47 protein-coding genes and 10 tRNA genes (2 of these 57 running past the window's edge) are annotated in these 57,671 nt (G+C 63.1%); 12 read left to right on the top strand and 45 right to left on the bottom strand.

Going from position 1 to position 57,671, the window contains the following annotated elements; all coding sequences use genetic code 11:
• Both ACI7M0_RS18745 and ACI7M0_RS18750 read left to right on the top strand, forming a co-directional pair.
• A protein-coding gene (locus tag ACI7M0_RS18745) for an AAA family ATPase (protein WP_129933418.1) crosses the window boundary here: on the top strand, window positions 1-119 show its 3' end. It extends 3,526 nt beyond the left edge of the window; 119 of the gene's 3,645 nt are visible here — the last part of the coding sequence; the start codon falls outside the window, past its left edge; the stop codon is at window positions 117-119.
• On the top strand, window positions 116-709 hold the full coding sequence (locus tag ACI7M0_RS18750) for a glutathione S-transferase (protein WP_020192609.1): 594 nt from the start codon (window positions 116-118) through the stop codon (window positions 707-709). Before ACI7M0_RS18745 ends, ACI7M0_RS18750 begins: the two co-directional genes overlap by 4 nt.
• 558 nt (window positions 710-1,267) lie before the next feature.
• Here ACI7M0_RS18750 and ACI7M0_RS18755 read toward each other — a convergent pair.
• The 10 genes from ACI7M0_RS18755 to ACI7M0_RS18800 all read right to left on the bottom strand — a co-directional run bounded on the left by ACI7M0_RS18755 (window position 1,268) and on the right by ACI7M0_RS18800 (window position 12,943).
• Window positions 1,268-2,398, bottom strand: a complete 1,131-nt coding sequence (locus ACI7M0_RS18755; RefSeq protein WP_256658270.1) for a lactonase family protein — start codon at window positions 2,396-2,398, stop codon at window positions 1,268-1,270.
• Complete coding sequence (locus ACI7M0_RS18760; RefSeq protein ID WP_020415640.1) at window positions 2,364-2,654, bottom strand: DUF5629 family protein; 291 nt, start codon at window positions 2,652-2,654, stop codon at window positions 2,364-2,366. The genes ACI7M0_RS18755 and ACI7M0_RS18760 overlap by 35 nt, the downstream gene beginning before the upstream one ends.
• Before the next feature lie 63 nt (window positions 2,655-2,717).
• Entirely contained in the window at window positions 2,718-5,093 is a 2,376-nt protein-coding gene (locus ACI7M0_RS18765) for an RND family transporter (RefSeq protein WP_129933422.1), read from the bottom strand.
• A gap of 20 nt (window positions 5,094-5,113) precedes the next feature.
• Window positions 5,114-6,154 carry a YCF48-related protein gene (locus tag ACI7M0_RS18770; RefSeq protein WP_129933412.1) on the bottom strand — a complete coding sequence of 347 codons (1,041 nt, stop codon included), beginning with the start codon at window positions 6,152-6,154 and terminating at the stop codon, window positions 5,114-5,116.
• A gap of 271 nt (window positions 6,155-6,425) precedes the next feature.
• The gene (pepN, locus tag ACI7M0_RS18775) at window positions 6,426-9,083 is read right to left on the bottom strand and encodes an aminopeptidase N (RefSeq protein WP_129933410.1); all 2,658 of its coding nucleotides are present in this window, start codon (window positions 9,081-9,083) and stop codon (window positions 6,426-6,428) included.
• A gap of 13 nt (window positions 9,084-9,096) precedes the next feature.
• Window positions 9,097-9,927: a DUF2797 domain-containing protein gene (locus ACI7M0_RS18780; protein WP_129933408.1), complete on the bottom strand. Its 831-nt coding sequence runs from the start codon at window positions 9,925-9,927 to the stop codon at window positions 9,097-9,099.
• Window positions 9,924-10,184: a YeaC family protein gene (locus ACI7M0_RS18785; RefSeq protein WP_003247224.1), complete on the bottom strand. Its 261-nt coding sequence runs from the start codon at window positions 10,182-10,184 to the stop codon at window positions 9,924-9,926. Before ACI7M0_RS18785 ends, ACI7M0_RS18780 begins: the two co-directional genes overlap by 4 nt.
• Window positions 10,185-10,197: 13 nt before the next feature.
• Window positions 10,198-11,085 carry a rhomboid family intramembrane serine protease gene (locus ACI7M0_RS18790; RefSeq protein WP_129933404.1) on the bottom strand — a complete coding sequence of 296 codons (888 nt, stop codon included), beginning with the start codon at window positions 11,083-11,085 and terminating at the stop codon, window positions 10,198-10,200.
• A complete protein-coding gene (locus ACI7M0_RS18795) occupies window positions 11,082-12,053 on the bottom strand; it encodes a metallophosphoesterase (protein WP_010953024.1) in 972 nt (323 codons plus the stop codon). The genes ACI7M0_RS18790 and ACI7M0_RS18795 overlap by 4 nt, the downstream gene beginning before the upstream one ends.
• Window positions 12,053-12,943 (bottom strand): NAD(+) kinase, encoded by an 891-nt coding sequence (locus ACI7M0_RS18800; RefSeq protein WP_003247220.1) that lies wholly within the window; start codon window positions 12,941-12,943, stop codon window positions 12,053-12,055. Before ACI7M0_RS18800 ends, ACI7M0_RS18795 begins: the two co-directional genes overlap by 1 nt.
• Here ACI7M0_RS18800 and ACI7M0_RS18805 point away from each other — a divergent pair.
• On the top strand, window positions 12,942-13,964 hold the full coding sequence (locus tag ACI7M0_RS18805; protein ID WP_129933402.1) for a DUF1853 family protein: 1,023 nt from the start codon (window positions 12,942-12,944) through the stop codon (window positions 13,962-13,964). The two genes, ACI7M0_RS18800 and ACI7M0_RS18805, sit on opposite strands and share 2 nt — an antisense overlap.
• Before the next feature lie 224 nt (window positions 13,965-14,188).
• Window positions 14,189-14,734, top strand: a complete 546-nt coding sequence (locus ACI7M0_RS18810; protein WP_129933400.1) for a cytochrome b — start codon at window positions 14,189-14,191, stop codon at window positions 14,732-14,734.
• Here the strand turns inward: ACI7M0_RS18810 and ACI7M0_RS18815 are convergent.
• Window positions 14,725-15,618, bottom strand: coding sequence for a 1-aminocyclopropane-1-carboxylate deaminase/D-cysteine desulfhydrase (locus ACI7M0_RS18815; protein WP_129933398.1), 894 nt, complete (start codon window positions 15,616-15,618; stop codon window positions 14,725-14,727). The genes ACI7M0_RS18810 and ACI7M0_RS18815 overlap by 10 nt on opposite strands.
• Before the next feature lie 266 nt (window positions 15,619-15,884).
• Complete coding sequence (locus ACI7M0_RS18820; protein ID WP_129933396.1) at window positions 15,885-17,921, bottom strand: NADPH-dependent 2,4-dienoyl-CoA reductase; 2,037 nt, start codon at window positions 17,919-17,921, stop codon at window positions 15,885-15,887.
• Window positions 17,922-18,247: 326 nt separating this feature from the next.
• Between ACI7M0_RS18820 and ACI7M0_RS18825 the strand changes: the two genes are divergently transcribed.
• The 4 genes from ACI7M0_RS18825 to ACI7M0_RS18840 all read left to right on the top strand — a co-directional run bounded on the left by ACI7M0_RS18825 (window position 18,248) and on the right by ACI7M0_RS18840 (window position 23,501).
• Window positions 18,248-19,480 (top strand): TULIP family P47-like protein, encoded by a 1,233-nt coding sequence (locus ACI7M0_RS18825; RefSeq protein ID WP_256658269.1) that lies wholly within the window; start codon window positions 18,248-18,250, stop codon window positions 19,478-19,480.
• Between the two features lie 25 nt (window positions 19,481-19,505).
• Entirely contained in the window at window positions 19,506-21,149 is a 1,644-nt protein-coding gene (locus ACI7M0_RS18830) for a TULIP family P47-like protein (RefSeq protein WP_020193110.1), read from the top strand.
• A gap of 188 nt (window positions 21,150-21,337) precedes the next feature.
• Window positions 21,338-22,456 (top strand): nitrilase-related carbon-nitrogen hydrolase, encoded by a 1,119-nt coding sequence (locus ACI7M0_RS18835; RefSeq protein ID WP_129933420.1) that lies wholly within the window; start codon window positions 21,338-21,340, stop codon window positions 22,454-22,456.
• 4 nt (window positions 22,457-22,460) lie between these two features.
• Complete coding sequence (locus ACI7M0_RS18840; RefSeq protein WP_129933392.1) at window positions 22,461-23,501, top strand: AraC family transcriptional regulator; 1,041 nt, start codon at window positions 22,461-22,463, stop codon at window positions 23,499-23,501.
• 290 nt (window positions 23,502-23,791) lie between these two features.
• On the opposite strand, the gene ACI7M0_RS18845 is transcribed toward ACI7M0_RS18840, so the two are convergent.
• From ACI7M0_RS18845 to leuC, 21 genes are all read right to left on the bottom strand, one after another.
• Window positions 23,792-24,610 carry a DUF2242 domain-containing protein gene (locus ACI7M0_RS18845; RefSeq protein WP_104962270.1) on the bottom strand — a complete coding sequence of 273 codons (819 nt, stop codon included), beginning with the start codon at window positions 24,608-24,610 and terminating at the stop codon, window positions 23,792-23,794.
• Between the two features lie 200 nt (window positions 24,611-24,810).
• Window positions 24,811-24,887, bottom strand: a tRNA-Asp gene (locus ACI7M0_RS18850).
• A gap of 141 nt (window positions 24,888-25,028) precedes the next feature.
• Window positions 25,029-25,105 (bottom strand) — tRNA-Asp (locus ACI7M0_RS18855).
• Window positions 25,106-25,204: 99 nt separating this feature from the next.
• A tRNA-Asp gene (locus ACI7M0_RS18860) sits at window positions 25,205-25,281 on the bottom strand.
• Window positions 25,282-25,346: 65 nt separating this feature from the next.
• Window positions 25,347-25,422, bottom strand: a tRNA-Val gene (locus ACI7M0_RS18865).
• 219 nt (window positions 25,423-25,641) lie between these two features.
• Window positions 25,642-26,415, bottom strand: coding sequence for an SDR family oxidoreductase (locus ACI7M0_RS18870; protein WP_010953013.1), 774 nt, complete (start codon window positions 26,413-26,415; stop codon window positions 25,642-25,644).
• Window positions 26,412-27,623, bottom strand: a complete 1,212-nt coding sequence (locus ACI7M0_RS18875; RefSeq protein ID WP_129933910.1) for an O-succinylhomoserine sulfhydrylase — start codon at window positions 27,621-27,623, stop codon at window positions 26,412-26,414. Before ACI7M0_RS18875 ends, ACI7M0_RS18870 begins: the two co-directional genes overlap by 4 nt.
• A 16-nt stretch (window positions 27,624-27,639) precedes the next feature.
• Entirely contained in the window at window positions 27,640-29,145 is a 1,506-nt protein-coding gene (purF, locus tag ACI7M0_RS18880) for an amidophosphoribosyltransferase (protein WP_003247207.1), read from the bottom strand.
• Window positions 29,146-29,187: 42 nt separating this feature from the next.
• Window positions 29,188-29,745 carry a CvpA family protein gene (locus ACI7M0_RS18885; protein WP_010953011.1) on the bottom strand — a complete coding sequence of 186 codons (558 nt, stop codon included), beginning with the start codon at window positions 29,743-29,745 and terminating at the stop codon, window positions 29,188-29,190.
• A gap of 195 nt (window positions 29,746-29,940) precedes the next feature.
• Window positions 29,941-30,585 carry an SPOR domain-containing protein gene (locus ACI7M0_RS18890; protein ID WP_010953010.1) on the bottom strand — a complete coding sequence of 215 codons (645 nt, stop codon included), beginning with the start codon at window positions 30,583-30,585 and terminating at the stop codon, window positions 29,941-29,943.
• Window positions 30,569-31,876 carry a bifunctional tetrahydrofolate synthase/dihydrofolate synthase gene (gene folC, locus ACI7M0_RS18895; RefSeq protein WP_129933911.1) on the bottom strand — a complete coding sequence of 436 codons (1,308 nt, stop codon included), beginning with the start codon at window positions 31,874-31,876 and terminating at the stop codon, window positions 30,569-30,571. The genes ACI7M0_RS18890 and folC overlap by 17 nt, the downstream gene beginning before the upstream one ends.
• Window positions 31,876-32,769, bottom strand: coding sequence for an acetyl-CoA carboxylase, carboxyltransferase subunit beta (gene accD, locus ACI7M0_RS18900; RefSeq protein ID WP_004574892.1), 894 nt, complete (start codon window positions 32,767-32,769; stop codon window positions 31,876-31,878). Before accD ends, folC begins: the two co-directional genes overlap by 1 nt.
• A 221-nt stretch (window positions 32,770-32,990) precedes the next feature.
• A complete protein-coding gene (locus ACI7M0_RS18905) occupies window positions 32,991-33,611 on the bottom strand; it encodes a phosphoribosylanthranilate isomerase (protein WP_010953008.1) in 621 nt (206 codons plus the stop codon).
• Window positions 33,612-33,672: 61 nt separating this feature from the next.
• Window positions 33,673-34,533 carry a tRNA pseudouridine(38-40) synthase TruA gene (gene truA, locus ACI7M0_RS18910; protein ID WP_129933912.1) on the bottom strand — a complete coding sequence of 287 codons (861 nt, stop codon included), beginning with the start codon at window positions 34,531-34,533 and terminating at the stop codon, window positions 33,673-33,675.
• A gap of 193 nt (window positions 34,534-34,726) precedes the next feature.
• Entirely contained in the window at window positions 34,727-37,462 is a 2,736-nt protein-coding gene (locus ACI7M0_RS18915) for a FimV/HubP family polar landmark protein (protein WP_129933913.1), read from the bottom strand.
• 71 nt (window positions 37,463-37,533) lie between these two features.
• Complete coding sequence (locus ACI7M0_RS18920; protein WP_129933914.1) at window positions 37,534-38,538, bottom strand: aspartate-semialdehyde dehydrogenase; 1,005 nt, start codon at window positions 38,536-38,538, stop codon at window positions 37,534-37,536.
• A gap of 826 nt (window positions 38,539-39,364) precedes the next feature.
• Window positions 39,365-40,477: an aspartate-semialdehyde dehydrogenase gene (gene asd, locus ACI7M0_RS18925; protein ID WP_003247195.1), complete on the bottom strand. Its 1,113-nt coding sequence runs from the start codon at window positions 40,475-40,477 to the stop codon at window positions 39,365-39,367.
• 63 nt (window positions 40,478-40,540) lie between these two features.
• Window positions 40,541-41,623 carry a 3-isopropylmalate dehydrogenase gene (gene leuB / locus ACI7M0_RS18930; protein WP_020192546.1) on the bottom strand — a complete coding sequence of 361 codons (1,083 nt, stop codon included), beginning with the start codon at window positions 41,621-41,623 and terminating at the stop codon, window positions 40,541-40,543.
• Between the two features lie 54 nt (window positions 41,624-41,677).
• A complete protein-coding gene (locus tag ACI7M0_RS18935; RefSeq protein ID WP_014754047.1) occupies window positions 41,678-42,442 on the bottom strand; it encodes a class I SAM-dependent methyltransferase in 765 nt (254 codons plus the stop codon).
• Window positions 42,443-42,560: 118 nt separating this feature from the next.
• Complete coding sequence (gene leuD / locus ACI7M0_RS18940; protein ID WP_020192544.1) at window positions 42,561-43,205, bottom strand: 3-isopropylmalate dehydratase small subunit; 645 nt, start codon at window positions 43,203-43,205, stop codon at window positions 42,561-42,563.
• Window positions 43,202-44,635, bottom strand: a complete 1,434-nt coding sequence (leuC, locus tag ACI7M0_RS18945; protein ID WP_010953002.1) for a 3-isopropylmalate dehydratase large subunit — start codon at window positions 44,633-44,635, stop codon at window positions 43,202-43,204. Before leuC ends, leuD begins: the two co-directional genes overlap by 4 nt.
• Window positions 44,636-44,766: 131 nt before the next feature.
• Here leuC and ACI7M0_RS18950 point away from each other — a divergent pair, with 131 nt between their 5' ends.
• On the top strand, window positions 44,767-45,645 hold the full coding sequence (locus ACI7M0_RS18950; RefSeq protein WP_010953001.1) for a LysR family transcriptional regulator: 879 nt from the start codon (window positions 44,767-44,769) through the stop codon (window positions 45,643-45,645).
• A gap of 61 nt (window positions 45,646-45,706) precedes the next feature.
• On the top strand, window positions 45,707-49,003 hold the full coding sequence (locus tag ACI7M0_RS18955) for a bifunctional diguanylate cyclase/phosphodiesterase (protein WP_129933894.1): 3,297 nt from the start codon (window positions 45,707-45,709) through the stop codon (window positions 49,001-49,003).
• Window positions 49,004-49,080: 77 nt separating this feature from the next.
• Here ACI7M0_RS18955 and ACI7M0_RS18960 read toward each other — a convergent pair whose 3' ends face one another.
• The 12 genes from ACI7M0_RS18960 to gltX form a co-directional block, all read right to left on the bottom strand.
• Window positions 49,081-49,524 carry an Hsp20 family protein gene (locus ACI7M0_RS18960; RefSeq protein WP_064490839.1) on the bottom strand — a complete coding sequence of 148 codons (444 nt, stop codon included), beginning with the start codon at window positions 49,522-49,524 and terminating at the stop codon, window positions 49,081-49,083.
• A gap of 639 nt (window positions 49,525-50,163) precedes the next feature.
• Complete coding sequence (locus tag ACI7M0_RS18965) at window positions 50,164-51,135, bottom strand: tRNA-dihydrouridine synthase (RefSeq protein WP_104887234.1); 972 nt, start codon at window positions 51,133-51,135, stop codon at window positions 50,164-50,166.
• A 51-nt stretch (window positions 51,136-51,186) separates the two neighbouring features.
• A complete protein-coding gene (locus tag ACI7M0_RS18970) occupies window positions 51,187-51,621 on the bottom strand; it encodes a thioesterase family protein (RefSeq protein ID WP_003247186.1) in 435 nt (144 codons plus the stop codon).
• A 104-nt stretch (window positions 51,622-51,725) separates the two neighbouring features.
• Entirely contained in the window at window positions 51,726-52,607 is an 882-nt protein-coding gene (locus ACI7M0_RS18975) for an alpha/beta fold hydrolase (RefSeq protein WP_129933892.1), read from the bottom strand.
• 15 nt (window positions 52,608-52,622) lie between these two features.
• Entirely contained in the window at window positions 52,623-53,162 is a 540-nt protein-coding gene (locus ACI7M0_RS18980) for a TetR/AcrR family transcriptional regulator (RefSeq protein WP_104887233.1), read from the bottom strand.
• Window positions 53,163-53,329: 167 nt separating this feature from the next.
• Window positions 53,330-53,405, bottom strand: a tRNA-Glu gene (locus ACI7M0_RS18985).
• 42 nt (window positions 53,406-53,447) lie between these two features.
• Window positions 53,448-53,523: transfer RNA gene (locus ACI7M0_RS18990), tRNA-Ala, on the bottom strand.
• A gap of 61 nt (window positions 53,524-53,584) precedes the next feature.
• Window positions 53,585-53,660 (bottom strand) — tRNA-Glu (locus ACI7M0_RS18995).
• Window positions 53,661-53,702: 42 nt separating this feature from the next.
• Window positions 53,703-53,778: transfer RNA gene (locus ACI7M0_RS19000), tRNA-Ala, on the bottom strand.
• Window positions 53,779-53,829: 51 nt separating this feature from the next.
• Window positions 53,830-53,905: transfer RNA gene (locus tag ACI7M0_RS19005), tRNA-Glu, on the bottom strand.
• A 72-nt stretch (window positions 53,906-53,977) separates the two neighbouring features.
• Window positions 53,978-54,053: transfer RNA gene (locus tag ACI7M0_RS19010), tRNA-Ala, on the bottom strand.
• 280 nt (window positions 54,054-54,333) lie between these two features.
• Window positions 54,334-55,815, bottom strand: coding sequence for a glutamate--tRNA ligase (gene gltX, locus ACI7M0_RS19015; protein WP_129933668.1), 1,482 nt, complete (start codon window positions 55,813-55,815; stop codon window positions 54,334-54,336).
• Between the two features lie 143 nt (window positions 55,816-55,958).
• Here gltX and ACI7M0_RS19020 point away from each other — a divergent pair, with 143 nt between their 5' ends.
• On the top strand, window positions 55,959-57,014 hold the full coding sequence (locus ACI7M0_RS19020; protein WP_129933669.1) for an HlyD family secretion protein: 1,056 nt from the start codon (window positions 55,959-55,961) through the stop codon (window positions 57,012-57,014).
• Window positions 57,015-57,063: 49 nt separating this feature from the next.
• Window positions 57,064-57,671, top strand: partial view of an MDR family MFS transporter gene (locus tag ACI7M0_RS19025; RefSeq protein ID WP_172402858.1) — the 5' end (the start) only. 883 nt of this gene lie beyond the right edge of the window; 608 of the gene's 1,491 nt are visible here — the first part of the coding sequence; its start codon is at window positions 57,064-57,066; its stop codon lies off the right edge, out of view.

Consider the following 57,671-nt stretch of genomic DNA (forward strand, 5'->3'; position numbering starts at 1 on the left):
CCCAGGGTCGCAAAGTGGCGGTGATCTCCCACGTACAGGAAATGCACGAGCGCATCCCGGTGCAGATCCAGGTGCGGCGCCAGGGTAATGGCCTCAGTGACGTGGAGGTGTGCGGGTGATCCTCTACTCGTTCCGCCGCTGCCCGTGGGCCATGCGTGCGCGCCTGGCCCTGCGCTATGCCGGCTGCGAGGTGGAGATCTGCGAAGTGGCGATGAAGAACAAGCCGGCAGAGCTGCTGGCCTTGTCGCCCAAGGGCACGGTACCGGTGCTGGACACCGGTGCCGAGGTACTGGAAGAGAGCCTGGACATCATGCGCTGGGCGCTGACGCAAAACGACCCGCAGGACTGGCGGCTACAGGCCAACCCTGCGGCTGCGCAGCAGGCTGAAACGCTGATTGCGCGCAATGACACCACGTTCAAGGCGCACGTGAACCTTTACAAGTATGCCGAACGTTACCCGGAGCATTCCCGCGAGCATTACCGCCAGCAGGCCGAGGCCTGGCTGGCGGAGCTCGAAGGCTTGCTGGCGGGGCGGGCTTACCTGCTGGCCGACCACCCGAGCATGGCCGATGCCGCGTTGCTGCCCCTGATGCGCCAGTTTGCCGGGGTGGAACCGCAGTGGTTCGCCGAGGCGGCTTATCCGCGTGTGCGGCGCTGGCTGGAGGGGTGGCTGGCTTCGGAGCTGTTCAAAGCGATCATGATTCGCTGAACAGACGCTTGGCTGCAAATGGGGTCCCGTAGGCGCGGGTTTGCCCGCGAACACCGGCGCAGCCGGTGCCATGCAACGCGTCGCCTGCTTCGCGGGTAAACCCGCTCCTACGACGGCCTGTGTTCAACCACCGAGCGCGTGTAGGAGCGGGTTTACCCGCGAATACGGTGGCGGTTGCGGCGGTGAACGGCTGGGTGGAGATTGGCCAGCAGGACCGGCCCTTTCGCGGGTAAACCCGCTCCTACGACGGCCTGTGTCCAACCACCGAGCGCGTGTAGGAGCGGGTTTACCCGCGAATACGGTGGCGGCGGCAACGGTGAACGGCGGGTGGAGATTGGCCAGCAGGACCGGCCCTTTCGCGGGTGAACCCGCTCCTACGACGGCCTGTGTCCATCACCGATCTGTGTGTAGGAGCGGGTTTACCCGCGAATACGGTGGCGGCAGCAACGGTGAACGGCTGGGGGAGATTGGCCAGCAGGACCGGCCCTTTCGCGGGTAAATCCACTTCTTGCAGGGTGTGTCTGGCCAGTTCGCCTATGGGCGAACCCTCCCAACCCCTTAATCGATAAACTTCAGGTCCGAAGGCGCGTCCTGCGCCATGGTCTGCACGGTCTCCCCCAACTTGCCAGTCAAGAGATCACGGCGCATGACCACGATCTGGTTGCTCTTCTGGTTGGCCACCAGCAGGAAATTGCCGCTAGGGTCCAGGGCAAACTCGCGGGGGTGGTCACCTTCCACGGAGCGGCGCTGCACGAACGTCAACTGGCCGTCATTCTTGCCAACCGCAAACACCAGGATTTCATTCGCCGTGCCACGGTTACTCACGTACAGGAAACGGCCGTCCGCCGACAGGTGCAGGCCTCCCGCTGCCTTGGCCGCTGCATCCTGCTGCTCGGTCAGCGGCAGGCGTTGGCGCTCAAGCAAAGCAGCGTCCTCGACGTCGAACATCACCACTTCGCCACTCATTTCCAACGTCAGGTAAGCGTGCTGGCCCTTGGCGTCGAACAGCAGGTGACGGGGCCCACTGCCTGGCGGCAAGGCCACCGAGGCCGGGATTGCCGGGCTCAACGGTTTGTCCACACTGGCGCCGTCGTAGCGGTAGATGAATACCTTGTCTGCGCCCAAGTCGCAGGCATAGACATGCTGGCCATCGGGCGACAGCACCAGTGCATGCACATGGGCACCGGCCTGGCGCTCGGGGTTGACGCCACTCGCCTTGTGCCGGGCCTGTTGCACCACGGCCTTGAGCTTGCCGTCCCTGGCCACCGGGATTACCACCAGGCTGCCGCCGGGGTCAGGCTTGACCGCGTAGTTGGCCACGAACAGATAACGCTGGTCACGACTGAGGCTGGCGTGAGTCGGTTCGTCACCTTGGGTGGCCACCTGGTTGAGCGGCTTGATTTCGCCCTTCGTGCTGACGCTGAAACTGCTGGCATGGCCACCCGGGGTTTCATTGACCACGAACAGCTGGCGCTGGTCGGCCGACAGCACAAGCCAGGAAGGATTGACGCTCTTGACCACTTGTTGCGGTGTGGGCTCAATGCGGCCGGCCTTGTCGTCGAACAGGTAGCGGTAGATACCCTGGCTGGCGCCATCGGTGTAGCTGCCCACCAGCAACGTCGAGGCGTGGGCGTGGATAGTCAGGCTCATCAGGCTAGCGGTCAGCAGGGTCGTCCAGGTCCGGTTCATCTTGGTCATCATCCGGGGCGCGAAAGGCACTCATACAGACTAGCCGATGCGCGCCGTTGGCATCGTCGAGTTGCCACTCGTCTCCGGTGGCGATGGCGGCAGCGATTTGCTCAGGGGTGAACGACCAGCGACGCAATTGGCGGCCGTCCATGCATTCCACAGTGAGGCCGGCTTCATCAACGGTGAAATCGAAGGCGTGCAGGCCGTCGATCAAAAGCATATCGCAGGACTGCAGGGCGGTAGCGAGGGGGGACATAGGGGTACCCATCTGAAATGAGCTGGCAGTATAACCGGGGGGCCGCAATGCGGCCCCCTCCAATCAATGGGCGAAGATCGACCCACCCTCCTTGCCCACCATCTTCTCAGGCTTGATCAGGAACCGCGCCAATGCCGGTAGCAGCCACAGCGCACCAAACATGTTCCAAAGCAGCATGAAGGTCAGCATCAGGCCCATGTCCGCCTGGAACTTGATCGCCGAGAAGATCCAGGTGCATACGCCAATGGCCAGGCACAGCCCGGTGAACAGCACCGCCTTGCCGGTCGAGCGCAGGGTCTGGTAATACGCCTCCTGCAACGGCAAACCGGCACGCAGGAAGCTTTCCAGGCGGCTGTAGATATAGATGCCATAGTCCACGCCAATGCCCACCCCCAACGCCACCACTGGCAAGGTCGCCACCTTCACCCCGATACCCATGTAGGCCATCAGCGCGTTGCCCAGCACCGAGGTCAGCACCAGGGGCAGCACGATGCACAGCGTGGCGGCGAACGAGCGGAAGGTGATCAGGCACATCACGGCCACGCAGATGTACACCAGGATCAGGATGGTCAGCTCGGCCGACTTGATCACTTCGTTGGTCGCAGCCTCGATACCAGCGTTGCCCGCCGCCAGCAGGAACTGCAGGCCTTCCTTGTCATGGCTGTCGGCAAATGCCTTGGCCACGGCGGTGACGCGCTCCAGCGTTTCAGCCTTGTGGTCATTGAGAAACACCAGCACGGGTGCCAATGAGCAGTCGCCGTTGTAAAGGCCGTCGGCCCGGGCGATGGAGTTGTTGAGGATGTCCGGGTTGCGCGACAGGGTTTCCCATTTCAGGCTGCCCTCGTTCATGCCCTTGATCACCTGCTTGGAAACGGTGACCAGGGAAATCGCCGACTGCACGCCTGGGGTGTTTTCCATGGTCCACATCAGCTCGTCGATCGGCGCCATGGTCGAATGGACCGAGCACTTCTCCGACGGCGTCTTGACCATGATCACCAGCACATCGGAACTGGTCGAGTAGTTGCTGATGATGAAGTTGTTGTCCTGGTTGTAGCGCGAGTCGGGGCGCAGCTCCGGTGCGCCCTGGTCGAGGTCGCCGATCTTCAGGTTCTGGCTGTACCACAGGCCACCGGCGAAGGCGAGCAGCGCCAGCACCACCGACACCGGCGCCACCTTGGCACTGGCGAAGTTCGACAACAGGCGCCAGAACGGGTGCTCGGAGGTCGCGTCTTTCTTGCTGCGCTCGATGGCCTTCTTGCTGATGCCGACATAGGAGATGGCCACCGGCAACAGGATCAGGTTGGTGAACACGATCACCGCCACGCCGATGGAGGCGCCGATGGCCAGTTCGCGAATCACCCCGATGTCGATGATCAGCAGGGTAATGAAGCCCACTGCGTCGGCAAGGATGGCGATCATTCCCGGCAGGAACAACTGACGGAATGTGCGCCGGGCAGCGGTGAGGGCGTTGTCGGCATCACTCGACTGCAGGGCGATGCCGTTGATCTTCTGCACCCCGTGGGAAATGCCGATGGCGAAGATCAGGAACGGCACCAGCATCGAGTACGGGTCCAGGCCAAAGCCCACCGCATGCATCAGCCCCAGTTGCCAGACCACCGCCACCAGCGTGGTGATGAGCACGGCGACAGTGCTGCGGATGCACCAGGTGAACCAGTACAACAACACCAAGGTGATCACCAGAGCGACGCCGAAGAACATCGCCACCATTACCAGGCCATCGATCAGGTCACCGACCTTCTTGGCAAAGCCGACGATGTGGATTTTTACATTGGGGTTCTGCGCCTGGAACTTGTCACGGATCTTCTCTTCCAGCAGGTGAGAGAACTGCTGATAGTCCAGCTTCACCTGTTTGCCCGGGTCCTGCGGGTCGGGGTAGCTCTCCAGCAGCGGCACGTCGACGATGCTGGACTTGAAGTTGTTGCCTACCAGGCGCCCCACCTGGCCTGACTTGAGCACGTTGTCGCGCAGGGTATCGAGGCTGTCCTGCGACCCGTTGTAGGTGTTAGGGATGACCTCGCCACCGGAAAAACCCTCTTCGGTGACCTCGCTCCAGCGCACGCTGGGGCTCCACAGTGACTTCAGCCCGGCCCGGTCGACACCGGGGATGTAGAACACCTCGTCATGGATCTGACGCAGGGTCTCCATGTAGTCCTTGTCGAAGATGTCACCGTTCAGCGCCTCCACCGAGATGCGCACGGTGTTGCCGAGGTTGGCCAGGTCGTTGCGGTGCTCCATCATCTGCTCGATGAACGGGTGCTGCAGCGGGATCATCTTCTCGAAGCTGGTGGACGGGCGAATCTGCGTGGCCTGCCAGAACAGGAAAATGCTGACCAGCACGCACAGGGCGATGACCACTGGGCGGTTGTTGAAGATCAGGCGTTCGAGCAGCGTGGCTTTATCCTGGTGATGCGGGTGCATGGTAATGCTCTCCCTGCTGGTCATGGGCGCACCTCCGGAGCAGGCTGATCAGCCCCTTCGGCGCTGGCCAGGTGCACACCACCCTGCCCCACCAGCAGCAGGCCGCCGTTGGCCAGGCCACTGACGCCGGCCAGGGCCAGGCGGTCGGCGCGGTTGTACACGCTGAAGGTCTGGCCGTCGTCCGTGCTGCGCAGCACGCTGCCACCATTGCCGACCAGCACCAGGGTGCCATCATCGACAAGCGTAGCGCCTGCCAGGCCGAACTCCAGGGTACCGCGTGCGGCCTTGAGTTCGATCGGCTGCCAGTTGTCACCGAAGTCGCTGGAGCGGAACAGGTTGCCGCGAAGGCCGTAGGCCAGCAGGGTCTGCGGCCTGGCGGTGCCGATCACGCCGAACAGCGAGCCCTCGTAGGGGCTCTGGACCTTGGCCCAGGTCTGGCCGTTGTCGGTGGAGCGGAACATGCCGCCCTGCTCACCCACGATGAACAGGCCGGCATCGCGCACTTGGGCGATACCGTTCAGGTGCAGCTGGTCCGGGTTGTCCAGCCGCTCGGCCACATCCTGCCAGTGCTGCCCACCATCGGTGGTTTCCAGCAAGGCACCATAGGCCCCCACGGCAAAGCCGTGCTGGGCGTCGAGGAAGGTGACATCGAGCAAGGGTGCTTCACGGGCGAGGTCTTCGAACTGCTTGCTCCAGGTGGCGCCGCCGTCGGTGCTGGCGAGGATCTGCGCGTCATGGCCGACGGCCCAGCCACGCTTGTCGTCGAGGAAAAACACGGCAGTGAGCAATTGCCGGGTGGGTACCCGAGCCTGGGTCCAGGTACTGCCCTGGTCGTCGGAGAACAGAATGTGGCCGCGATCACCCACCACCACCAGGCGCTTGCCGGCATGGGTGGCGTCGATCAACAGGCTTTGGCTGGCCTTGGCCGATTCGGTGGAGTATTGGTCGGCTGCTGCGGCCTGGGCGCTGTCGGCCCACACCCCCAATGCCAGTGCCAGCATCGCGCTGGCTGCCCATGGCCAGGCACCACGCCTGGCTGGCGTACGCAACTGTTCCCTCATGACTGCCCCCTTGTTGTGTTCTTGTTGGTGGGTCAATGCATTGCAGGCTTTGCAAAAAGCCTGATCTAGAGGCCTGCAATAGCTTGAGGGGATCGTAGCGGGGATGTTTGCGGGAGTACAACGGGCGGGGTGTTATGTTTTGTTGTCGGCCGGGGAAAGCCGGGGCCGCTGGGCGGCCCTTCGCGGGTAAACCCGCCCGACAAAGGTTACATCCCCCTGTAGGAGCGGGTTCACCCGCGAAGGGCTGCAAAGCAGCCCCAATTCACAAGAATTACGCCAGACTCTTGCTCACAACCTCATACACATCACTGGACAACTCACCCGAAGCCAGAATGCGCTCCAGCTCACCCTTCATCAGCGCCTGACGCGCATCGTCATACTTGCGCCAGCGTGTCAGCGGCGCCAGTTGCCGCGAGGCAATCTGCGGATTCAGCGCATTCAGCTCGATCACCAGGTCCGCCAGGAAGCGATACCCGGAGCCATCGGCAGCATGGAAATTGACCAGGTTCTGCCCGGCAAAGGCACCGATCAGTGCACGCACCTTGTTCGGGTTCTTCAGGGTGAAGGCCGGGTGCTGCATCAACGCCTTGACCCGCGCCAGCCCGCCCGGCAGCGTGCTGGCCGCCTGCACGCTGAACCATTGGTCCATGACCAGCGGGTTGTCCTTGAAGTGCTCGGCAAACGCCGCCAGCGCTTTGGCGCGCTCGGCCTCGAACGGCGAGTTGACCAGTACCGCCAGCGCGGTAAGGCGCTCGGTCATGTTGTCGCAGTGCTCGAACTGCTCCAGGGTCGCGTCCAGCACCTGTTGCTTGCCACTCTGCATCAGGTACGACAGGGCGATGTTCTGCAGGCTGCGGCGGGCAAAGTGCTCGGCCGAGGCCACATAGGCAGTGCTGCGCGACACTTCACGGTTGGCCTGGTAACGCGCCCACAGGGCGTCGAACAGGTGTTCGGCGATCTGCTGGCGTGCGAACTCGCGGGCGGCGTGGATGGCGTCCACGTCGGCCACCTGGCTGATCTCGGTAAGGTACGCCTCACCTGGCAGCGAGAGCATTTCGGCCACCATGGCAGGGTCCAGCGATACATTGCCCAGCACAGTGCCCAGGGCGGTGATCAGGCGCTGGTCGAGCTTCAGGGCTTCGCCGCGTTGATGCTGGCCGATCAGTTCCTGCAGTACCTGCACCGACAGCTGCTGGCCCGCTTCCCAGCGGTTGAAGCCGTCGCTGTCGTGCTGCATCAGGAACATCAGCTGGTCGCGGTCATACGGGAAGCTCAGCTTCACCGGGGCGCTGAAGCCACGCAGCAGCGACGGCAGCGGCTTGGCCTGGATGCCCTGGAAGGTGAAGGTTTGCTCGGCTTCGGTTACCGACAGCACGCGGCTGGTTCCTTGAGCAGCGTCTTCGCCAGCCAGTTGCAGCGGCAGGTCGTTGCCGGCGGCATCCAGCAGGCCCAGCTCCACCGGGATCACGAACGGCAGTTTCTCGGCCTTGTCCGGGGTCTGCGGGCAGCTCTGGCGGAACGTCAGGCTGTAGGTCTGCGCGGCGGCGTCATACGCCTCGCTGACCTCCAGGCGTGGGGTGCCCGCCTGGCTGTACCAGCGCTTGAACTGGGTAAAGTCGACGCCGTTGGCGTCTTCCATGGCCTTGATGAAGTCGTCGGTGGTTACCGCCTGGCCATCATGACGTTCAAAGTACAGGTCGCTGCCCTTACGGAAGCCTTCGCTACCCAACAGGGTACGGACCATGCGCACCACTTCGGCCCCCTTCTCGTAGACGGTCAGGGTGTAGAAGTTGGAGATTTCGATGAAGCTTTCCGGGCGCACCGGGTGGGCCATGGGGCCGGCGTCTTCGGCGAACTGGTGGGTGCGCAGGTAGGCGACGTCTTCGATGCGCTTGACCGTGCGCGAGTTCATGTCGGCACTGAACTCGGCATCGCGGAATACCGTGAAGCCTTCCTTCAGCGACAGCTGGAACCAGTCACGGCAGGTGACACGGTTGCCCGACCAGTTGTGGAAGTACTCGTGGGCGACCACCCCTTCGACGCGCTGGTGCGCAGCATCGGTGGCGGTTTCGGCACGGGCCAGCACACAGCTGGAGTTGAAGATGTTCAGGCCCTTGTTTTCCATGGCGCCCATGTTGAAGTCATTGACCGCAACAATCATGAAGATGTCCAGGTCGTACTCGCGGCCATAGACTTCTTCGTCCCAGCGCATGGACTTTTTCAGGCTGACCATGGCGTGGTCGCACTTGTCGATGTTCTCGGGCTCGACGTAGATGCGCAGGGTCACCTCACGGCCGGACTGGCGGGTGAAGCTGTCTTCAACGCACCACAGGTCACCAGCCACCAGGGCGAACAGGTAGGCCGGCTTCATGAACGGGTCTTCCCAGGTCGCCCAGTGGCGGCCATCTTCGGCCGGCCCGCTGCCGATCGGGTTACCGTTTGACAGCAAGACCGGGTAGCGATGCTGCTCGGCGATGACCGTGGTGGTGAAGGTGCTCATCACGTCCGGGCGGTCGAGGTAGTAAGTGATCTTGCGGAAGCCCTCGGCCTCGCACTGGGTGCAGAACATCCTGCCCGACTTGTACAGGCCTTCCAGGGCGGTGTTGCTTTCCGGGTGGATCTTCACGCTGGTATCGAGGGTGAAGCGCTCGGCCTTGGGCTGCACGGTCAGGCTGTCGGCGTCGAGCTGGTAGTCGCCTGGCTGCAGTTCCTGGTCATCCAGCGAGGCGCGCAGCAGTTCCAACTGCTGGCCATCGAGTTCCAGTGGCGGCAGGCCGGCACCGCGTGCCGGGTTGCGGCGCATGACCAGTTGCGCGTGAACCAGCGTGTGGTCCTCGAACAGCTCGAAGGTCAGGTGCGTCTCGTCGATCAGGTACTCCGGCGCCTGGTAATCCTTGAGGTAGATCACTTGCGGTTGTTCGGTACGCATGTGCAGGTCCTTTTTACTGGAGCACGGCCAACTGGTAGGCCGTGTACTTGCGAATATTGATCACACCGGTGTCGAAGATCAGGTACTGGCCCTTGATGCCCAGCAGCGTGCCCTCGGCCACCGGGTCCTTGTCGAGGTTGAAGCTGACAATCTTCTTCGGGTACGCCTCGACCGGGTAGTTCATCTGCACCACTTCGGCGTCCGGCAGCGGCTGGATCGCCTGCAGGCCAAAGCGCCCCTGCAGCTCGCGCAGGCCGTCGGCGCAGGCTTCGAAGACCTGCTCCCGGATGGCCGGCAGGTCGAGCACCTCGGCATCGCCCTTGAGCAGCGCGCGCCAGTTGGTCCGGTCCGGCACCTGGCTGCGCAGCACGTCTTCGACCAGGCCCGATTGCTGCCGGGTGGCCACGCGCATGATCGGCAACGCCTGGCTGGCGCCCTGGTCGAGCCAGCGGGTAGGCAGTTGGGAGGCACGGGTGATGCCGACCTTGATCCCCGACGAATTGGCCAGGTAGACGACGTGGTCGGTCATGCAGAACTGTTCGCCCCACGACGGTTCGCGGCAGGTGCCGGCGTCGTAGTGGCATTTTTCCGGGGCCATGATGCACACGTCGCACTGGGCCAGCTTGGTCATGCACGGGTAGCAGTAACCCTGGCTGAAGCTGGTCTTGGTGCGCTTGCCGCAATGGCTGCAATGAATGGCGCCGAGGTATTCCAGGCGCAGGCGCTGGCCGATCATGGGGTTGACCGGCACCTGGGTGTCATCCAGGCGGAAGCTGTACTGCACCACCGGTGCCTGCAGGCTTACGGCCATCTTGCTCAACGAGCCACGTGCGAGTTCGATCAATGTACCGAGTCCGACTTGAACAGAATGTTGGCGATGGGCGCGGACTTCGACGCACATTCCTGTGGGCCCATGTAGCCGGTGCGCTGGTCTTCGGGCAGGTTCTTCATCTCCCAGGCGATGACCGCCTGCAGCGACAGCTCTTTCTGCTCGGCGGTGAGCTTGCGGCCGTCGGACCATTTGCCGATTTCCACCGCCAGTTTCAGGCTCTGGTAGATTTCCGGGGTGATGTTTTCAATCATTTGCGCGAAAGTGGACATAGTGTCTCCTGATTCAAGCCGACAGTTTACGCCGGGCCAGCGCCCCACCCAAGAGCCCGGTCAGGCATCCGATGAGCAGCCCGCCGACGTGGGCGGCATTGGCGATCTGGCCAAGGCCGAGCGTGCCGACCACGCCGGTCAGGCATACCACCAGCCAGATCAGCATCATCACCAGCACGCCCTTGGGCAGGTTGAAGTAACGGTCGGGCGCCAGCCACTGGTACAGCCAGATATGCCCGAGCAGGCCGTACAGCACGCCGGACAGGCCGCCAAACAGGCTCGGCCCGCTGGTGTAGTGCTGGGCCAGGTTGGAGACCAGGCTGAACAGCAGGGTCAGGCCCAGCAACGCCCACGGGCCCTGGCGTAGTTCGATGCGTTTGCCCAGCTCCCAGTACCACAGGCTGTTCATGGCCAGGTGCAGCACACCGAAATGCAGCAGCATGGGCGATACCAGGCGCCACCACTGGCCTTCATCCAGGCTTTGCGCCAGCGAGGTGAAGTACAGGTAGTCGCCCTGGACACGGAAGTCGAGGAAGGTGAACCAGCTGATGGTGGTGAAGTTGTCACCAAGGCCCGTAAGGCCGGCGACGATGAAGCACAGCAGCAGGGTCAGGGTGGTGATCTTGCAGGTCTTGGCCTGGGCTACCAGGGAAGGTTGTGTGGGGGCATTCGCGGGTGACCCCGCCCCTACAGGGTCGGCAGTGGTCGGCAGGTCAGCGTTGCCGTCGGGGTAGCGCTGGTAAAGCTGCAGCACATCTTCGGCCAGGGTGTCGGGGGCCCAGAGGACCTGGGCATCACCCTCCTCGCTGACCCGGTGCGGCACCTGCAGGCGTTGCAACAGGTGGACGAAGCCGCTGAGGTCGACCGACAGCGGCAGGCGCATCACTTCGATAATGTTCATTGGTTGGCCTGTGGGCGGTCGACGTCGACCCAGACGAACTTGTGTGGGTCTATACGGGTTTCATCATCCAGCCGGTAGGCGACCAGCTTGCCGTAGAGCACGGCGCTGTAGTCCAGGCAGGCCAGGTTGGCGCGGATCGGTGCCGGTCGGCCGCTGCGCCAGTAATGCCCGACGAACAGCATCGGCTGGTCTTCGTCATAACGCAGCAAGGCGTTCTTCTGACTGTGGCTGAGCGGGGTGCTGGCCACTTCCTCGGGCAGGGCATCGGGCTGGAACACGATGTCACCGTAGGTTTTCGGGTCTTCTTCCCAGAACTTGGTGCGGAAAAACGCGCGGGTCAGGCCGTCGCCGCCGGTCAGCGTCAGCCCGTCCGGCAGGCGCATGTCGGTACCGCGCAACAGGCGGTTGCACACCGTGTCGGCAAAACTGCCACTGACCGCCGAGGCCTGGATGAAGTGCTCATCGATGCGGCCGTCGGGGTATTGCTGGCGCAGCGGCTCGATCAGCCGCGGGTCCCAGCAGGCGTGCACCAGACGGAAGCGTCCGGCGTCGATGAACAGCGGCAGCTGGTAGAACCAGTTGACGAAATCGTGCCAATCGCCGGGGTGCTGGGCAAACTGGGTCAGGGTTTCGTCGATCAGCCGGGCATGCCGCGGCGTGTGTTCGCGGACATAGGCCTTGCCGCTGCCAGGCAGCGCCGGGGTGACCCAGCCCAGGGCATTGTATTCGTGGTTGCCCATGATGCAGAACGCCTGGCCGGCTTCGACCATGTCGTGGACGATGTGCAGCGCCTCGCGAATGCGTGGCCCGCGGTCGACGATATCGCCAAGGAACAGCGCCTGACGTCGCGGGTGGCGCCACACGCCGGCCACGCGCTTGTATCCGAGGGCGTCGAGCAGGCGTTCAAGGGTCAGTGCACAGCCGTGCACGTCGCCGATGATGTCAAAACTTCGCGCCGGATCGAGCATCAGTCGTCACTGCTCCCCAGGCGGCTGCCCCAACCCAGTTTGGTGCGGCAGACCTCGTAGTAATTGTGGTCCAGCGGGTGGATCAGGCGCAGCTTCTGCGGCTTCTTGCTGACCGTGATGGTGTCGCCGGGGGCACAGGTGAAGTGGTTCTGGCCGTCACAGGACACCTGCGGGTAGATCTGCAGGTCCTTGGACACCACGATTTTCAGCTCGCTGTTGCCGTCGACTACGATCGGCCGGCCCGACAAGGTGTGCGGGTACATCGGCACGATGACGATGGCATCGAGCTTGGGGTGCATGATCGGGCCGCCGGCCGACAGCGCATAGGCGGTGGAGCCGGTGGGGGTGGCGACGATCAGGCCGTCGGCCTTCTGGCTGCAGACGAACTGGCCGTCGATGTAGATCTCGAACTCGATCATGCGCGTGGACTTGCCCGGGTGCAGTACCACGTCGTTCAGCGCATCGCCCTGGCCGATGGCCTCGTGGTGGCGACGCACCTCGGCCTGCAACAGGAAACGGTTTTCTACCAGGTAGTGGCCGTCGAGCACTTCGGCGACCTTCTGTTCCAGCTCGTCGGGACGAATGTCGGTGAGAAAACCCAGGTTGCCGCGGTTGATACCCAGCACCGGAATGTTGTGCCGGGCCAGCGCGCGGGCAGCACCCAGCAGGCTGCCGTCGCCGCCGACCACGATGACCAGGTCGCAGACCTCGCCCAGCAGCTTGCGGGTGGACGTCTGCAAGCCATGGCCGGGCAGCACTTCGGCAATGGTGTCCTCAAGGATCACGTGCAGGTGGCGATCGAGGAGGAATTTTTTCAGTCGGCGAATGGTGTCGAGCACCTGCGAGCTGCCAAGGCGACCGATGATACCGATATTGCGAAATTGCTCCATGGGGCTCCTGCAAGGCTCTGCGGCGGGTGACGATGCGCCGATTATGGGCGAAACCACCGGGCAGCGGCAAACCGGCTATGCTCGCAGGATGACGCCATTCGCCCAGCTTCACGACCTGCCCCGACAACTGCAGCACTCCACCGTGCGTGACCTGGCATGGGCCTTGTTGTCGCCGCCCCTGCTCAGCGCCCCACCCTGCCCCCAGCGACACCCGCTGGCGGGCAGCCTGTGGGCGCAGCAGCCGCAACGCCTTGAACAATGGTTGCGGGCCCTGGATGCCGATGACCGACCGTTGCGCGCGTGGCTGGCGCAATTGGGCAGCCGGCGCCTGGGGCATTACTACGAACGCCTGTGGCAATTTGCCCTGGGCCAGGCGCCAGGCATCGAGCTGCTGGCCGCCAACCTGGCGATTCGCGACGGCGGGCACACCCTGGGCGAGCTCGACGTGGTGCTGCGCGACCGCGACGGCGTGCACCACCTGGAACTGGCGATCAAGCTGTACCTGGGCCCGGAAGACGCCGGGCACGATCCCCATGCCTGGCTGGGGCCAGGTTGCCATGACCGGCTGGGGACCAAGCTTGCGCACCTGGCGGGGCACCAGTTGCCCATGTCCAAGGGAGCGCACAGCCGTCAGGCGCTGGCGCAGCTAGGGGTGGAGCAGGTGCAGGCGCAAATGTGGCTGGGTGGTTACCTGTTCTATCCACGGCCTGGGCATGCCGAGGCGCCGGAGGGCGCCAACCCGCAACATTTGCGCGGGCGCTGGCTTCGTCGGCGGGACTGGGTGATGGCCGAAGGCGAGCGTTGGCAGCCGCTGCAGCGGCATGCCTGGCTGGCGCCGGCAAGGGTGGAGTCAGGTGAGTGCTGGCAGGCGGAGCAGTTTGCGGCGTGGCTGCATGTGCTGGAGCAGCAGGCACCGGCGCACTTGCTGGTACGACTGGTGCCTGATGCCGATGGTGCTTGGCAGGAGGCAGAGCGGGTGTTTCTGGTGGGTGATGACTGGCCGTATCTGCCCGGTAACTGATGTCGCCTGTTCCGGCCCCTTCGCGGGCACGCCCGCTCCCACAGGTACTGCACAGGCTTCCAAGACTGTGCAGTACCTGTGGGAGCGGGCGTGCCCGCGAAGAGGCCGGTGGCTGGCAACACAATTTTCACAGACCTGGCGCAAAGATCTGTTTCCGGTAGCCATTAAAATGACTCCTGAGCGCCAGCAAGAGCGCCATTCAGACCTGATGACGAGGACCAATCATGGTTTCATCCCCCACCACCACCCATTACGCACGCCTGTCCATCGCCCTGCATTGGCTGATGCTGGTGCTGCTGGCCGCTGTCTATGCCCTCATCGAATTGCGTGGCCTGTTCCCCAAGGACAGCGCCGAACGCAACCTGATGAAGGACCTGCACTTCATGCTCGGGCTCAGCGTGTTCGTGCTGGTCTGGCTGCGCCTGGCCATGCGCCTGAGCCGCCCGACTCCGCCCATCGTGCCCAAACCACCGGCCTGGCAGACCGGCCTGGCGCACCTGATGCACCTGGCACTGTACCTGATGATGATCGGCCTGCCGCTGGCCGGCTGGCTGATCCTCAGTGCCGCCGACAAACCGGTGCCGTTCTTTGGCCTGGAACTGCCCCATCTGATCGGCCCGAACGCGGACCAGGCCAAGTTCATCAAAGGTTGGCATGAGCGTATTGGCAGCTGGGGCTACTGGCTGATCGGCCTGCATGCACTGGCCGGGCTTTACCACCACTATGTGCAGCGCGACAACACGCTGTTGCGCATGCTGCCCTACAAGTAACCGCGTCGCCCCTGCAGGCCCCCCGTGTGTACGAAGATCAGGCGGCTGCCGGGCTTGAACAGCCCGGCAGCGACCTGATCACGCAAGGCCAGCAGAGCCTTGCCGGTATAGAGGGCTTCGAGCGGCACGCCAGTGCGCTGCTCGCAGTCGGCGATGAACGTCAGTAGCTCATCGTCGAACTTCCCGAAACCGCCACGGCAGGCGTCGTGTAGCTGGTAGCCGTGCGTGCCGGCCAGTGCTGCCACCGTCTCCGGCACCCCATGATCCCTGGGCACTGCCAGCGCGCCATGTACGGCATGTGCACCCGCCTCGGCCAGTACAAGGCCGGCCAAGGTAGTCCCCGTTCCGGCAGCCAGCCACCAGGCGTCATGGTCCGACCAGCCCAATCCCGCGATCTGCGCGCGCGCCTGCTGCATGATCAGCGCGCAGCCCTGCGCACCGGCCAGCCCGCCGCCCCCTTCGGGGATGCAGTGCCAGCCTGGGTAGCGGGCCTGCCAGGGGGCCCAGAAGCCTGGTTGGTTACGCGCACGGTAGCCGCCGTAGCCTAGCCAATGCAGTTCCATGCCCAGCGCCTGCAGGTCACGCACGGTTGGCGTGTCCTGGGCATGGCCGCGTAACAGGCCGACGGTGGCGAAGCCGAAACGCTTGCCGGCAGCGGCCAAGGCGTGCAGATGGTTGGAATGGTTACCGCCGAGGCTGATCAGGCCTGGAGCATTGCTGGCGCCGGCCTGTTGCAGGTGGTGGCGTAGTTTGAACCACTTGTTGCCGCTGATCAGCGGGTCGATCAGGTCCAGGCGCAGAATGGCGGCCTGGACCTGGGCTTGTTCCAGCCAGGGCAAGTTCAGAAATTGCAGCGGTGCTTGGGGGAGGTCGAATACATGCATGGATCGCAGTTTACAGGGTAATCCCGCACGCGCTTGTAATCGATGACCTGCCCCCGCCGAGGCATCACAGTGCCAGGGTGGACGCGCATCAGTGGTTCGACACATGCATCGACGGCCCGGTATAGACCGTCGTAGGAGCGGGTTCACCCGCGAAAGGGCCGGGCCTGCTGGCCAAATTCCACCCGCCGTTCACCGTTGCCGCCACCACCGTATTCGCGGGCATGCCCCACACGTGCAGGTGTCGGGTTCACGCAGCCCCGACAACCTCAGAGCTCAGCCGCCAACCGCGAGCCTTGGTTGATCGCCCGCTTGGCATCCAGCTCGGCCGCCACATCCGCGCCACCAATCAGGTGCACCGACTGCCCCGCCGCCACCAGCCCTTCCTGCAGCTCGCGCAGCGGATCTTGCCCGGCACAGATCACCACGTTATCCACCGCCAGCACCTGCGGCTCGCCGCCGTCCACACGAATGTGCAGGCCGGCATCGTCGATACCCAGATACTCGACACTGTTGAGCATCTGCACCCCCTTGTTCTTCAACCCGGTGCGGTGAATCCAGCCGGTCGTCTTGCCGAGCCCGTCGCCCACCTTGGATTTCTTGCGCTGCAACAGGTACACCTGCCGCGCCGGAGCATGCGGCTCGGCCTTGATCCCGGCCACGCCACCTCGCGCCTGAAGATGGGTATCGATGCCCCACTCTTTCCAGAATGCCGCTCGGTCCTGACTGGTGGCCACGCCCTGATGCACCAGGTACTCGGACACATCGAAGCCGATACCTCCCGCGCCAATCACGGCCACCGACTTGCCCACCGGCTTGCGCTCGAGCAGCACGTCCAGGTAGCTGAGCACCTTGGCATGCTCCACGCCCGCGATGTCCGGGGTACGCGGGGCGATGCCGGTAGCCAGGATGATTTCATCAAAGCCGCCGCCCACCAGTGCCTGCACATCGACGCGGGTATTCAGGCGCAGGTCGACGCCCGTGCTTTTGACCTTGTTGCGGAAGTAACGCAGCGTTTCAAAGAATTCTTCCTTGCCCGGCACCCGCTTGGCCACGTTGAACTGGCCACCGATTTCGCTGGCGGCGTCAAACAGGGTCACCGCGTGGCCCCGCTCGGCCGCTACGGTGGCCGCCGCCAGGCCAGCCGGGCCGGCGCCAACCACGGCAATGCGCTTCACCGTACGTACAGGCAAGTAGTTGAGTTCGGTCTCGTGGCAGGCCCGCGGGTTGACCAGGCAACTGGTCAGCTTGCCGCCGAAGGTATGGTCCAGGCAGGCCTGGTTGCAGCCGATGCAGGTGTTGATTTCATCCGCGCGACCGGCAGCGGCCTTGTTGACGAAGTCCGGGTCGGCGAGAAACGGTCGGGCCATCGAGACCATGTCCGCATCGCCCTCGGCCAGCACCGCCTCGGCCACTTCCGGGGTGTTGATGCGGTTGGTGGTGATCAGCGGAATGCTCACCACGCCGCGCAACTTGGCGGTGACTTTGCTGAAGGCCGCACGCGGCACTTTGGTGGCGATGGTCGGAATGCGCGCCTCGTGCCAGCCGATTCCGGTGTTGATCAAGGTAGCGCCGGCCTGCTCGATGGCCTTGGCCAGCAGCTCGATCTCGTCCCAGGTGCTGCCCCCCTCGACCAGGTCGAGCATCGACAGGCGGAAGATGATGATGAAGTTAGGCCCTACCGCACCGCGTACCCGGCTGACGATTTCCACTGCCAGGCGCATGCGGTTTTCATAACTGCCGCCCCAGCGGTCGGTGCGGTGGTTGGTGTGCGCGGCGAGGAACTGGTTGATGAAGTAACCTTCCGAACCCATGATCTCGACACCGTCGTAACCGGCACGCTGAGCCAGTACCGCGCAGTTGACGAAGTCGGCGATCTGCTTCTCGATGCCCGCCTCATCCAGCTCTTTGGGCTTGAACGGGTTGATCGGCGCCTGGATCGCGCTAGGTGCCACCTGCCGTGGGCTGTAGGCGTAGCGCCCGGCATGCAGGATCTGCAGGCAGATCTTGCCACCGGCGGTGTGCACCGCCTCGGTGACGATACGATGCTTTTCGGCCTCTTCCTCGGTACTGAGCTTGGCCGCACCGGAATACACCCCACCTTCATCGTTGGGCGCAATGCCGCCAGTGACCATCAGGCCAACGCCACCGCGGGCGCGCTCGGCGAAGTAAGCTGCCATGCGCTCGAAGCCGCCGGGGCGCTCTTCGAGGCCGGTGTGCATCGAGCCCATCAGGGTGCGGTTGCGCAAGGTGGTAAAGCCCAGGTCCAGCGGAGCAAGCAGGTGCGGGTAGCGGTCGGCGGCCATGGAAAGGTCCCCTGATGGCGTGATCACGGAATGCGGGCACCTCACTGGGTGGCGGGCCCCGTCGTTTGTCTGCCTGCGACATTAAACAGCCGTTTGAATTGCCTCAATGATCAAAACTGACAAGTTAATGATCGTGATGAACAGCAGAGGCAGCGACTGTCGGGAAGGCTCCAGAACTTCAGCGCTATAAGGTTCGCCTGGCTTGATCGCCAAACAGTCTCCCCGCGCATTTGCCAGACAACGCGGCTCTGCCAGACTCTTCAAGCACGTTTGATCATCCACCCATGGAACGTGGCGCCTACTCAGTGCGCCCGGAGGGTTCGCTCATGCTGACAAAAGGATGGGACACCATCAGCATCGTTCGCCAGGACAACGTGAACAGTGACCTGGCAGCCAGCTGGAACCGCCTCGACCACGAATTTTCCTACACCTCGGATGAAGGCTACGCCTGCCACGGGGTGTTCGACTGCTGGTCGGTCATCAACGGTGGCGGCGGTCGCTTGCTGCGCCTGCGCATGCCTATACGCTCAGGTTTTTTCGAGGCCAGTGGTACCAGCCGCTCGCTGGCCGGCGCGGTTGCCATCATCGAGGTCACCCTGTCGCTGTTGCCACAAGGCAACGGCCAGGTGCAGTTGAAGTCGGCCTTCCTGCACAAGGCCGGAGCCACTCAACCCCTGCAGGGCGACGAAGGCGGCTGGCTGCGCGGCATCACCCTGCAAGACCCCGACGGTTCGCTAGGTCCTTTCGCCTCCGTGGTGCTGGACTGCATCTGCAACTACCTGGTCGAGCATCCCCTACAGTTCACCCATACCTTCGCGACCATCAACTTCAGCAAAGCCACTGCCCCGGAATGGGCCAGACCGCGAAAATGTACCTATGCGTACCTCGATTCAGGTTTCCTGGCGATCATGGCCGTATGTACCGAACGCGACATCAGTGGGCTGCCACTGGATATCGATGTGTCGGGCATCAGCCAGGGTGGACAGTCGAGCTACGTGCTGTCTCCACGCATGGTCCTGGAGCATCTGGTACTGCCCGGGCTGCTTCAGCTTTACCAGGGTGCCACGGCGCAGGACTACCGCTTCGACAATACGCAAATGGTCAACATACCGACCTTGCGCATGAAGGCCATCAAATCAGGAGCGATCTGGTACACCCCCGTTGTCTTCGCCGGTTGCAACCCTGCACGAATGCTCGGTGACTTCATCACCGTCGACTATAAGGGCGACTGTGACCTGCACGCAGGTATCGACATGAAGTGGAACGGCTGGCTGAGGATGAAGCTGGTGCTCGATGGCAACACCATCAACTTCGTCAAGCAATCGTCCGACTTCAGAAAGGAAGTGCATATTCCCTGGTACCTGGCCTGGCTCTCGCCCATCGTCAGCCTGATCACCCACATCGTCGCCGCTGTGATCTCCGATGACCTGATCAGCGCCATCGCCGCGCGTGGCGGCTCGGTCAAGGCCGACACCATCGATTGCGTGTCCTGGAGCAACGACACGCATACCGCTTCGTCGAGCTACCTCGCCGAGGCCCTTGTCATCAACTACGTGTGACCCCACCAACACAAGGAGCCGTATCATGAGCAATGAAAGCAAGGTCATGCTGTCCGGGTTTGCCCAGCCCATCTCGCTGCGCCTCGATCACCTCAATGAAACCGCGCGCCAGACCCTGCGCGAATCGCCCCTTTACCGCAACGCGGCGCTTGTACACAGTTCCGAAGACACCTTGCGCGCCGCGCAGCTACTGACCAATGCCGGAACACTGGCCAGTACGGTCACGACCAATGGCTGGGATACCGTGAGCATCTGCCGGGTCTCTGCGCTCAACCAGCGCATCGCCCTGGAAAAAACCTACCCCGCCAGCATAGACGCCGGGGTCGACAGCTTCTCGCTCAAGGCCGACTTCGACGCCTGGTCGATTACCACCGGCGGCGACGGACGCAACGTCAAGGTACGCATCCCCTTCGGCTCAGGGACATACAAGGGCCTGAACGGCAAAACCTACCAGGTCCAGGGAATGTCTGCGGATGTCTACGTCAAGCTCAGCTACTTCCCGGCACCCAATCCAGTATCGGCTGCAGACGGCACGTATGAACTGCAAGTCAACACCCAGGCAACGGACCCGGATGACCCGATCGCGGCGGTGATTGCCCTGAGGGACCCGAACAACGTCTTGAGCGGCATTGACCAGAGCGTGATGCGCGGCGTACTCGAAGACTGGCTGAACCAGCCCGAGAACCTGAAGAAGTTCGACACCCTGTTCAGTACCGTACTGATCAACAACATGGGCAAGGAAAGCGAGGAATTCAAATGGCTGCGGGCCACCTCCATGAGCTATGCCTATACCGACAAGAACAGTGAGGAAAGCAGCATCTTCGGGGTGCTGGCCATGACCAACGAGCGTGACTCCACGGGTTTGCCGAATCAGTTGCCTGCCGTGATGCTGGCTGCGGACAACAATGCCAACTTCCTCATCAGCCGGGAGATCTTCGTCAAGTACCAGTTGCTGGCGGCATTGCCGTTCATCTTCGAGGGTACCACCGAGGCCAACTTCACCCTGGATGCAGCGGGCACATCCATCACTGCCAACGACCTGAAGCTCGACAGCGTCAAGTTTGGAGCCATCACCTATCATCCCGTGGCCGAAAAGTTCGATATCAACTTCGACGAGTCCTATATCCGCACCGAATGCAAGGTACGCACCGATATTTCACCAGGTATCGTGGCCTATACCCGTATCGTCACCAAGCAGACGCTGCAACTGGGCGTCAACGACAAGGGCGAACAGGTGATGGTATATGCCATGGTCGGAGACCCGGATGTCCAGAACACGACAGACATCGCCACCTGGGTGATCGTCACCGAAGCCATTCTGGGCGCGATTGCCGCCGTAGCCACCGCGGTGGCTGGTGGCGTGGGCGGCAAGGTGATGGCGTTGATCGTCGGCATCATCGCAGCGTTGGTGGTGGCCATTGTCAGCATCGTCATCCACGTTATCATCGAGCGCGTGGTGGCGGGTGGGGTAACCAACAACATTCCGTCCATAGCGCCCATGGTCAAAGTGGCGGCGAACCAGGTCAAATGGCCATTCAGTGAACCGGATGCCTTTGTCCTGACCGACATCACCTACTCCGGTGCGCTGATATTCGGTGGCTCGCTGAAGTTGCTCGAGAAATTCTGCATCCAGGACAAACGTCTCGCCCTGGCGACGCTGGCCGCCTGACCCTGCCAACACAACCCCGGGCTCAACGCCCGGGGTTCGTTGCACGCCCATCGCCATTCCTTTGGTATGATCAAAAGTCGATTGTGCATGGATCCATGCAGTGCGCTGCTCAAACCGATCACAAGGCGCGAGATTGCGGCTGCATCGCTCCGTATGGCCACTCCACTTTTAGCGAATACCCACGCTTGATGCGAAAACTCCTGGCAAGCGCCCTGGCGCTGGTGATGATCGCCGCCCTCTGCGGCTATGGCTTCTGGACCCAACAGCGCCCGGAAGGCCACTACCTGTCCGACCTGCGCATCGAGCTGGCGCTTAACCATGGCGTGCCGGGCGAGCACGGCAACCTGCTCGGTGTCGAACCACTGCTGTACCCCGGCGACTATCAAAACCTGCAACGCCTGCACCGCAAGCTCGCAGCCTATCTGGAGCAAGCCCGCGCCCAAGGACTGGTGAACCCACGCACCGTGGTGGTGCTGCCGGAACACATCGGTACCTGGCTGTGGGCGCGCGGAGAGAAGAACGAGCTGTATCAAGTCACCCAGAGCCACGAAGCCCAACAATGGCTGGAACTGAGCAACCCGCTGCGTTATGGCCTCGCGGTTCTTGGCGCTGACGGCGACGACTGGCGCGCCGATGCGCACTTGCGCATGAAGGCCGAGCAGATGGCCGCAGACTACCAGCAGCTGTTCGGCGGCCTGGCCAAGGAATTTGGCGTGACCTTGGTGGCCGGTTCGATCGTGCTGCCCGAACCTTATGTGAAACAAGGCGTACTGCATACCGGCCGTGGCCCGCTGTTCAACAGCAGTGTGGTGTTTGCCGGAGACGGCTCGCTACTGGGGCAGCCCCAGCGCCAGCAATATCCCGACAGTGAAATGCGCCGCTACGTCCACCACGGCCGCCAGCACCCGCTGCAGGTCGTGCAGACCCCGGCCGGGCGCCTGGGGATACTGGTGGGCAGTGACAGCTGGTACCCGGAAAACCACCAGCAACTGACTGAACAAGCCGTACAACTGGTCGCCAACCCGGCGTTTCTCAGTGGCAAGGGCAGCTGGCAAGCACCCTGGCGGGGAAATCGCCATCAGGATGCCAGCGCCGGGCTGGCCTTGCAGCGCGGCGAAGTCAGTGAACAGACGGCTTGGCAACGCCTGACCGAAGTGGCCGGAACCGGCATCAGCAGCATGAGCGTGTTCATGCGCGGGCAGTTCTGGGAACAGGGCAGCGATGGCCAGGGCTTTGCTCGCCAGTCGGGAGCGTTGCTCGCCGGCACCCCCAGCCCAGGCGCCCGCCTGTTGAATGTGTGGTTGTAAGCCCATGGCCCGCCCCCGCGTGCGCCTGGGCGAACTGTCGGTTGGTTTTGTCCAGCCTTTGAGCGAAGCCCTGCGCGAGCTGGGCCACGACCCTGAACCATTGCTGCGCCGCTACGGCTTGGACGCGACCCGCCTGGGCGAAGCCGGCGCACGCCTGTCCATACCCCGCTACATGCACCTGGGCCACGCAGCCATCGAAATGAGTGGTGAGGCCGCTTTAGGTCTGCATATGGGGCGCCTCAGCCGGCTGGCGCATACGGGCCTGGCCGGGGTCACTGCGGCCCAGGCCCCCACCCTGGGTGAAGCCGCGCGTACCCTGCTGCGTTTCGAGCCGCTTTACGCGGCCAACTACCGCGGCCACTCCAGCTTTGAGGAAGATGCCCAGGGCGCCTGGCTGCGCTTCTATTCCATCAGCCCCTACAACGACTACAACCGCTTTGTGGTCGACTCACTGCTGGCCGGCTGGCTGGCCCAGTTGGCCGACCTTGCCGGCACCCCGGTGCAGGCCGAACGCCTGGAGATCGAGTTTGCCGCGCCCTCCTATGCCGCGCGCTATCAACCGCTTTGCAGCACGCCTGTGCATTTCGCCGCCGACGGCAATCAGCTGCGTCTGAGCCGCGCTACCTTGCAACTGGCCAACCCCGGGCATTGCCCGAGTACCTGGCAGCACCTGTTGCAGTTGTGCGAAGCAGAGCTGCTGCAGCGCACGCGGGTGCGCAGCCTGGGTGAGCGCATCACCCACCTGCTGGGCCCGCTGCTCAATGGCGGCCGTGAACCGGACCTGGAAGAAGTGGCGCTGCACTTGCAGCTACCAAGCTGGACCTTGCGCCGCAAGCTCGCGGAGGAAGGCACGCGCTTTCGCGACCTGCTCAACGAAACCCGGCGCGACCTGGCCGAGACCTACATCCGTGACACGGCGCTGGCCTTTGGCGAGATTGCCTATCTGTTGGGGTTTGCTTCGGCCGAGGCCTTCCAGCGCGCATTCAAGCGCTGGACGGGCCTCACGCCGGGGGAGTTCCGCCGCAGCCAGCGGCAGCCGGGCTAGAGTTCGGTGGCGTCGTCGGCCGGTTCCGGGGTGTCCAGTTCGTAAGCCTGGGTTTCGAGTAGTTCTTCCTGGTATTCATCCATTGCCCTGCGTCCTCTTTGCTCATTTTGCCTTTATAAGTATCGCCTTCAGCCTAAGCAGGTGGGATGAAGGGATGATGACAAGCTTATGAGTGGTAAACGTAGCAGGTGTTCAGAAAGTTATCGCGGGGCGTCTGTAACAGAGGATGTTTACAGCCTGAACCGGCCCTTTCGCGGGCTGCCGGCGAAAGGGCCGGTTCAGGCGACCCATCAAAGGGAGGGGGCGGCGGCCTCGGCCGGCTGGGCATCCTGCTGTACCTGAATGGGTGCAGCCTCCACCGGTGGGGCCACCGGCTGCGAACCCTGGCTGTCATCCACCACCGGCGCCGCTGCCGCCTCGCTGGCCGGGGCTACTCCCGCAGGTGCAGGCGTCGCTTCAACCAAAGGTGCAACTGCCGGGGCCGGCGCCACCGGGTTCGCCGCCGCCTGCTCCGGAAGCCCCAGGTCCACCGCCGGCTTTTCCACCTTGGGCGCCTCGACCTTGGCCTTTTCGACCTTCTTCGGCTTGGGCAGGTAGCTCTCCACCAAGGCGAAATAACGGTCATAGAACTGCGCCGCGGTCACCGTCTCACTGGCCACCTTGACCATCGAGTCGTCACTGGAGCCGATCGGCATCGACACCGAACCCAGCACCCCCACGCCCAGGCTGGCGGAGGTGTTGGACTTTTTCAGCGCATAGCGGTCCTGGAGGGCGTTGGCGAACATGGTCGAGCGCTGATCGTCGCTCACGTCCGGCGCACAGGTGACATTGAAGCTGATCTGCAGGTGGTTCTCGCTGTTTTGCTGAAAGCTCTTGTTACCCACCACCTGGTTGGCGCCGCTGCTGGTGATGATGTACCCCTGGCTGAGCAAAGCACGCCGGGCGGCCTCGCAAGAGCCAGCATCGCTCACCGGAAAACTGCGCGAGAAGGTACCCGAGTCATCGAAGTTCTCGTGCTCGTAGACGGCCGCTTTTTTCGAGGAACAACCGGTCACGCCCGCCAGCACCAGGGCCAGCCCGAGCGCACCAAAGACGGAAGATCTGGTCATTGCGGATTCCGGGTATGTCGGGAAAGTGCCTATTGTGCAACACAGCAGGCAGGCACAGGAACCGCTGGTCGGTGAAGAATCTGTCAGGTTGGTGTAAATCTGGGTAAAGGCAGGCACTTGCCAGGCGCACCAACGAAAAAAGCGACCCGAAGGTCGCTTTAACGTTGCGTCAAGGCGTTCATGGGGCCTTGAAGCGAAGATGGCGCAGCGGACGGGACTCGAACCCGCGACCCCCGGCGTGACAGGCCGGTATTCTAACCGACTGAACTACCGCTGCGTATCATTCAGGCTTGCGCCCGATTGAAACCTGGGTCTACCCTTCCGGCGCGATGGCCTCAGGGCAGGCACAAAAAAAGCGATAACGCGATCGCTTCTCTTGTGTTTGCTTCAAGGTGTTCTAGGGACCTTGAAACGAAGATGGCGCAGCGGACGGGACTCGAACCCGCGACCCCCGGCGTGACAGGCCGGTATTCTAACCGACTGAACTACCGCTGCGTATCGTTCAGGCTTGCGCCCGATTGAAACTGGGATCAGCCGAAGGCGTGTGCCTTGTGGCTTCAGACCGGTGCCAGGCACCCATCTGTTACTGAAAAATGGCGCAGCGGACGGGACTCGAACCCGCGACCCCCGGCGTGACAGGCCGGTATTCTAACCGACTGAACTACCGCTGCGCAGTGCGTTCCTCTCTGACTATCGGCTTCTTGCGAACCCGAAGCTCCAGGAACATCTCAGGAAGTGGTGGGTGATGACGGGATCGAACCGCCGACCCTCTGCTTGTAAGGCAGATGCTCTCCCGGCTGAGCTAATCACCCTCGCGATGTTGCTTGTTGCGTTTGCTTCGCTGAGGCCGCGAAATTTACGCAGGTGGCGAAGCTAAGTCAATAGCCCCATTGAATTTTTTTCAAAAAGGCAACGTGAGGTTATTGCCTGTGCCGGCCTCTTCGCGGGTAAACCCGCTCCTACAGTCGGACATTAACCGTTGTAGGAGCGGGTTTACCCGCGAAGAGGCCGGCGCAGTTTAAACAAGGTGCTCAGGTATAGATCATCTTGCGGGTCATGCCGCCATCGACCACAAACTCCTGGCCGGTGACAAATGCCGCCTGGCGTGACAGCAACCAGGCAACCATGGCCGCGACATCTTCCACGGTCCCTACCCTGCCCGTTGGGTGCTGGGCATGGTCAGCTTCGCTCAACGGCTCAGCACGGCGCTGCGACGGATCACGGGCATCGATCCAGCCCGGGCTCACCGCATTGACGCGAATCTCCGGGCCCAGGCTCATGGCCAGGGCATGGGTCAAAGCCACCAGGCCGCCCTTGCTTGCCGCGTAAGCCTCGGTGTCGGGTTCGGACTGCCGAGCACGGGTAGAGGTCAGGTTGACGATCGCGCCATTGTGCGCACGCAGGTACGGCGCACAATGCTTGGCCAGCAGCATGGGGCCGCTGAGGTTGACCCCTAGCACCCGGTTCCATTGTGCCAGGCTCAGGCTTTCCAGCGTCTGGTTGTGCGGGTTGGCAATGGCCGCATTGCACACCAGCGCGTCCAGCCGGCCGAACTGCCCGAGCACTTCGGACACTCCGGCACTGACCTGGGCCTCGTCGGCAACGTCCATGGTGATGAACCAGGCGTTGTCGCCCAACGCCTTGGCCACTTTGGTACCACGCTGGCGGTCCAGATCACTCAGCACCACTTGCCAGCCTTCGCAGATCAGCCATGCGGCAATGCCCAGACCGATGCCGCGGGCGGCGCCCGTGACCAAGGCTACCCGGCCATTGTGGCCCGGGGTGCTGCCGCTGATTTCGATCACAATGCCGCCAGCCCGCGCGCCAGGTCAGCCTGCAGGTCGGCCACGTCTTCCAGGCCCACGGCAACGCGGATCAGGCTGTCGCGGATGCCTGCCGCTTCACGCTCCTGCGGCGACAGACGACCGTGTGAGGTGGTCGCCGGATGCGCGATGGTGGTTTTGCTGTCACCCAGGTTGGTAGTGATGGAAATCACACGGGTAGCGTCGATGAAACGCCACGCGCCCTCTTTGCCACCCTTGACCTCGAAGCTAACCACTGCACCAAAACCGCTCATCTGGCGCTTGGCCAGTTCGTGCTGGGGGTGGCTGGGCAGGCCGGCGTAATGCACCTTCTCCACGCCATCCTGCTGCTCCAGCCATTCGGCCAGGGCCTGAGCGCTTTCGCAGTGGGCACGCATACGCAGGCGCAGCGTTTCCAGGCCCTTGGTGAAGATCCAGGCGTTGAACGGACTGAGGGTTGGACCTGCGGTTCGCAGGAAACCCACTACTTCTTTCATTTGCTCAGTACGGCCGGCAACCACACCGCCCATGCAGCGGCCTTGGCCATCGATGAACTTGGTGGCCGAGTGGAACACAATGTCGGCACCCAGCTTCAGCGGCTGCTGCAACGCCGGGGTACTGAAACAGTTGTCCACCACCAGCATGGCACCCTGAGCATGGGCGATTTCGCTGAGCGCGGTGATATCGACCAACTCGGCCAGCGGGTTGGAGGGCGATTCGACGATCAGCAGCTTGGTGTTGGCCTTGATGGCCTTTTCCCAACCGGTGAGGTCGACCAGTGGCACGTAGTCCACTTCTACACCAAAGCGCTTGAAGTACTTCTCGAACAGGCTGATGGTAGAGCCGAATACGCTCTGCGACACCAGCACATGGTCACCGGCGCTGCACAGCGACATGACCACGGCCAGGATCGCCGCCATGCCGGTGGACGTACCCACGGCCTGTTCGGCACCTTCCATGGCCGCCAGGCGCTCCTCGAAGGCACGCACCGACGGGTTGGTGTAGCGCGAGTAGACGTTGCCCGGCGTTTCGCCGGCAAAGCGCGCAGCAGCATCGGCTGCCGTGCGGAACACATAGCTGGAGGTCAGGAACAGCGCTTCGCTGTGCTCGCCTTCCGAGGTACGGTTTTGGCCAGCGCGTACCGCCAGGGTGTCGAAACCGACACCCTCGAGGTCACTGTCCAGTCGCCCGGCATCCCATTGATCCGTCATGCCGTCGCTCCCAAAATCAGTTGTTGTAAAGGTCGATGATCGCGCTGACGGCCTGGTTCTTGACCTTGGCCAAGTCGTTACGGGCCTGCTCGATGCGGTCGAGGTAGGCTTCGTCGATATCGCCAGTGACGTACTCGCCGTTGAACACCGCGCAATCGAACTGCTCGATCTTGATCTTGCCGCCGCCGACCGAGTCGATCAGGTCTGGCAGGTCCTGATAGACCAGCCAATCGGCGCCAATCAACTCACCCACCTGTTCGGTGGTGCGGTTGTGGGCGATCAGTTCGTGAACACTCGGCATGTCGATGCCGTAGACGTTGGGGTAGCGTACTGCAGGGGCCGCGGAGCAGAAGTAGACATTCTTGGCGCCGGCTTCGCGGGCCATCTGGATGATCTGCTTGCAGGTGGTACCGCGCACGATCGAATCGTCCACCAGCATCACATTCTTGCCGCGGAACTCCAGCTCGATGGCGTTGAGCTTCTGACGCACCGACTTCTTGCGCGCGGCCTGGCCGGGCATGATGAAGGTACGGCCGATGTAACGGTTCTTGACGAAACCTTCGCGGAACTTGACGCCCAACCGGTTGGCCAGTTCCAGCGCGGCAGTACGACTGGTATCCGGGATCGGGATGACCACGTCGATATCATGATCGGGGCGCTCGCGCATGATCTTGTCGGCCAGCTTTTCACCCATGCGCAGACGCGCCTTGTACACCGAGACCCCATCGATGATCGAGTCCGGGCGCGCCAGGTAGACGTGCTCGAAGATGCACGGCTGCAACTTTGGCGATTCGGCGCACTGCTTGGTGAACAACTGGCCTTCTTCGGTGATGTACACCGCTTCGCCCGGCGCCAGGTCGCGGATCAGGGTGAAGCCGAGCACGTCCAGGGCGACGCTTTCCGAGGCGATCATGTATTCCACACCTTCGTCGGTGTGACGCTGACCGAACACCACCGGGCGAATGCCATGGGGGTCGCGGAAACCGACGATGCCGTAGCCGGTGATCATCGCCACCACAGCGTAACCGCCAACGCAGCGGCTGTGCACATGGGAGACCGCAGCGAACACGTCTTCTTCGGTCGGCTGCAGCTTGCCGCGCACCGCCAGCTCATGGGCGAACACGTTCAGCAGCACTTCCGAGTCGGAGTTGGTGTTGACGTGGCGCAGGTCGGACTCGTAGATCTCCTTGGCCAACTGCTCGACGTTGGTCAGGTTGCCGTTGTGAGCCAGGGTGATGCCGTAAGGCGAGTTGACGTAAAACGGCTGGGCCTCGGCCGAGGTCGAGCTGCCCGCAGTCGGGTAGCGCACGTGGCCGATGCCGATGTTGCCTACCAGGCGCTGCATGTGGCGCTGCTGGAACACGTCGCGCACCAGGCCATTATCCTTGCGCAGGAACAACCGGCCGTCATGGCTGGTCACGATACCGGCAGCGTCCTGGCCGCGGTGCTGGAGGACCGTAAGCGCGTCATACAGCGCCTGATTGACGTTCGACTTACCGACGATACCGACGATGCCACACATGCGACGCAACCCCTACTTTGATGAAACTTGAGTGAATAGCGCTCAGGGCTTGGACGGCCCGAGCAACTGTTCCTTGAACGGAAGATCAGCCGGAGTGCTGATCAGCCCACTGGGCGTCCATTGGTCGGTGAACCCCAGAATCAGGTTTTTCGACCAGTCGGCGACCAAGAGAAATTGTGGTATCAGGCGTGATTCCTGCCACCAGGTGTCTTGTTGAACCGGCCCCAGGCTGATCAGGCCTATGGCCACCACTACCAGCAAGGCCCCGCGCGCAGCGCCAAAGGCCATGCCCAGGAAACGATCGGTGCCGGACAGCCCGGTCACGCGGATCAGCTCACCGACAAGGAAGTTGACCATGGCCCCCACCAGCAAGGTGGCGACGAAAAGAATGGCGCAGCCAGCGATGATGCGCATCGATGGCGTCTGGATATAGCTCTCAAGATACACCGAGAGCGAACCGCCGAACATCCAGGCAACCGCACCGGCAATGATCCAGATGAGCAAGGACAAGGCCTCCTTGACGAAGCCGCGCTTGAGACTGATCAGTGTGGAGACGGCGATGATCGCGATGATCGCCCAATCAACCAAGGTAAATGCCACGGTGTTGCCTGCAGACGTTTGAGGCGGCGCATTTTACCAGAGCAGAGGGCCGGGAGTAAGCGGAATGTCAGCTGGATTGGTGTTGGGCCTTGGCAGGCAAACCCGCCCCGACAGGTTCCGGGTAAGCCTTGCAGCGGCAAAGTACCTGCAGGCGCGGGCTCACCCGCGAATGGGCGGCCTAGCCGCCCCGGGGAATCAGCTGCGCTCAGGCTGGAAGCGCACCACAAAGCCCTTGAGGCTGTTCTGACGGTTGATGGCGTCACGCACGCGCTCGGCCTCGGCGCGCTCGATCAACGGCCCCACGTACACGCGGTTCATGCCACCCGCCGTACGGATATAGGCGTTGTAACCCTGGCTACGCAGGGTTTGCTGCAGCTTTTCGGCTCCAGCGCGGTTGGACAGACTGGCCAGCTGGATCGACCAACTGACGGGCAGGCCATTGGCGTCGATCTTCGATGGCGCGGCAGGCGCGGGTGTTGCAGCGGCTTTGGCCTCCACCTTGGGCGCGGGCGCCTGCGGCTTGGGTGGCTGAACCTGCGCCTGGGTCTGTGGCGACGGGGTGATTGGCTGGCTGGGTGTACTCGCCGGCGCAGTGGCCTCGTCGATCACCACCGGCGCCTGCTGCGCCTCCTGCGCAATAACCTGTGGCTCCGGCACGGCAACCGGCTCCACCTTCACTTCCGGCAGGCTGGGCATGGCCGGTGCCTGCGGGGCTTCGACGTGCACCTGGCGCATCTCGTCCTGGCGGGTAAACAGCATCGGCAGGAAGATAACCGCCAGCGCCACCAGCACCAGCGCACCCACCATGCGCTGTTTCATCCCTTTATCCAGCACAGCCATCTATTCCACCCTCCTGGGCGTGCCGCTCCAGCCATTCCAGCGCCTGGGCGACACAGAAAAACGAACCGAACAGCAGGATCTGATCATCCGCCGTCGCCTGCGCACATTGCCCTTCAAGGGCGGCGTCGACGCTGGCATAAGACTTCACCGTGGCACCGAGGTTCGCCAAGGACGAGGCCAGTTCTGCGGCCGGGCGACTGCGCGGGGTATCCAGCGGCGCCACCGCCCAGTCGTCGATGAGGCCCTGCAGCGGCGCGATAACGCCCTCCAGATCCTTGTCGGCGAGCAGACCAAATACCGCGAGGCGGCGCCCCTTCAGCGGCCGGGCCGCCAGGCGCCTGGCCAGGTACTGCGCCGCATGCGGGTTGTGCCCGACATCCAGCAGCAACGCTACCGGTTTGCCCTGCCAGTTCAAGTTACGGAGGTCGAGACGCCCAGTGATACGGGTATCCAGCAGCGCCTGGCGAACTTGCTCCGCGTCCCACGGCAGCCCCATCAGCAGGTAAGCCTGCAAGGCCAGCGTGGCGTTTTCCATGGGCAGGTCAAGCAAAGGCAGGTCACGCAGCTCGACCTGCGCGCCATCGGCGGCAGTACCACGCCAGCTCCAGCAGCCATCGGCGCTGGCCAGGTCGAATTCCCGACCGCGCAGGAACAGTGGCGCGGCCAGTTCGGCGGCCTTGTCCAGCAACGGCCCGGGCGGATCCAGATCACCGCACAGGGCCGGCTTGCCCGGGCGGAAGATGCCCGCCTTCTCGAAGGCCACCAGCTCGCGGGTATCACCCAGGTAATCAACATGGTCGACACCGATGCTGGTCACCAGGGCGAAGTCGGCATCCACTACGTTGACGGTATCCAGGCGGCCACCCAGGCCCACCTCCAGCACCACCGCATCCAGCTGCGACTGGTAGAACAACCAGAACGCGGCCAACGTCCCCATCTCGAAGTAGGTCAGGGAAATATCGCCCCGCACCGCCTCGACGGCGGCGAAGGCTTCGCACAGGCGCTCATCGCTGGCCTCTTGACCATCGATCACCACCCGCTCGTTGTAACGTAGCAGGTGCGGCGAACTGTACACGCCGACCTTGAGCCCCTGGGCACGCAGCAACGACGCCACGAAGGCGCAGGTCGAACCCTTGCCGTTGGTGCCGGTTACCGTCACCACGCGCGGCGCCAGCTTGCCCAGCGCCAAGCGGGCAAGCACCTTCTGCGACCGCTCCAGGCCCATGTCGATGGCCGAGGGGTGCAACTGCTCGAGGTAGGCGAGCCATTCGCCCAGGGATCGTTGTTTCATCACGCGACGGCAGCCGCCTCACGCGCTTCTTCCGGCGTTTGCTGACCGGTCATCTGCGCCAGCAGGCGGGCCAGACGCGGGCGCAATTCGCCCCGGGAGATGATCAGGTCGATGGCACCGTGCTCCAGCAGGAACTCGCTGCGCTGGAAGCCTTCAGGCAGCTTCTCGCGTACGGTCTGCTCGATCACGCGTGGGCCGGCGAAACCGATCAGGGCCTTCGGCTCACCGACGATGACGTCGCCGAGCATCGCCAGGCTGGCGGAAACACCGCCATACACCGGGTCGGTCAGGACCGAGATGAACGGGATGCCTTCTTCGCGCAGGCGCGCCAGCACGGCAGAGGTCTTGGCCATCTGCATAAGCGAGATCAGCGCTTCCTGCATGCGCGCACCGCCCGAAGCGGAGAAGCAAACCATTGGGCAGCGGTTTTCCAGGGCATAGTTGGCCGCGCGCACGAAGCGCTCGCCGACGATGGCACCCATGGAGCCGCCCATGAACGAGAACTCGAAGGCACTAACCACGATCGGCATGCCCATCAGGGTGCCGCTCATGGAGATCAGCGCGTCCTTTTCGCCGGTCTGCTTCTGCGCAGCGGTCAGGCGGTCCTTGTACTTCTTGCCATCACGGAACTTCAGGCGGTCGACCGGCTCCAGGTCAGCGCCCAGTTCGGCCCGGCCTTCGGCGTCAAGGAAGATGTCGATGCGCGCACGTGCGCCGATGCGCATGTGGTGGTTGCACTTGGGGCAGACATCCAGGGTCTTTTCCAGCTCCGGACGATACAGCACGGCCTCGCAGGACGGGCACTTGTGCCACAGGCCCTCAGGCACCGAGCTCTTTTTCACCTCGGAACGCATGATCGAAGGGATCAGTTTGTCGACTAACCAGTTGCTCATGCTTTCTTTCTCCAGTATTGGCAGGCGGGGGACGGCGTCACCGGCCCTGCCCTGCCCTTGAGCTCAAAATCTTTTATGAAACGATGGTGGACCGGCCGCCGGGGCTTCCAGCGCGCCACTCCACCGCTAATGTGTTTTTTGCCGCCACAGGTGCTGGCATGCGGCCCGCAGGGCTGCGAAAGCTATGGACGATGGCGCGCAGCCAGCCGTCACATCTGCCATCAAGCCTGTTTCACCGCACGCATGAAGGCCTCGATCTTCGCCGCATCCTTGATGCCCTTGGCCTGTTCGACGCCACCGCTGACATCCACCGCATAAGGCTTTACCTGGGCAATGGCCTGGCCAACGTTATCGGCCGACAGCCCGCCCGCGAGGATGATCGGCTTGCCAAGACGCGCCGGTACCAATGACCAGTCGAACGCCTCGCCGGTTCCCCCTGGCACGCCCGGTACATAGGTGTCGAGCAAAATGCCGCGGGCACCCGCGTAAAGCCGACAGGCCGCCTCCAGGTCATCGCCAGGGCGCACACGCAGGGCCTTGATCCAGGGGCGGTGGTAGCCTTCACAGTCCTGCGGGGTTTCATCGCCGTGAAACTGTAGCAGGTCCAGCGGGACCACTTCGAGGATCTCGTTCAGCTCGCAGCGCGAGGCATTGACGAACAACCCAACCGTGGTCACGAAGGGTGGCAACTCGGCAATGATCGCCCGCGCCTGGCGCACGTCCACCGCCCGCGGGCTCTTGGCATAGAAGACGAAGCCGATGGCATCGGCCCCCGCTTCGGCAGCGGCCAGTGCGTCTTCGATGCGGGTAATCCCGCAGATCTTGCTGCGAACATTGCTCATGGAACAAGAACCCTGATTGCTGCGGCGAAAGAGCGGATGTTAGCAAATGGCTTTTCGCTCGTCAGTCTGCCAACGCCTCGTAACCACTCAAAAAGTGTGGGCCGATGTAACGCTTGGGCAACGCAAACGCTTCGGGGTACTCCACCTGCACCAGGTAAAGCCCGTATGGGTGGGCCGTTACCCCACCTTCACGGCGGTTGCGCCCTTCCAGCACCTCGCGTGCCCAGGCAACCGGACGCTCGCCTGCACCGATGGCCATCAGCACACCGGCAATGTTACGCACCATGTGGTGCAGGAAGGCGGTGGCACGCACGTCCAGCACGATCATCTGGCCATGGCGGGTAACACGCAGGTGGTAGATGTGCTTGATCGGTGACTTGGCCTGACACTGGCTGGCACGGAAGGCGCTGAAGTCGTGGGTACCGAGCAGGTACCGCGCCGCCTCGGCCATGCGATCGACGTCCAGCGGACGGTGGTTCCAGGTCACTTCTTCGGCCAGGTGCGCCGGGCGAATCGGGTCGTTGTAGATGACGTAGCGGTAGCGCCGGGCGCAGGCCTTGAAGCGGGCATGAAAATCGGCCGGCATGGGCCGCGACCAGACCACACTGATGTCGTGCGGCAGGTTGAAGTTGGTACCCATGGTCCAGGCGCGCTCGTCACGCACGGCACGGGTATCGAAGTGAACGACCTGCCCGCAGCCGTGAACGCCGGCGTCGGTACGCCCGGCGCAGACCACCGAAATCGGCTCGTTGGCGACCTTGGACAGCGCTTGCTCCAGGGCTTGCTGGACACTCGGCACGCCGCTGGCCTGACGTTGCCAGCCGCGGTAGCGCGCGCCTTTGTATTCCACGCCCAGGGCGATGCGGGAGTAGCCTTCGGCCGCGGATTCGGCGGTAGCGGTGTCGATGATGTCCAAGAGCATGAAACCTGTGGGGTGTACGGAATGGCGGGGATTATAACGACAACGGCAGCCTCGTAGGGCTGCCGATGGATGCGCACTGTATTTGCGGGACTCTTCGCGGGCACGCCCGCCCCCACAGGTCACTCACAAGGTCGAACATTTGTGGAGATCCTGTGGGCGCGGCCAGCACGGCAAGAGGCCTGCCCTGCTTGCATCAGACCAGCCGGGAGAGCATGTCCTCGGCTTCCTGACGCTGGCTGTCGTCACCATCCTTGACCACTTCATCGAGGATGTCGCGCGCGCCCTGGCTGTCACCCATGTCGATATAGGCACGGGCCAGGTCGAGCTTGGTGGCGACTTCGTCACTGCCGGAGAAGAAGTCGAAGTCCAGGTCATCCAAAGGCTCGGGCTCTGGCTGCGCAACCGCGTCTTCACTGGTGAAATGCGGCTCGAGCGATGGCGTTTCGAGGCTCTGCGACAGCTTGTCCAGCTCGGCGTTGACGTCATTGAGCTCCGAGGCAAAGCTCTTGGCTGCCGGCGAATCATCTTCCAGCGACAGGGACAGGTCGAAGTCCGATGGCAAGTCGAACTCGGAGACCGGATCAAACTCCGGTTCGCTGTCGAAGGCAGCCAGTTCGGCGGTGACATCCAGCGGATCTTGCTCCAGCGCCTCAGGGGCAGCCGGGGCAACCGGCTCGCTGACGTCGAGGTCGAAATCAGACAGGTCCACGGCAGGCTGAGGCTCGGCCTGAGCCAGCATGGCCTCGAAATCGGCGTCGGCTTCGGCTTGCAGCTCGGCATCCACGGCAAAGGGCTGTTCTTCCGGCTGAGCTTCTTCCTGTACGGGCTCATCCAGCACAGGCTCAGCGATTACCAGCTCGTCGGGTACGCCCCCCTGCGCCATCGGCTCGTCCAGCACGGACGCGGCCAGCGGGTCTTGATCGGCCAGGTCTTCACCCAGGCTCAGGTCGAAGGCGCTGTCCAGATCCTGCTCGGCCAGGTCCGTTGCATCGAGCGTTGGCACATCATCGAAGGCGTCCAGCTCAGCGTCAGGCGCTGCCTGCGCGACAACCTCTGGCTCAGCCTCCTCTTGCGGCTCGAACCCGGACAACTCGTCAGGCACCACATCGGCAACTACCGGCGCTTCGGGCTCATCGTGCAGCAGCTCTTGCACGTACTGCTCATCCATTTCGGCAGCCAGCGCCGCCGCACCCAGGCCGGCAGCGGCCAGGCCGAGCATGGCGGGGTAACGCTCTTTCAGACCGGCGACTTCAGCAACGTTCTGCTCGCTGGCCGGCAGCTGACGCTCCTGTTCGGCGAACGCGCTCTGGTCACCCTGACGGGCGTACACGTCCATCAGTTTCAGGCGCAGGTCGTCACGCTCCGGCGCGGCGGCCACGGCGGGCTCCAGCAGCTCGGTGGCACGATTAAGGCGGCCTTCGGCCAGGCATTGGTCGACTTGCGCCAGCAGCGCGGCGTGCGGGTCTGCTTGTGGTTCAGGCTCGGGGGCTGCCTCGGTGACCGGTTCTGCCACTTTTTCCGCAGCAACGGCAGCTGCAGCCGAAGCGGCAACCACAGCCGGCGACAGGGTTACGCCAGGCTCCCGGGATTCGACGCCGTCGAAGCTCTCGGTATCGCTGTCGAAACCTATGCCCTGCTCTTCTTCCAGCGCCCGCGCCATGCGCAGGTGCTTCTCGGCTTCTTGCTGGGCCTTGCGTTTGCGCGCCAGCAGCCACAGCAGCAGTGCCAGCACCAGGATGCTGGAACCGGCAATCACCCCCAGAAGCCACGGGTTGCCCAGGACCGAGTCGAGCGCACCGTTCGGCTGGCTGGCGGGTGCTGGCTGGGTGTCCGGCACAGGCTTGGGTGCGGTATCGGCAGCAGCAGGTGCCGGATTGACCACGGGCTGCTCCGGGGTATCGGCAGCCGCTGCCGACGCGGCTGCGCCCTGGCCTTCCAGGCGTGCCAACTGGTTGTTCTTCAGCTCGATCAGGCGCTGCAGCTTGTCCAGCTGGCTCTGCAGGTCGGCCATGCGGCTTTTCAATTCTTCGTTATCGCGACGGCTGGTGTCCAGGCTTTCCTGGGCCATGGCCAGCTCATCACTCAACGCCTTGGCCTGGCCTGCACCGGCCTGGTTGCCCGGGCTGACCAGGCGCAGGTTGTCGCCCTGGGCGATACGCGACGGTGCAGCCTCGGCGGCGCCACGGCGGGTGGCATCCAGCTGGCGGGCACGCGGCCCCAGGCGACGGCCTTCACGCCAGGCCGCATACTGCTCGGCCACCTCGCGGTTCGCCTCGCCCTGGGCGATGCTCTGGATCTGCTGCTGGTCGGGCAGGCGCAGTACCTGGCCAACCTTCAGCTGGTTGATGTTGTTGCCGATGAAGGCGTCCGGGTTCAAAGCCTGGATCGCGATCATGGTCTGCTGGATCGATCCGCCCTGGGTGTTACGCGCGGCAATCTGCCACAAGGTGTCACGACGCTGGGTGGTGTAGCTGCTGGCACCGGTGATGGCCGGTGTGACATTGCCTGCCGCCGGCTGTTCGCCCTGTGCCTTGGCCTGGTCGAGCAGCACGCTATAGTCACGCAGCAGGCGGCCCTGCGGCCACATCACCTGCACCAGGAACTTGACCACCGGACCTGGCAGCGGCTGACTGGAGGTCACGCGCAGCACACTTTTGCCGTTGGGGTTGATCACCGGTGTGAAGGTCAGGTCTTCGAGGTAGGTTGGAAACGCCACCCCGGCCTTGCTGAACTCTTCCGGTGGCGCCAGGCTCGGCGCCACTTCGGCGGCTTTGAGGTCGCGCACGTCGAGCAATTCGATCTCGGCGTCCAGTGGCTGATTCTGTGCCGACTTCAGGGTCAGCTCCCCCAGGCCCAGCGCATTCGCCATGCCAGACGACAGCGCGGATGCTGCAGCCATGGCCAGAACCAGTTTGCGAATTCGAAGCATGACCTCTTCCCTTGTATGAATCGTCCCGGAACCTGCATGCGGAGCAGGACAAAAGTGCTCGCCAGTATCTTTTACGGCATGTGTTTAATCAACAATTGCGCCACTTGCACGGCATTGAGCGCGGCGCCTTTGCGCACGTTGTCGGTGGTTAGCCAGAGGTTGAGTTGCTGGTCTTCATCAACACCGTGACGTACACGTCCAACATAGACCACGTCTTGGCCCACTGCGTCACCTACCGGGGTCGGATAATCATCGTTTTCCACCCGTTCGATGCTGTCGGCTGCCTCCAGGGCCTGGTTGACCGCTGCCAGGTCTACCGGGCGACGGCTTTGCACGGCCACACTGAAGCTATCGCCGAAAAACACCGGGACTTGAACACAGCTCACGGAAATCTTCAGTTCAGGCAAGCCCAGCAGCACGCGCAGTTCGCTGACCAGGCGGCGCTCCAGCGCGGTATGGCCCTGCTCGTCGGCAGCACCGACCTGGGCCAGCAGGTTGAATGCCACCTGGCGGTCGAAGAAACGCGGCTCCAGCGGGCGGGCATTGAGCAGTTCGGCGGTTTGCCGGGCGAGCTCGCTGACCGCTTCACGGCCTTGCGCAGACACCGCCAATGCGGCCATCACTTGCACCCGCTCGATGTCCAGCAGGCCTTTGAGCGGCGCCAGCGCGACGGCCAGGGCTACTGCGGCCGAGCATGGGCTGACAATGCGCGCTGGCAACGACAGGCTGGCCAGGCGTTCGGCGTTGGCTTCCGGCACCAGGGCCAGGGCGTCGTCCAGGCCGCCGGACAGGTCGATGACCGTGCAGCCCGCCTGCAGCGCCTTGCCGGCAAAGCTGCGGCTGACGGCGGCGCCGGTGGCGAAGAAGGCCAGCTTGACCTGGGTGAAGTCGAAGCTGTCGACTTCGCGCACCTTCAGTTTCTTGCCAGCGAACATCACGCTGCTGCCCGCCGATTCCATGCTGGCCAGCAGGTGCAGGGTGGCAACCGGGAATGCCAGTTCCTCGAGGATCTGCACCAAGGCTTCACCGACGCTGCCGGTGGCGCCGACGACGGCGATATCCAAAGGGTGTGTCATGGAAGGGATCCTTTTGCTGTAAACGGCGGGGGCGGCACTTTACTCGGATTGCAAGGTTTTGTCTGTGCCCACCCGGCGCTGCTGTTGCTGTTGCTCGATTGCGTCTTGCTTCTTGGATGTGCGCACTCACACCGAGTGGGTATTCATTCGCGCAGGTGGCGCATCGTCACCTTTCCGCCCTTCCGGCGGGTTACTTTGGTCGTGGCCAAAGTAACCAAAGCCGTAAGGGCGGAAAGGTGAGTCGGCGTCGCCATCGCAAACGGACTGTACGCCCGATCAAAACCGGCGCTTAAGCTTTTGAGCTTTTGGGTTGTACGCTTACACATCAAGCAGACATTCATTCACGATGTTGGCGCCTATTCACCTTTCCGCCCTTCCGGCGGGTTACTTTGGTCGTGGCCAAAGTAACCAAAGCCGTCGGCTCCCATCATCCGGCCCCTGCGCTGCGCTCCGGGGTCCCCTCGCTCCGGGTTTGCTCCCGGGAGGACCGCGCTGCAGGCCCCATCCTGGGGCCCAGCGCTTGACGGGCATCCATGCCCGTCACCTCCCTTCGCAAGCCCTGCGCTCGGCCTCCTGAAGTCGCAATCTGCGTCGCCTGAACTACCGCGCACTTAGAAGCAAAAGCAACGGCAACGGCAACGGCAACGGCAACGGCAAGAGCAAGAGCAAGAGCAAGAGCAAGGGGGCTGTCAGAGCAGACATTTCGCCATTAAACAGCGGCATGACTTATCCAGCGATTAGGCCCGCGACCCAAATGCATACCTTCAGGCATAAAAAAATACCGCACTGTCACCAGTGCGGTATTTTTCAGGTGAAGCCTGAACGATCAACGCTCCAGCAGAATCCGCAACATGCGGCGCAGCGGTTCGGCGGCGCCCCACAGCAGCTGGTCACCCACGGTGAACGCGCCCAGGTACTGCGAACCCATGTTCAGCTTGCGCAGACGGCCAACCGGGATGTTCAGGGTGCCGGTGACCTTCGTCGGGGTCAGTTCCTGCATGCTGATTTCACGCTGGTTCGGCACCAGCTTCACCCAAGGGTTGTGCTGGCTGATCATGCCTTCGATGTCGGCGATCGGCACGTCCTTGTTCAGCTTGATGGTCAGCGCCTGGCTGTGGCAACGCATGGCGCCAATGCGCACGCAGATGCCGTCGACCGGGATCGGGCTCTTGAAGCGACCGAGGATCTTGTTGGTTTCGGCCTGGGCCTTCCACTCTTCACGGCTCTGACCGTTCGGCAGTTCCTTGTCGATCCATGGGATCAGGCTGCCCGCCAGCGGCACGCCGAAGTTCTCGGTCGGGAACGCTTCGCTGCGCATGGTCTCGGCAACCTTGCGGTCGATATCGAGAATGGCGCTGGCCGGGTTGGCCAGGTCATCGGCCACTGCCGCGTGGGTAGCACCCATCTGCTTGATCAGCTCGCGCATGTTCTGCGCGCCGGCACCCGAAGCCGCCTGGTAGGTCATGGCGCTCATCCACTCGACCAGACCGGCCTCGAACAGGCCACCCAGGCCCATCAGCATCAGGCTGACGGTGCAGTTGCCACCGATGTAGTTCTTGGTACCGGCGTCCAGCTGCTGGTCGATGACCTTGCGGTTGACCGGGTCGAGGATGATCACCGCGTCATCCTGCATGCGCAGGGACGAAGCGGCGTCGATCCAGTAACCCTGCCAGCCGGCTTCACGCAGCTTGGGGAAGACCTCGTTGGTGTAGTCGCCGCCCTGGCAGGTCAGGATCACGTCGAGGGTCTTGAGTTCTTCAATCGAATAAGCGTCCTTGAGGGGCGCTGTATCCTTGCCCACGTTCGGACCCTGGCCACCAACATTGGAGGTAGTGAAGAACACCGGCTCGATAAGGTCGAAATCCTGCTCCTCCAGCATCCGCTGCATGAGCACGGAACCGACCATACCGCGCCAACCGATCAGACCTACACGTTTCATCGCAACTACACCTTTGCTAAAAGTGGGCCGCCACCGGGAATTTTGGGGGGCGGGCCAGAGAGATTACAGATTCCGCAGCGCTGCGACTACTGCGTCGCCCATTTCCTGCGTACCAACTTTGCGGCAGCCTTCCGAGAAGATGTCGCCGGTACGCAGCCCCTGGTCCAGAACCAGGCTCACGGCCTTCTCGATCGCCTCGGCGGCAGCCGACTGATTGAAGCTGTAACGCAACATCATCGACACCGACAGGATGGTCGCCAGTGGGTTGGCGATACCAAGGCCGGCGATGTCCGGTGCCGAGCCGTGGCACGGCTCGTACATGCCCTTGTTGTCGGCATCCAGGGACGCCGACGGCAGCATGCCGATGGAACCGGTCAACATGGAAGCTTCATCCGACAGAATGTCACCGAACATGTTATCGGTCACCATCACGTCGAACTGTTTGGGGGCACGCACCAGCTGCATGGCAGCGTTGTCGACGTACATGTGGCTCAGTTCCACGTCCGGGTAGTCCTTGGCCACGTCTTCGACCACTTCGCGCCACAGCTGGCTGGAGGCCAGAACGTTGGCCTTGTCCACCGAGCACAGCTTCTTGCCGCGCACGCGGGCCATGTCGAAGCCGACACGGGCAATGCGGCGCACTTCGCTTTCGCTGTACGGCAGGGTGTCGTAGGCCTGGCGTTCGCCACCTTCCAGCTCGCGCTGGCCACGCGGGGCACCGAAGTAGATGCCGCCGGTCAGCTCACGGACGATGAGGATGTCCAGGCCCGACACGATTTCCGGCTTCAGCGACGAGGCATCGGCCAGTTGCGGGTAAAGGATGGCTGGGCGCAGGTTGGCGAACAGGCCCAGTTGCGAGCGGATCTTCAGCAGGCCGCGCTCGGGGCGAATGTCTCGCTCGATCTTGTCCCACTTCGGCCCGCCCACAGCCCCCAGCAGCACCGCATCGGCCTTGCGCGCACGCTCCAGGGTTTCGTCGGCCAGCGGCACGCCGTGCTTGTCGATGGCGGCACCGCCAATCAAGTCGTGCGCCAGGCTGAAGCCGAGCTGGAACTTGTCGTTGGCCAGCTCCAGTACCTTGACTGCCTCGGCCATGATTTCCGGGCCGATACCGTCACCTGGGAGAATCAGAATCTGCTTGCTCATGCTTTCCTCTATCCATTCACGCGGCGTGGCCAAGCGGGCCCCACCGAAAAGTGCTTAACGCTCGGCCCACAACACCAGCACATCGGTGCTGAACGAGCCGTCGGCCTCGATCTGGTAATACTGCCGTACTTCTTCACCCATGGCTTGTTGCAATTGGCGGATGGCCACGCGCATCGGCTCGGGGGTGCGCATGCGCTCAACCCAGGTGCTCCACTCCAGGCGCAACGGTTGGCGGGTGTGGCTGCGCACGTGCAGGCCGGCTTCGCTGACCTGGCGTTGCCACTCGGCGGCGGAGTAGTCGCGCACGTGGCTGGTGTCGCGCAGCACTTCGACCGTTTGCAGGTAAGTGTCGAGCAGCGGGCTGCCCGGCGACATCACGTCGATGAACGCCGCCACACCACCTGGCTTGAGCACCCGGCGCACCTCGCGCAGGGCCAGGCCCAGGTCGCTCCAGTGGTGGGCCGAATAACGGCTGAAGACAAAGTCGAACGAAGCGTCGGCGAACGGCAGGCGTTCGGCAGCGCCGCGTTCGGTCGTGATATTGGCCAGGCCACGTTCGGCGGCGGCGCTGGCGACCACGTCGAGCATGGACTGCGAAAGGTCGTAGGCGACCACTTCGGCAACCAGCGGGGCGACGTGGAAGCTGACATGACCGGCACCGCAGCCCAGGTCCAGCACGCGGGCATGGGCCTGCCCTGCCAGCTCAGCCTGCAGCAGGGCGAATTCACTGCCTTGGGCGTGCACGGCGCTGCTGAGGTAGGCGCTGGCCTGTTCGCCGAACTGGCGTTGAACCACATCGATGTGCTGGGTGCTGGTCATGTCTCGTTCCTTTAGATATTTGTTGCCTGTGCGGGCCTCTTCGCGGGTAAACCCGCTCCTACAACGACCGCGTAAGCCTCTGTAGGAGCGAAGAGGCCGGCACTTTCACCTACGAACTTCAGGCATCACGGAACAGCCAGGGCTGGCTGGCGCGGTGCTTGGCTTCGAAGGCCTTGATCGCGTCGCTGTCCTGCAGGGTCAGGCCGATATCGTCCAGACCGTTGAGCAGGCAGTGCTTGCGGAACGCATCGATTTCGAAGTGCAGCACCTTGCCATCCGGGCGGGTCACCGCCTGCGCCTGCAGGTCGATGGTCAGCTGGTAGCCCGGGTTGGCTTCGACCTGCTTGAACAGCTCGTCGACTTCCTCATCGCTGAGAATGATCGGCAGCAAGCCGTTCTTGAAGCTGTTGTTGAAGAAAATGTCGGCAAAGCTCGGCGCAATGATGCTGCGGAAGCCGTACTCGTCCAACGCCCAGGGGGCATGCTCACGGCTGGAGCCGCAACCAAAGTTTTCCCGCGCCAGCAACACGCTGGCACCTTGGTAGCGCGCGTGGTTGAGCACGAACTCTTCATTGAGCGGGCGCTTACTGTTGTCCTGGTAGGGCTGACCCACGTCCAGGTAACGCCACTCGTCGAACAGGTTCGGGCCAAAGCCGGTGCGCTTGATCGACTTCAAGAACTGCTTGGGGATGATCTGGTCGGTGTCGACGTTGGCACGGTCCAACGGTGCGACGAGGCCAGTGTGCTGGGTAAAGGCTTTCATGCTGCGCTCCCTTGGATCAACTCGCGGACATCGATGAAGTGGCCCGCTACAGCAGCAGCGGCGGCCATGGCCGGACTGACCAGGTGGGTACGGCCACCGGCGCCCTGACGGCCTTCGAAGTTGCGGTTGGAGGTGGACGCACAGTGCTCGCCGCTTTCAAGGCGGTCCGGGTTCATCGCCAGGCACATCGAGCAGCCTGGTTCACGCCATTCGAAACCGGCTTCGAGGAAGATCTTGTCCAGGCCTTCACGCTCGGCCTGGGCCTTGACCAGACCGGAACCTGGCACGACGATGGCTTGCTTGACGCTGGCGGCCACCTTGCGGCCCTTGGCGATTTCCGCCGCAGCGCGCAGGTCCTCGATTCGCGAGTTGGTGCACGAGCCGATGAACACACGGTCCAGCTTGATGTCGGTGATCGCCTGGTTGGCGGTCAGCCCCATGTACTTCAAGGCACGCTCGATCGAACCACGCTTGACCAGGTCGGTCTCGGCAGCTGGGTCTGGTACACGCTGGTCGACGGCCAGGACCATCTCGGGCGAAGTACCCCAGCTGACCTGTGGCTTGATCTGGCTGGCATCCAGCTCGACTACGGTGTCGAATACGGCATCGTCATCCGACACCAGGTCCTTCCACGACTCGACCGCTTGTTTCCACTGCTCGCCCTTCGGCGCGTACGGGCGCCCTTCGACGTAGGCAACGGTGGTGGCATCGGTCGCCACCAGGCCCACGCGGGCACCGGCTTCGATGGACATGTTGCAGATGGTCATGCGGCCTTCCATCGACAATTCGCGAATGGCACTGCCAGCGAACTCCATGGCGTGACCATTGCCACCGGCGGTGCCGATCTTGCCGATCACGGCCAGCACGATATCCTTGGCGGTAACGCCGGCCGGCAATTGGCCTTCCACGCGCACCAGCATGTTCTTCATCTTCTTGGCGACCAGGCACTGGGTGGCGAGCACGTGCTCGACCTCGGAGGTGCCGATGCCGTGGGCCAAGGCACCGAAGGCGCCGTGGGTGGAGGTGTGCGAGTCACCGCAGACCACGGTCATGCCCGGCAAGGTGGCGCCCTGCTCCGGGCTGATGACGTGGACGATGCCCTGGCGCTCGTCGTTCATCTTGAATTCGACGATGCCGTATTCGTCACAGTTCTCGTCGAGGGTCTGCACCTGCAGGCGCGACACCTGGTCGACGATCGCCTCGATACCGCCCTTGCGCTCTGGCGTGGTCGGCACGTTGTGGTCGGGCGTGGCGATGTTGGCGTCGATACGCCATGGCTTGCGGTTGGCCAGGCGCAGGCCTTCGAAGGCCTGGGGCGACGTCACTTCGTGGATGATGTGGCGGTCGATGTAGATCAAGGACGAGCCGTCATCACGGCGCTTGACCTCATGGGCTTCCCAGAGTTTGTCGTAGAGCGTTTTGCCAGCCATCAGACTGTTCCTCATCAGCGTCTTTCTATGCCAAAGACCCCTTGGCTTGTACGGACGATGCTAGGGGGTTAGATTGAATAACTCAAATTCATAATTTTTATGCTTTGGATAACCCAAAGGAATACAACATCATGGACCTGGCCAACCTCAGTGCCTTCATCGCCATTGCCGAAACCGGCAGCTTTTCCGGCGCAGCCGAACGCCTGTTCCTGACCCAGCCGGCCATCAGCAAACGCATCGCCGGCCTGGAGCAGCAACTGGACGTGCGCCTGTTCGACCGCCTGGGCCGCGAGGTGACCCTGACTGAAGCCGGGCGCGCACTGCTGCCGCGGGCGTACCAGATCCTCAACGTCCTGGATGATACCCGACGGGCGCTGACCAATCTGACCGGGGCCGTGAGCGGTCGCCTGACCCTGGCCACCAGCCACCACATCGGCCTGCACCGCCTGCCCCCGTTGTTACGGGTTTTCACCCGCCAGTACCCGGCAGTGGCACTGGATATTCAGTTCATGGATTCGGAACAGGCCTACGACGAGATTCTGCATGGCCGCGCCGAAATCGCCGTTATCACCCTGGCGCCCGAGCCGCACCATTTGGTCAAGGCCGTGCCGGTGTGGGACGACGCCCTGGACTTCGTCGCCGCCCCCGAGCACCCGCTGGCCAACAACCAGTCGGTCAGCCTGGCTGACATCGCCCGCCACCCGGCGGTATTTCCCGGCGGCAACACCTTTACCCACCATATTGTCCAGCGCCTGTTCGAAAGCCAGGGCTTGACGCCGAACATCGCCATGAGCACCAACTACCTGGAAACCATCAAGATGATGGTGTCGATCGGCCTGGCCTGGAGCGTGCTGCCACGCACCATGCTCGACGAACAGGTTGCACCCATCGCTTTACCCGGCATACAGCTGTCGCGCCAGCTAGGCTACATTCTGCACACGGAGCGTACGCTATCGAATGCGGCCAGGGCATTCATGGCCCTGCTCGACAGCCACTCAGGGCCCACCTGACCGGCTGTCAGCCAGCTATTCGTATTCCAAGGACACGTCATACGCCACAGGTCTGGTACCAATGCCCAAATCAGCAAACCGCTTTTTGCGCCTGCCGCGAATACCCGCAGCTGATCCCCAGGAGTCCGAGCAGGCCTGGCAGAACGCCCCGCAACTGCTGGCAGCGCTCAACGGTGCGCACCTGGGTGCCTGGCTATGGGATATCGAAAGCGGCAGGGTCAGTTGGTCGCGGGGTACCCAGGCCCTGTTCGGTTTCGATCCACTGCGGCCACTGCCCGCCGATATCGATTACCTCGACCTGCTGCCCGAGGAGGATCGCGCCCGCACGCGCCAGATGTTCCAGGCAGTGTTCAACGGCGAGCCGGTGGAGCAGGCCATGCGCCACCGTATCCGCTGGCCGGACGGCAGCCTGCACTGGCTGGAGATCAACGGCAGCCTGACCCGCGACCCGCACGGCCGACCGCAGATGATCGGTGTGATCCGCGAGATCACCCGCCAGCGCGAGCGGGAAACGGCGCTGATCAATTCGGAAAAGCGCTTCGCCACGCTGTTTCACCTTAGCCCCAACGCCATTTTGCTGACCCGCCGCCACGATGGCATGATCTTCGAGGTCAACCAGCACTTCGAAGACATGTTCGGCTGGCCCGGCAGCCAGGTGATCGGCAAGACCAGCCTGGAACTGGGCCTGTGGGTCAACCCCGAACAGCGCCACCAGATAGTGGAGTCGACCCGCGCCAACGGCGGCCCGCTGATCATGGAGGTGCAATTCCGCGCAACCAGCGGCAAGGTGCATGATGGCATCCTGTGCACCCAGGGCATCGAGCTGGAAGGCGTGACCTTCCTGATCAGTACATTCGTCGACACCACCGAACGCAAGCGCGCCGAGCAGGCCCTGAAGGACAGCCAGGAGCGCCTGGACCTGGCCCTGGACTCGGCGCAACTTGGCACCTGGGACTGGCACATCCCAAGCGGCATGCTCTACGGCTCGGCCCGCGCCGCGCAGCTGCATGGCTTGCCGCCCATCCCCTTTCATGAATCGTTCGATGCGTTCTTCGAGGGCGTGCCGGAGCACGAGCGCAACTCGATGCGACAAGCCTACCGTAGCCTGCGCGAAGGGCCCGCCGGCAACTATCAGATCACCTACCGGGTGCAGCTGGAAAACGGCACTTCACGCTACATCGAAAGCCGCGCGCGGCTGTACCGCGACGACCAGGGCATCCCCCTGCGCATGGCGGGCACCTTGCTCGACATCACCGATCAGGTGGAGCGCGAACAGCGCCTGAGCGCCTCGGAAGAGAAGTTTGCCAGCCTGTTCCAGGTCAGCCCCGACCCGATCTGCGTCACCCGCCAGGACACTGGCCAGTTCATCGAGATCAATCCGGCGTTCACCCAGACCTTCGGCTGGAGCAGCGCGCAGGTGCTTGGCCGTACCGCCGAGGAAATCGGCCTGTGGGCCGAGTCCGTCGAGCGCGCGAAACGTATCGAGCAGGTGATCCGCGAACAGGCCTTGAGCAACGTCGCCGTGGTACTCAACCACCGCAATGGCGACCCGCTGACCTGTGTGATTTCCAGCCGCCTGATCACCGTCGACGACCAACCCTGCAGCGTGACCACCCTGCGCGACATCACCCAGCAACAACGCGCCGAAGCCGCGCTGAAGTCCAGCGAGGAGAAGTTCGCCAAGGCCTTCCACTCCAGCCCCGACGCCATCACCATCACCGAACGCCACAGCGGCCGCTACCTGGAGGTCAACGACGGCTTCTGCCGCCTGACCGGCTACAGCACTGATGAAGTGATCGGCCACACGGTGTATGAGATCGGCATCTGGGCCGACGACAAGCAGCGCAGCGCGCTGCTGGCCGAGTTGCGCGAGCGCGGCCGGGTACACCACCGCGAGATGCTCGGGCGCAACAAGCGTGGCGATATCCTCACGGTCGAGGTTTCGGTGGAACCGATCACCCTCAACGAAGTGGATTGCCTGCTGCTGACCGCCCGCGACGTCAGCCAGCTGAAGAACGCCCAGGCGCAGATACGCCACCTGGCCTATCACGACCCGCTGACCAACCTGCCCAACCGCGCCTTGCTGATGGACCGCCTGAGCCAGCAGATCGCCCTGCTCAAGCGCCATAACCTGCGTGGCGCCCTGCTGTTCCTCGACCTCGACCACTTCAAGCACATCAACGACTCGCTGGGCCACCCGGTGGGCGACACCGTGCTGAAGATCATCACCGCCCGCCTTGAGGCCAGCGTGCGCCTGGAGGACACCGTGGCGCGTCTGGGGGGCGACGAATTCGTGGTGCTGCTCAGCGGCCTGGAAGGGAGCCGCGAACACGTGGAAGAGAAAGTGCGCGAGCTGGCCGACACCCTGCGCGAACTGCTGGCCGAGCCGATGTCACTGGATGGCCAGCGCCTGCAGGTAACGCCCAGCATCGGCGTGGCGCTGATCCCCGACCACGGCACCACACCGGCCGACCTGCTCAAGCGTGCCGATATCGCCCTGTACCGGGCCAAGGACTCCGGTCGCAACACCACCCAGCTGTTCCACACCACCATGCAGAAGGCCGCCAGCGAGCGCCTGCGCATGGAAAACGACCTGCGCCTGGCCCTGGCCCGTGGCGAGCTGGCGCTGCACTTCCAGCCGCAGGTGGATGCCCGCGACAACCGCATCGTCGGTGCCGAAGTACTGTTGCGCTGGCACCACCCGCAACTGGGTCAGCAACCGCCCTCGCAGTTCATCCAGGTACTGGAAGAAAGTGGCCTGATCCTTGAAGTTGGCAGCTGGATTCTCGACGAAGCCTGCGACGCCTGCGCCCGCATGCTGACCGACGGGCTGATCGACGCTGATGATTTCAACCTGTGCGTGAACATAAGCCCGCGACAGTTCCGCCAGAACGACTTTGTCGGGCGGGTGCTGCGCAGCCTGGACGATTACCGCCTGCCGCGGCAGATGCTGACGCTGGAAATCACAGAAGGCATCGTCATACAGAACCTGGAAGACACCATCAGCAAGATGCGCGAGCTGAAGCGCTACGGGGTGAGTTTTGCCATGGATGACTTCGGCACCGGCTATTCCTCGCTGACTTACCTGAAGCGCCTGCCGGTCGATGCGCTGAAGATCGACCAGAGCTTCGTACGCGATGCACCGGTCGACCCCAACGACGCAGAAATTGTCCGCGCCATTGTCGCCATGGCACGCAGCCTGGACCTGGTGGTGATTGCCGAAGGGGTAGAACTGACCGAACAGCTGGCGTTTCTCGAGCGGCTGGGGTGCCATCTGTACCAGGGTTATCTGCACAGCCGGCCATTACCGTTACCGGAGTTTCGGCAGATGTTGCTGGAGGCGCCGGCAGATTACTGATCGCATGACGGCCGCGCACGCGTGAGAAGCACGAAAAAGGGCACCTCTGGAGGTGCCCTTTTTTCATTTCAGCTCGATCAGTTCAGCGCTGGTTTTTCACCATTGATCGGAATGCGCTTGGCCTTGGCTTCTTCAGGCACGATGCGCAGCAGGTCGATGCTGAGCAGGCCATTGGCCAGGCCGGCAGCCTTCACTTCGATGTGATCTGCCAGGCGGAACGACAGCTTGAAGGCGCGTTGTGCGATACCCTGGTGCAGGTAGGTCACTTCAGCGGCGTTATTGTCGCGCTTGCCACCGGTCACGGTCAGGACACCTTTTTCGACCTGCAGGTCGAGGTCCTCTTCCTGGAAACCGGCTGCAGCAACCACGATGCGGTAGTGGTCATCGCCATGCTTTTCCACGTTATAGGGCGGGTAGCTGCTACCGGCCTCGTTACGTGCCGCGGATTCGAACAGGTCGTTGAAACGGTCGAAACCAACGGAATGACGGAACAGTGGAGCAAGAGAGAAAGCAGTAGTCATGGTCATAAACTCCTGAGATTCAGCAAGTAAGTCATTACGCGACCCGGCTTCGGCATCGCGTACTCAAAAGATATGGCCGAGGGAAATGCTTTCAAGGGGTAAATAGAAAAAATTTGATTTTTTTGCACGGGGTTTGATGGCCTCTTCGCGGGTGAACCCGCTCCTACACGGCGGCCTGTGCCCAACCACCGACCTGTGTCCACCTTCGATCCGGCGTAGGAGCGGGTTTACCCGCGAATACAGTAGCGGCGGCAACGGTGAATGGCGGGTAGTAATTGGCCAGCAGGGCCGGCCTCTTCGCGGGTAAACCCGCTCCTACGGCGGCCTGTGTCCAACCCCCGAGGTGTGTCCACCACCAATCTGCGTAGGAGCGGATTTACCCGCGAATACGGTAGCGGCGGCAACGGTGAACGGCGGGTGGAAATTGGCCAGCAGGGCCGGCCTCTTCGCGGGTAAGCCCGGTCCTACGGCGGCCTGTGTCCAACCCCCGAGGTGTGTCCACCACCAATCTGCGTAGGAGCGGGTTTACCCGCGAATACGGTAGCGGCGGCAACGGTGAACGGCGGGTGGAAATTGGCCAGCAGGGCCGGCCCTTTCGCGGGTAAACCCGCTCCTACAGGTGCAGTACCAGCGGCCCGCTCAGGCGACGCAAGCCTCCAAGGCTTGAGCCTCTACCCCCAGCAACCGGCTGATCCGCGCGCAGTCATCTTCCCGGCGCAACTCGGCAAACAACACCACCGCTTCAGGGTAACTGCGAGTCAGCATCGCCAGCCACTGCTTCATCCGCCCCGGCGCATAACGCGGCGACAATTTGGCCTGGGCCTGGCGCCAGAACTCACGCAACAGGGGCAACAAGTCCTGCCAGCTCATCGGCTGATAGTCGCGCCCGTCCCGCGCCGCCGCAATCTGCAGGCCCAGGTCCGGGCGCGATACCAGCCCACGCCCGAGCATGATGTCTTCAGCGCCACTGACCTCGCGGCAACGCCGCCAGTCATCGACCGTCCAGATCTCACCATTGGCGAACACCGGCACCTTGACCACATCCTGTACCCGCGCCACCCACTCCCAGTGCGCTGGCGGCTTGTAGCCCTCAACCTTGGTCCGAGCGTGCACCACAAGGTGTGCCGAACCGCCTTCGGCCAAAGCCGTGGCGCACTCCAGTGCCCCGTCGGGGCTGTCGAAGCCCAGGCGCATCTTCGAGGTCACCGGGATATTCGCCGGCACCGCCCGCCGCACTTCACGCACAATGGCGTGCAGCAACTCCGGCTCTTTGAGCAGTACCGCACCACCACGCGACTTGTTCACCGTCTTTGCCGGGCAACCAAAGTTCAGGTCGATCACCGGCGCCCCAAGCTCACAAGCCAGTGCGGCGTTTTCCGCCAGGCATACCGGGTCAGAACCCAGCAATTGCACGCGCATGGGCACACCGGCAGCCGTGCGCGCGCCCTGGCGCAATTCAGGCGCCAGCTTGTCGAACGAGGACGCCGGCAGCAGGCGGTCGCACACGCGAATGAACTCGGTGACGCACCAGTCGATACCGCCCACACGGGTCAATACGTCGCGCAGGATGTTGTCGACCAGCCCCTCCATGGGGGCCAGGGCAATTTGCATGTCGGGGTCTCAGCGGAAAAAGCCGGCAGTTTAACAAAAAATGCCGGCGACTCAGGCGCCGATCAGCGCCGGACCGTAACCTTCGACGAATTCCGCCGGCATGCGCCTGGGCTTGCCGCTGGACAGCTCGATGCAGGCGAAGGTGGTTTGCGCGCGCAGCAGCGTCACACCATCGCGCGGGCGCTTGAGCTGAAACCGCCGCGTCATGCGCAGGCGCTGGTCCCAGTCAATGATCCAGGTGGCCAGTTGCAGCTCATCGTCTTCATACGCGGCGGCCAGGTAGTCGATTTCGTGGCGCACCACAGCCATCGCCCGGTCAAGGCGCCGGTACTCGGCCAGGTCCAGCCCCAGACGCTGGGAGTGGCGCCAGGCGCAGCGCTCAAGCCAGGTGACGTAGACGGCATTGTTGGCATGGCCAAGGCCGTCGATGTCCTCGCTGCCGACGCGCAGGTCGATGACGAAGGGTGTTGCCAGGTCCCAGCTCATTTTCGCTTCCTTGGCGCAAAAGGCGATTTAGCAGCGATCTGCGGGGCAATGTCCAGCCCCTGTGAGCCTGAGGCAGTCGTTATAGGGGCGGGCTTGCCCGCGAATCAGACACCGCGGCGGATGGCACCGGCGGCGATACCGATGTTCGCGGCTGAAGCCGCCCCGACAATAACCGCTTCAGCCCGAGCCAGCAATTCGAGCACGGCTTCACTCAGCCGCGGGTCGGCCAGCACTCGCTGGTGACCACCCTCTTCCAGCAGCATCAGCCGGCTGTCGAACCAGGACTTGTGGATGACATGTGCCTCATCTGCGGGCACGAGAGCATCATCGGCAGCATGCACCACCAGCCCCGGCAGCTCCAGCTGGTAACCCGTGACATCCAGCCGCGCAATCTGCATGCCCACATCGCGCTCGATCTGGCGAATGAACGCTGCCCGTGCCCGGGCTGGCAGCCCCAGGCGATGGGCAAAACCACGCAACACACCGAGCAACCGCGCCGGCGCTGCAATGCTGACAGCCGCCTCTGTACGCAGCCCCATCTGCAAAGCCAGCAGCACGCTCGCCCCACCCATGGAATGGCCAATGACTGCACGCAAGGGCGGCAACTCAGCCGCAGCCTCAAGCAGCGCCCGGGCAAACAGCACCACATTCGCTTGCTCGCCAGGCGAACGACCATGCCCTGGCCCTTCCAGCGACACCACCGTATGCCCCGCCTGAACCAAGGTCTCGATCAAGGCGGCAAACTGCGTCGGGCGCCCTTCCCAACCGTGCATCAGCAGCACGGTCGGCCCTTGACCCCAGCGCAAGGCAGACAGGCCGAAGCGCAGCGTAATGCGCTCGGCGCTGGCCAGCACAGGCAGCTCCCAATCCCGCGGCGGCAGGTTGCGCGGGGTCATGAAGGCTCGGCGCATCTTGCCCGCGACATGCTCGGGGGCCAGGCGGCCCAAGGTGCCATTGACACCGCGAATCCAGCTCAGGGTGGTCATCGCCATGCTCCAGGGTTAAAGCACCGCCGATTTGGCGGCGCGCAGAATACGGTCAGACAGGTCACTGGTCCCCAAGGCCCGGGCCAGCGCCAGCCCTCCCACCATCAAGGCCAGGTCGGCCAGCGCTTTGTCGGCATCCTCAGGGCGGTCGACCATCGCGGCAGTCATCAACTCGATGTGCTCGGCCAGCACCTCGCGGAAGACCTCCGGCAGGCGCTGCATTTCGCCCAACGCGTTAGGCAGCGGGCAAGCATGTACTTCGCAGTCCCGGTGCTTGCGCGAGAGGTAGAAGGCCCCGGCCAGCGCTCGCCGCCCGGCGCCATCGAGATTGGGGTCGATCTGGGCGAGCAAGGCTCGGCGCTCACCCAACAACTGGCGGAACGCTTCGAGCATCAGCTCGTCCTTGCTGTCGAAGTGCGCATAGAAGCCGCCGACGGTCAGGCCTGCCGCGCCCATCACCTGACTGACGCTGGGCTCGGCCGGGCCGTGCTGGATCAGCGCACTGCGCGCCGCCTCCAGAATGCGTTCGCGGGTTCTGCTCTTCTTGTCGCTCATCTGGCACGCACCAAACAAAATATGATGATCGAAATATTATTCTCATCATATTTTTTGGCAAGCAAAATCTGCGGCCGCTTGTCGGGGAAAAATGCTGGAGGGAAAAAACAAAAGGCCCATTCAATAAGCGAATGAGCCTTTAAAGTCCCGCAAAACGCGGGTAAACGTGGCGTCCCCTAGGGGACTCGAACCCCTGTTACCGCCGTGAAAGGGCGGTGTCCTAGGCCACTAGACGAAGGGGACGTAACCTTCGCGAAGATCCACTTGCGTGAACCCTGGCAGAAATGGTGGAGCTAAGCGGGATCGAACCGCTGACCTCCTGCATGCCATGCAGGCGCTCTCCCAGCTGAGCTATAGCCCCGAAACAAAAGGCTCATCAATAATCGACGAGCCTTTTTAAGCCCTGCAAAACGCAGGAAAAGTGGCGTCCCCTAGGGGACTCGAACCCCTGTTACCGCCGTGAAAGGGCGGTGTCCTAGGCCACTAGACGAAGGGGACGTAACCTTCGTGCCGATCCGCTAACGCGAACCGCGGCAAAATTGGTGGAGCTAAGCGGGATCGAACCGCTGACCTCCTGCATGCCATGCAGGCGCTCTCCCAGCTGAGCTATAGCCCCGGATTTCTAGCCTCGCGGCCCAGCGACATTAAAACATCGCTTGTGTAAAACTGGCGTCCCCTAGGGGACTCGAACCCCTGTTACCGCCGTGAAAGGGCGGTGTCCTAGGCCACTAGACGAAGGGGACGAACCTTCTTACCTTCAAGACCCGGTTGCTGGACCCGGTCTTGCTTACCAGCCTTGGCTGCTAAGCGGAATTTGGTGGAGCTAAGCGGGATCGAACCGCTGACCTCCTGCATGCCATGCAGGCGCTCTCCCAGCTGAGCTATAGCCCCACAATGTCGCTTTGAACTGAATCGCTGGCTGGGTGCCTGGCGTTTCGTTTTCGTTCATCGCTGTGGACGGGGCGCATATTAAGATCGGATTGCAGGGCTGTCAAACTAATTTTCAAAAATATTCAAAAATTTTTTCACAGATAACAATCACTTACCGCCCTACCCCGGTTTTTTGGGGCTTAGTTGGCCTGTGGGAGCGGGCGTGCCCGCGAATGCGGTATTGAATTTACCATTGCATTCGCGGGCACGCCCGCTCCCACAAGTTAGGTGCAAAGCTGAATCAGGCAATGGAAGCCAACAGCTTTTCCCACTCTTTGTTTTCTTTCTTCGACACCCCACCCAGCAGGTCCAGGGCCTGGCGCAGGCGGTAGCGCGTCAGGTCGGGACCGAGGATTTCCATGGCGTCCAGCACCGAAACCGAGCTGGCCTGGCCCGTGATGGCGGCGAACATCAGCGGCATGGCGTCGCGCAGCTTCAGCTCCAGCGCTTCGACCACGGCCTGGATGCAACCGGTGATGCGCTCTTTTTCCCACTGACGCAGGCTTTCAAGCTTCCACAGGATCAGCTGGATCACCTGGCGCACCTGGTCGGCCGACAGTTTCTTGCTTTCGAACAGCTTGGCGTCCAGCTTGAGCGCGCCTTCGAAGAAGAACCCGCCCAACGGGGCAACCTGGCTGAAGGTTTCGACCCTGCCTTGCACGTGCGGGGCAATCTTCATCATGTAGTCGCTGTTGAACGCCCACTTCTGCAGGCGTGCGGCAAACTCCTCTACCGGCAGCTCGCGCAGCCACTGGCCGTTGAGCCAGGACAGCTTCTCGATGTCGAAGATCGGGCCGCCCAGCGAGATACGTGACAGGTCGAAGTGCTCGACCATTTCGGCCAGCGAGAACTTCTCGCGCTCGTCAGGCATCGACCAGCCCATGCGGCCAAGGTAGTTGAGCATCGCTTCAGGCATGAAGCCCATGCGCTCGTAGAAGGTGACCGAGGTCGGGTTCTTGCGCTTGGACAGTTTGGATTTGTCCGGGTTGCGCAGCAGCGGCATGTAGCACAGCTTGGGCTGCTCCCAGCCGAAGTACTCGTACAGCTTGATCAGCTTGGGCGCCGATGGCAGCCACTCTTCCCCACGCAGCACGTGGGTGATGCCCATCAGGTGGTCGTCGACCACGTTGGCCAGGAAGTACGTCGGCAGGCCGTCGTTCTTCATCAGCACCTGCATGTCCATGCGGTCCCACGGGATCTCGACATCGCCGCGCAGCATGTCCGGCACCACGCAGACCCCTTCGCTCGGCACCTTCATGCGGATCACGTGCGGCTCGCCAGCGTCCAGGCGGCGCTGCACTTCTTCGGCGCTCATCAGCAACGCACGGCCATCGTAGCGCGGGGTTTCGCCGCGGGCCTGTTGTTCGGCACGCATCTGCTCCAGCTCTTCGGCGGTGCAGAAGCAGTAGAAGGCGTGGCCGGCGTCTACCAGTTCCTTGGCGTATTTGGCGTAGATTTCGCCACGCTCGCTCTGCCGGTAAGGGCCATGTGGGCCGCCGACATCCGGGCCTTCGTTCCATTCAATGCCAAGCCAGCGCAGAGCGTCGAAGATCTGTTGCTCCGACTCGCGCGTGGAGCGCAGCTGATCGGTGTCTTCGATGCGCAGGATGAACTCACCGCCGTGCTGCTTGGCAAAGCAGTAGTTGAACAGGGCGATGTAGGCAGTGCCGACATGGGGGTCGCCGGTAGGCGATGGCGCAATACGCGTGCGTACGGTGGTCATGGAGAGTCTCGAACGAAAGATGAAACAAAGGCGGGATGTTAGCAGGAGGCGGGCACCGGGCTCCAGCAATGGCGCGAACGTCACTTGTCGACGGGCCCTGTGCCGCTGTTAAATTTGTTTACATTTCTGGAACGATAGTCTTCATGCCTGCCCAACTCAAACGCCGCCTGACGCTCTTCTTCGCCCTGGTGGCCATCATCGCCCTCGCCTTCCTGGGCCACTGGTACTTCAAGGGCCGCTTCTACGAGAGCACCGACAACGCTTACGTGCAGGGCGAGATCACCCGTATCTCCAGCCAGCTCGGTGCACGTATCGAAACAGTCCCGGTCGAGGACAACCAGCACGTCAACAAGGGCGACCTGCTGGTGCGCCTGGAGCCCGCCGACTTCGAGCTGGCGGTCGAACGCGCCCGTGCCGCCCTGGCCACCCGCGAAGCCGAGTACGCACAAGCGCAAAGCCGCCTCACCCAGCAAGGCAGCCTGATTGCCGCCGGCCAGGCCCAGTTGGCGGCGACCCAAGCCACGTTCGACCGTTCGCGGCTGGACCTGAGCCGCGCCGAGAAGCTGCGCAAACCGGGTTTTGTCTCTGAAGAGCGGGTCACTACCCTGTCGGCGGACAGCCATGTCGCCGGTTCCCAGGTCGACAAGGCCCGCGCCGACCTGCAAAGCCAGCGCCAGCAGGTCACCGCCCTGAACGCCGAGCTCAAGCGCCTCGATGCGCAAATCGCCAATGCCCGCACCGACCTGGCCCAGGCCGAACTGAACCTGACCCGCTGCGAAATCCATGCACCGATCAGCGGCACCATCGGCCAACGCAATGCGCGCAATGGCCAGGTGGTGCAGGCCGGCGCCTACCTGCTGTCGATCGTGCCGGATGAAGACATCTGGGTGCAGGCCAACTTCAAGGAAACCCAGATCGGGCGCATGCACCCCGGCCAGCGCGCGGAGCTGTTGTTCGACAGCTACCCCGACACACCGATCGAAGGCCGGGTGGACAGCCTGTTCGCCGCGTCCGGTGCGCAGTTCAGCCTGCTGCCACCGGACAACGCCACCGGCAACTTCACCAAAGTTGTGCAGCGTATCCCGATAAAACTCACGTTCCACGCCGACAACCCATTGCATGGGCGTATTCGCCCCGGCATGTCGGTGACCGCCACCGTCGACCTGCGCAGCGAAGACGAAGGCCACAATGGCCGGTGACCAACTGCTGCGCCCCACGGCGGAGCCAACCCGACGCGACTGGATCGCGGTGATGAGCGTGATGCTCGGCGCCTTCATGGCAGTGCTGGATATCCAGATCACCAACTCCTCGCTGAAGGACATCCAGGGCGCTCTGTCGGCGACCCTGGAAGAAGGCTCATGGATTTCCACCTCGTACCTGGTGGCGGAAATCATCATGATCCCGCTGACAGCCTGGTTGGTGCAGCTGTTGTCGGCGCGGCGCCTGGCGGTGTGGGTATCCGGCGGTTTCCTGCTGTCGTCGCTGCTGTGCTCGATGGCCTGGAACCTGGAGAGCATGATCCTGTTCCGTGCCTTGCAGGGTTTCACCGGCGGCGCGCTGATCCCGCTGGCCTTCACCCTGACCCTGATCAAGCTGCCCGAGCACCACCGCGCCAAAGGCATGGCGATGTTCGCCATGACCGCCACTTTTGCCCCCTCCATCGGCCCCACCCTGGGCGGCTGGCTGACCGAGAACTGGGGCTGGGAATACATCTTCTACATCAATATCCCACCGGGCCTGCTAATGATCGCCGGCTTGTTATACGGGCTTGAGAAGAAGGAGGCGCACTGGGAGCTGCTGAAAAGTACCGATTACGCCGGCATCGTCACGCTCGGCCTTGGGTTGGGCTGCCTGCA

The organism is Pseudomonas sp. 10(2024), from assembly GCF_045164175.1.
In the GTDB taxonomy this organism is placed as follows: Bacteria; Pseudomonadota; Gammaproteobacteria; order Pseudomonadales; family Pseudomonadaceae; genus Aquipseudomonas; species Aquipseudomonas alloputida.

Coding starts and splice junctions, on each gene's coding strand:
- ACI7M0_RS18755 (WP_256658270.1), bottom strand. CDS start 2,398: ATGAACCGGACCTGGACGACCCTGCTGACCGCTAGCCTGATGAGCCTG.
- ACI7M0_RS18760 (WP_020415640.1), bottom strand. CDS start 2,654: ATGTCCCCCCTCGCTACCGCCCTGCAGTCCTGCGATATGCTTTTGATC.
- ACI7M0_RS18765 (WP_129933422.1), bottom strand. CDS start 5,093: ATGCACCCGCATCACCAGGATAAAGCCACGCTGCTCGAACGCCTGATC.
- ACI7M0_RS18770 (WP_129933412.1), bottom strand. CDS start 6,154: ATGAGGGAACAGTTGCGTACGCCAGCCAGGCGTGGTGCCTGGCCATGG.
- pepN (WP_129933410.1), bottom strand. CDS start 9,083: ATGCGTACCGAACAACCGCAAGTGATCTACCTCAAGGATTACCAGGCG.
- ACI7M0_RS18785 (WP_003247224.1), bottom strand. CDS start 10,184: ATGTCCACTTTCGCGCAAATGATTGAAAACATCACCCCGGAAATCTAC.
- ACI7M0_RS18790 (WP_129933404.1), bottom strand. CDS start 11,085: ATGAACATTATCGAAGTGATGCGCCTGCCGCTGTCGGTCGACCTCAGC.
- ACI7M0_RS18795 (WP_010953024.1), bottom strand. CDS start 12,053: ATGCTCGATCCGGCGCGAAGTTTTGACATCATCGGCGACGTGCACGGC.
- ACI7M0_RS18805 (WP_129933402.1), top strand. CDS start 12,942: ATGGGGCTCCTGCAAGGCTCTGCGGCGGGTGACGATGCGCCGATTATG.
- ACI7M0_RS18800 (WP_003247220.1), bottom strand. CDS start 12,943: ATGGAGCAATTTCGCAATATCGGTATCATCGGTCGCCTTGGCAGCTCG.
- ACI7M0_RS18810 (WP_129933400.1), top strand. CDS start 14,189: ATGGTTTCATCCCCCACCACCACCCATTACGCACGCCTGTCCATCGCC.
- ACI7M0_RS18815 (WP_129933398.1), bottom strand. CDS start 15,618: ATGCATGTATTCGACCTCCCCCAAGCACCGCTGCAATTTCTGAACTTG.
- ACI7M0_RS18820 (WP_129933396.1), bottom strand. CDS start 17,921: ATGGCCGCCGACCGCTACCCGCACCTGCTTGCTCCGCTGGACCTGGGC.
- ACI7M0_RS18825 (WP_256658269.1), top strand. CDS start 18,248: ATGCTGACAAAAGGATGGGACACCATCAGCATCGTTCGCCAGGACAAC.
- ACI7M0_RS18830 (WP_020193110.1), top strand. CDS start 19,506: ATGAGCAATGAAAGCAAGGTCATGCTGTCCGGGTTTGCCCAGCCCATC.
- ACI7M0_RS18835 (WP_129933420.1), top strand. CDS start 21,338: ATGCGAAAACTCCTGGCAAGCGCCCTGGCGCTGGTGATGATCGCCGCC.
- ACI7M0_RS18840 (WP_129933392.1), top strand. CDS start 22,461: ATGGCCCGCCCCCGCGTGCGCCTGGGCGAACTGTCGGTTGGTTTTGTC.
- ACI7M0_RS18845 (WP_104962270.1), bottom strand. CDS start 24,610: ATGACCAGATCTTCCGTCTTTGGTGCGCTCGGGCTGGCCCTGGTGCTG.
- ACI7M0_RS18875 (WP_129933910.1), bottom strand. CDS start 27,623: ATGACGGATCAATGGGATGCCGGGCGACTGGACAGTGACCTCGAGGGT.
- purF (WP_003247207.1), bottom strand. CDS start 29,145: ATGTGTGGCATCGTCGGTATCGTCGGTAAGTCGAACGTCAATCAGGCG.
- ACI7M0_RS18890 (WP_010953010.1), bottom strand. CDS start 30,585: ATGGCTGTGCTGGATAAAGGGATGAAACAGCGCATGGTGGGTGCGCTG.
- folC (WP_129933911.1), bottom strand. CDS start 31,876: ATGAAACAACGATCCCTGGGCGAATGGCTCGCCTACCTCGAGCAGTTG.
- accD (WP_004574892.1), bottom strand. CDS start 32,769: ATGAGCAACTGGTTAGTCGACAAACTGATCCCTTCGATCATGCGTTCC.
- ACI7M0_RS18905 (WP_010953008.1), bottom strand. CDS start 33,611: ATGAGCAATGTTCGCAGCAAGATCTGCGGGATTACCCGCATCGAAGAC.
- truA (WP_129933912.1), bottom strand. CDS start 34,533: ATGCTCTTGGACATCATCGACACCGCTACCGCCGAATCCGCGGCCGAA.
- ACI7M0_RS18915 (WP_129933913.1), bottom strand. CDS start 37,462: ATGCTTCGAATTCGCAAACTGGTTCTGGCCATGGCTGCAGCATCCGCG.
- ACI7M0_RS18920 (WP_129933914.1), bottom strand. CDS start 38,538: ATGACACACCCTTTGGATATCGCCGTCGTCGGCGCCACCGGCAGCGTC.
- asd (WP_003247195.1), bottom strand. CDS start 40,477: ATGAAACGTGTAGGTCTGATCGGTTGGCGCGGTATGGTCGGTTCCGTG.
- leuB (WP_020192546.1), bottom strand. CDS start 41,623: ATGAGCAAGCAGATTCTGATTCTCCCAGGTGACGGTATCGGCCCGGAA.
- ACI7M0_RS18935 (WP_014754047.1), bottom strand. CDS start 42,442: ATGACCAGCACCCAGCACATCGATGTGGTTCAACGCCAGTTCGGCGAA.
- leuD (WP_020192544.1), bottom strand. CDS start 43,205: ATGAAAGCCTTTACCCAGCACACTGGCCTCGTCGCACCGTTGGACCGT.
- leuC (WP_010953002.1), bottom strand. CDS start 44,635: ATGGCTGGCAAAACGCTCTACGACAAACTCTGGGAAGCCCATGAGGTC.
- ACI7M0_RS18950 (WP_010953001.1), top strand. CDS start 44,767: ATGGACCTGGCCAACCTCAGTGCCTTCATCGCCATTGCCGAAACCGGC.
- ACI7M0_RS18955 (WP_129933894.1), top strand. CDS start 45,707: ATGCCCAAATCAGCAAACCGCTTTTTGCGCCTGCCGCGAATACCCGCA.
- ACI7M0_RS18960 (WP_064490839.1), bottom strand. CDS start 49,524: ATGACTACTGCTTTCTCTCTTGCTCCACTGTTCCGTCATTCCGTTGGT.
- ACI7M0_RS18965 (WP_104887234.1), bottom strand. CDS start 51,135: ATGCAAATTGCCCTGGCCCCCATGGAGGGGCTGGTCGACAACATCCTG.
- ACI7M0_RS18970 (WP_003247186.1), bottom strand. CDS start 51,621: ATGAGCTGGGACCTGGCAACACCCTTCGTCATCGACCTGCGCGTCGGC.
- ACI7M0_RS18975 (WP_129933892.1), bottom strand. CDS start 52,607: ATGACCACCCTGAGCTGGATTCGCGGTGTCAATGGCACCTTGGGCCGC.
- ACI7M0_RS18980 (WP_104887233.1), bottom strand. CDS start 53,162: ATGAGCGACAAGAAGAGCAGAACCCGCGAACGCATTCTGGAGGCGGCG.
- gltX (WP_129933668.1), bottom strand. CDS start 55,815: ATGACCACCGTACGCACGCGTATTGCGCCATCGCCTACCGGCGACCCC.
- ACI7M0_RS19020 (WP_129933669.1), top strand. CDS start 55,959: ATGCCTGCCCAACTCAAACGCCGCCTGACGCTCTTCTTCGCCCTGGTG.